This is a genomic window from Tardiphaga sp. 839_C3_N1_4 (genome assembly GCF_051811045.1).
In the GTDB taxonomy this organism is placed as follows: Bacteria; Pseudomonadota; Alphaproteobacteria; order Rhizobiales; family Xanthobacteraceae; genus Tardiphaga.
The window spans coordinates 3229011-3286514 of sequence record NZ_JBPWQD010000001.1; the positions used below are offsets into that span (position 1 = coordinate 3229011).

At 62.3% G+C, this 57504-nt stretch carries 51 protein-coding genes (2 of these 51 running past the window's edge); 23 read left to right on the top strand and 28 right to left on the bottom strand.

Going from position 1 to position 57504, the window contains the following annotated elements:
* From AB8A38_RS15525 to AB8A38_RS15570, 10 genes are all read right to left on the bottom strand, one after another.
* On the bottom strand, positions 1–1296 hold the 5' portion of the coding sequence (locus AB8A38_RS15525; RefSeq protein ID WP_439086563.1) for a 3-hydroxyacyl-CoA dehydrogenase NAD-binding domain-containing protein. 801 nt of this gene lie to the left of the window's left edge; the window shows 1296 of its 2097 coding nt (coding positions 1–1296); the start codon lies at positions 1294–1296; the stop codon falls past the left edge of the window.
* A 7-nt stretch (positions 1297–1303) separates the two neighbouring features.
* The gene (locus AB8A38_RS15530) at positions 1304–2587 is read right to left on the bottom strand and encodes an acetyl-CoA C-acetyltransferase (RefSeq protein ID WP_439086564.1); all 1284 of its coding nucleotides are present in this window, start codon (positions 2585–2587) and stop codon (positions 1304–1306) included.
* Positions 2587–4863, bottom strand: a complete 2277-nt coding sequence (locus AB8A38_RS15535; protein ID WP_439086565.1) for an acyl-CoA dehydrogenase — start codon at positions 4861–4863, stop codon at positions 2587–2589. The genes AB8A38_RS15530 and AB8A38_RS15535 overlap by 1 nt, the downstream gene beginning before the upstream one ends.
* A 235-nt stretch (positions 4864–5098) precedes the next feature.
* Positions 5099–5722, bottom strand: a complete 624-nt coding sequence (locus AB8A38_RS15540; RefSeq protein ID WP_116661391.1) for a flavin reductase family protein — start codon at positions 5720–5722, stop codon at positions 5099–5101.
* Between the two features lie 36 nt (positions 5723–5758).
* Positions 5759–6358: a TetR/AcrR family transcriptional regulator gene (locus AB8A38_RS15545; protein WP_439086566.1), complete on the bottom strand. Its 600-nt coding sequence runs from the start codon at positions 6356–6358 to the stop codon at positions 5759–5761.
* A 19-nt stretch (positions 6359–6377) separates the two neighbouring features.
* Positions 6378–9518 (bottom strand): efflux RND transporter permease subunit, encoded by a 3141-nt coding sequence (locus AB8A38_RS15550; RefSeq protein ID WP_439086567.1) that lies wholly within the window; start codon positions 9516–9518, stop codon positions 6378–6380.
* 27 nt (positions 9519–9545) lie between these two features.
* Positions 9546–10652, bottom strand: coding sequence for an efflux RND transporter periplasmic adaptor subunit (locus AB8A38_RS15555; protein WP_315840518.1), 1107 nt, complete (start codon positions 10650–10652; stop codon positions 9546–9548).
* A gap of 112 nt (positions 10653–10764) precedes the next feature.
* Positions 10765–12111 carry an MFS transporter gene (locus AB8A38_RS15560; RefSeq protein ID WP_439086568.1) on the bottom strand — a complete coding sequence of 449 codons (1347 nt, stop codon included), beginning with the start codon at positions 12109–12111 and terminating at the stop codon, positions 10765–10767.
* Between the two features lie 115 nt (positions 12112–12226).
* The gene (locus tag AB8A38_RS15565) at positions 12227–12808 is read right to left on the bottom strand and encodes a TetR family transcriptional regulator C-terminal domain-containing protein (RefSeq protein WP_315840517.1); all 582 of its coding nucleotides are present in this window, start codon (positions 12806–12808) and stop codon (positions 12227–12229) included.
* An 87-nt stretch (positions 12809–12895) separates the two neighbouring features.
* The gene (locus tag AB8A38_RS15570; RefSeq protein WP_315840516.1) at positions 12896–14149 is read right to left on the bottom strand and encodes an Hsp70 family protein; all 1254 of its coding nucleotides are present in this window, start codon (positions 14147–14149) and stop codon (positions 12896–12898) included.
* A 239-nt stretch (positions 14150–14388) separates the two neighbouring features.
* On the opposite strand from AB8A38_RS15570, the gene AB8A38_RS15575 reads away from it, so the two are divergent.
* Positions 14389–16731: a Tex family protein gene (locus AB8A38_RS15575; RefSeq protein WP_276511307.1), complete on the top strand. Its 2343-nt coding sequence runs from the start codon at positions 14389–14391 to the stop codon at positions 16729–16731.
* A gap of 55 nt (positions 16732–16786) precedes the next feature.
* On the opposite strand, the gene AB8A38_RS15580 is transcribed toward AB8A38_RS15575, so the two are convergent.
* From AB8A38_RS15580 to AB8A38_RS15590, 3 genes are read right to left on the bottom strand one after another with little or no spacing between them, the layout of a single operon-like run.
* Positions 16787–17260, bottom strand: a complete 474-nt coding sequence (locus AB8A38_RS15580) for an amidase family protein (RefSeq protein WP_439086569.1) — start codon at positions 17258–17260, stop codon at positions 16787–16789.
* Positions 17209–17961 carry an amidase family protein gene (locus AB8A38_RS15585; RefSeq protein WP_439086570.1) on the bottom strand — a complete coding sequence of 251 codons (753 nt, stop codon included), beginning with the start codon at positions 17959–17961 and terminating at the stop codon, positions 17209–17211. The genes AB8A38_RS15580 and AB8A38_RS15585 overlap by 52 nt, the downstream gene beginning before the upstream one ends.
* 31 nt (positions 17962–17992) lie before the next feature.
* The gene (locus AB8A38_RS15590; RefSeq protein WP_439086571.1) at positions 17993–19228 is read right to left on the bottom strand and encodes an amidohydrolase family protein; all 1236 of its coding nucleotides are present in this window, start codon (positions 19226–19228) and stop codon (positions 17993–17995) included.
* A gap of 268 nt (positions 19229–19496) precedes the next feature.
* On the opposite strand from AB8A38_RS15590, the gene AB8A38_RS15595 reads away from it, so the two are divergent.
* Positions 19497–19928, top strand: a complete 432-nt coding sequence (locus tag AB8A38_RS15595; RefSeq protein WP_439086572.1) for a nuclear transport factor 2 family protein — start codon at positions 19497–19499, stop codon at positions 19926–19928.
* 54 nt (positions 19929–19982) lie between these two features.
* Here AB8A38_RS15595 and AB8A38_RS15600 read toward each other — a convergent pair whose 3' ends face one another.
* From AB8A38_RS15600 to AB8A38_RS15620, 5 genes are all read right to left on the bottom strand, one after another.
* Positions 19983–20942, bottom strand: a complete 960-nt coding sequence (locus AB8A38_RS15600; protein ID WP_439086573.1) for a Bug family tripartite tricarboxylate transporter substrate binding protein — start codon at positions 20940–20942, stop codon at positions 19983–19985.
* 177 nt (positions 20943–21119) lie between these two features.
* Complete coding sequence (locus tag AB8A38_RS15605) at positions 21120–22085, bottom strand: Bug family tripartite tricarboxylate transporter substrate binding protein (RefSeq protein ID WP_439086575.1); 966 nt, start codon at positions 22083–22085, stop codon at positions 21120–21122.
* A gap of 78 nt (positions 22086–22163) precedes the next feature.
* Entirely contained in the window at positions 22164–23513 is a 1350-nt protein-coding gene (locus tag AB8A38_RS15610; protein ID WP_068732985.1) for a hemolysin family protein, read from the bottom strand.
* A gap of 55 nt (positions 23514–23568) precedes the next feature.
* Complete coding sequence (aroB, locus tag AB8A38_RS15615; protein WP_315840510.1) at positions 23569–24711, bottom strand: 3-dehydroquinate synthase; 1143 nt, start codon at positions 24709–24711, stop codon at positions 23569–23571.
* On the bottom strand, positions 24708–25349 hold the full coding sequence (locus AB8A38_RS15620; protein ID WP_089262630.1) for a shikimate kinase: 642 nt from the start codon (positions 25347–25349) through the stop codon (positions 24708–24710). Before AB8A38_RS15620 ends, aroB begins: the two co-directional genes overlap by 4 nt.
* A gap of 175 nt (positions 25350–25524) precedes the next feature.
* Here AB8A38_RS15620 and AB8A38_RS15625 point away from each other — a divergent pair, with 175 nt between their 5' ends.
* Both AB8A38_RS15625 and xerD read left to right on the top strand, forming a co-directional pair.
* A complete protein-coding gene (locus AB8A38_RS15625) occupies positions 25525–25671 on the top strand; it encodes a histidine kinase (protein ID WP_089262632.1) in 147 nt (48 codons plus the stop codon).
* A gap of 16 nt (positions 25672–25687) precedes the next feature.
* Entirely contained in the window at positions 25688–26647 is a 960-nt protein-coding gene (gene xerD, locus AB8A38_RS15630; protein ID WP_439086577.1) for a site-specific tyrosine recombinase XerD, read from the top strand.
* Between the two features lie 3 nt (positions 26648–26650).
* Here the strand turns inward: xerD and AB8A38_RS15635 are convergent, their stop codons facing one another.
* Positions 26651–27433 carry a class I SAM-dependent methyltransferase gene (locus tag AB8A38_RS15635; protein ID WP_089262642.1) on the bottom strand — a complete coding sequence of 261 codons (783 nt, stop codon included), beginning with the start codon at positions 27431–27433 and terminating at the stop codon, positions 26651–26653.
* A gap of 180 nt (positions 27434–27613) precedes the next feature.
* Here AB8A38_RS15635 and AB8A38_RS15640 point away from each other — a divergent pair, with 180 nt between their 5' ends.
* The 3 genes from AB8A38_RS15640 (at position 27614) to AB8A38_RS15650 (ending at position 29247) form a co-directional block, all read left to right on the top strand.
* Positions 27614–27961 carry an MliC family protein gene (locus AB8A38_RS15640; RefSeq protein ID WP_439086578.1) on the top strand — a complete coding sequence of 116 codons (348 nt, stop codon included), beginning with the start codon at positions 27614–27616 and terminating at the stop codon, positions 27959–27961.
* A gap of 84 nt (positions 27962–28045) precedes the next feature.
* Entirely contained in the window at positions 28046–28813 is a 768-nt protein-coding gene (gene gloB / locus AB8A38_RS15645; RefSeq protein ID WP_439086579.1) for a hydroxyacylglutathione hydrolase, read from the top strand.
* The gene (locus tag AB8A38_RS15650; RefSeq protein WP_439086580.1) at positions 28813–29247 is read left to right on the top strand and encodes a cupin domain-containing protein; all 435 of its coding nucleotides are present in this window, start codon (positions 28813–28815) and stop codon (positions 29245–29247) included. Before gloB ends, AB8A38_RS15650 begins: the two co-directional genes overlap by 1 nt.
* A gap of 158 nt (positions 29248–29405) precedes the next feature.
* On the opposite strand, the gene phbB is transcribed toward AB8A38_RS15650, so the two are convergent.
* Positions 29406–30131 (bottom strand): acetoacetyl-CoA reductase, encoded by a 726-nt coding sequence (gene phbB, locus AB8A38_RS15655; RefSeq protein WP_068732968.1) that lies wholly within the window; start codon positions 30129–30131, stop codon positions 29406–29408.
* A 183-nt stretch (positions 30132–30314) separates the two neighbouring features.
* Complete coding sequence (locus tag AB8A38_RS15660; RefSeq protein ID WP_068732966.1) at positions 30315–31493, bottom strand: acetyl-CoA C-acetyltransferase; 1179 nt, start codon at positions 31491–31493, stop codon at positions 30315–30317.
* A gap of 307 nt (positions 31494–31800) precedes the next feature.
* Here AB8A38_RS15660 and phaR point away from each other — a divergent pair, with 307 nt between their 5' ends.
* A complete protein-coding gene (gene phaR / locus AB8A38_RS15665) occupies positions 31801–32400 on the top strand; it encodes a polyhydroxyalkanoate synthesis repressor PhaR (protein ID WP_315840504.1) in 600 nt (199 codons plus the stop codon).
* Between the two features lie 88 nt (positions 32401–32488).
* Positions 32489–33010 carry a methylated-DNA--[protein]-cysteine S-methyltransferase gene (locus AB8A38_RS15670; protein ID WP_439086581.1) on the top strand — a complete coding sequence of 174 codons (522 nt, stop codon included), beginning with the start codon at positions 32489–32491 and terminating at the stop codon, positions 33008–33010.
* A gap of 211 nt (positions 33011–33221) precedes the next feature.
* On the opposite strand, the gene AB8A38_RS15675 is transcribed toward AB8A38_RS15670, so the two are convergent.
* Positions 33222–34304, bottom strand: a complete 1083-nt coding sequence (locus AB8A38_RS15675) for a hypothetical protein (protein ID WP_439086582.1) — start codon at positions 34302–34304, stop codon at positions 33222–33224.
* Between the two features lie 120 nt (positions 34305–34424).
* A complete protein-coding gene (locus AB8A38_RS15680) occupies positions 34425–37220 on the bottom strand; it encodes a [protein-PII] uridylyltransferase (RefSeq protein ID WP_439086583.1) in 2796 nt (931 codons plus the stop codon).
* A gap of 271 nt (positions 37221–37491) precedes the next feature.
* On the opposite strand from AB8A38_RS15680, the gene AB8A38_RS15685 reads away from it, so the two are divergent.
* The 6 genes from AB8A38_RS15685 (at position 37492) to AB8A38_RS15710 (ending at position 42203) form a co-directional block, all read left to right on the top strand.
* Complete coding sequence (locus tag AB8A38_RS15685; protein WP_439086584.1) at positions 37492–38466, top strand: aliphatic sulfonate ABC transporter substrate-binding protein; 975 nt, start codon at positions 37492–37494, stop codon at positions 38464–38466.
* Positions 38467–38562: 96 nt separating this feature from the next.
* Positions 38563–39411 (top strand): ABC transporter permease, encoded by an 849-nt coding sequence (locus AB8A38_RS15690; protein ID WP_315840501.1) that lies wholly within the window; start codon positions 38563–38565, stop codon positions 39409–39411.
* The gene (locus tag AB8A38_RS15695; RefSeq protein WP_315840500.1) at positions 39411–40190 is read left to right on the top strand and encodes an ABC transporter ATP-binding protein; all 780 of its coding nucleotides are present in this window, start codon (positions 39411–39413) and stop codon (positions 40188–40190) included. Before AB8A38_RS15690 ends, AB8A38_RS15695 begins: the two co-directional genes overlap by 1 nt.
* A 57-nt stretch (positions 40191–40247) precedes the next feature.
* Positions 40248–40757 (top strand): OsmC family protein, encoded by a 510-nt coding sequence (locus tag AB8A38_RS15700; RefSeq protein WP_315840499.1) that lies wholly within the window; start codon positions 40248–40250, stop codon positions 40755–40757.
* Positions 40758–40816: 59 nt separating this feature from the next.
* Complete coding sequence (locus AB8A38_RS15705) at positions 40817–41614, top strand: hypothetical protein (protein WP_315840498.1); 798 nt, start codon at positions 40817–40819, stop codon at positions 41612–41614.
* A 76-nt stretch (positions 41615–41690) separates the two neighbouring features.
* Positions 41691–42203 (top strand): hypothetical protein, encoded by a 513-nt coding sequence (locus AB8A38_RS15710; protein ID WP_315840497.1) that lies wholly within the window; start codon positions 41691–41693, stop codon positions 42201–42203.
* Here AB8A38_RS15710 and mutS read toward each other — a convergent pair whose 3' ends face one another.
* Complete coding sequence (gene mutS, locus AB8A38_RS15715; RefSeq protein ID WP_439088530.1) at positions 42204–44927, bottom strand: DNA mismatch repair protein MutS; 2724 nt, start codon at positions 44925–44927, stop codon at positions 42204–42206. It abuts the gene before it with no gap.
* A 253-nt stretch (positions 44928–45180) separates the two neighbouring features.
* Between mutS and pcaF the strand changes: the two genes are divergently transcribed.
* The 4 genes from pcaF (at position 45181) to AB8A38_RS15735 (ending at position 49282) form a co-directional block, all read left to right on the top strand.
* Complete coding sequence (pcaF, locus tag AB8A38_RS15720; RefSeq protein WP_315840496.1) at positions 45181–46389, top strand: 3-oxoadipyl-CoA thiolase; 1209 nt, start codon at positions 45181–45183, stop codon at positions 46387–46389.
* Between the two features lie 58 nt (positions 46390–46447).
* Positions 46448–47149, top strand: a complete 702-nt coding sequence (pcaH, locus tag AB8A38_RS15725; RefSeq protein ID WP_068732948.1) for a protocatechuate 3,4-dioxygenase subunit beta — start codon at positions 46448–46450, stop codon at positions 47147–47149.
* On the top strand, positions 47149–47730 hold the full coding sequence (pcaG, locus tag AB8A38_RS15730; protein ID WP_315840495.1) for a protocatechuate 3,4-dioxygenase subunit alpha: 582 nt from the start codon (positions 47149–47151) through the stop codon (positions 47728–47730). Before pcaH ends, pcaG begins: the two co-directional genes overlap by 1 nt.
* Before the next feature lie 487 nt (positions 47731–48217).
* A complete protein-coding gene (locus tag AB8A38_RS15735; protein WP_315840494.1) occupies positions 48218–49282 on the top strand; it encodes an aminoglycoside phosphotransferase in 1065 nt (354 codons plus the stop codon).
* A 9-nt stretch (positions 49283–49291) separates the two neighbouring features.
* Here the strand turns inward: AB8A38_RS15735 and AB8A38_RS15740 are convergent, their stop codons facing one another.
* The 4 genes from AB8A38_RS15740 to AB8A38_RS15755 all read right to left on the bottom strand — a co-directional run bounded on the left by AB8A38_RS15740 (position 49292) and on the right by AB8A38_RS15755 (position 53519).
* Positions 49292–50857, bottom strand: coding sequence for a DHA2 family efflux MFS transporter permease subunit (locus AB8A38_RS15740; RefSeq protein WP_439088531.1), 1566 nt, complete (start codon positions 50855–50857; stop codon positions 49292–49294).
* 10 nt (positions 50858–50867) lie between these two features.
* On the bottom strand, positions 50868–52022 hold the full coding sequence (locus AB8A38_RS15745; RefSeq protein ID WP_439086585.1) for an HlyD family secretion protein: 1155 nt from the start codon (positions 52020–52022) through the stop codon (positions 50868–50870).
* Positions 52015–52494, bottom strand: coding sequence for a MarR family winged helix-turn-helix transcriptional regulator (locus tag AB8A38_RS15750; RefSeq protein WP_439086586.1), 480 nt, complete (start codon positions 52492–52494; stop codon positions 52015–52017). The genes AB8A38_RS15745 and AB8A38_RS15750 overlap by 8 nt, the downstream gene beginning before the upstream one ends.
* 179 nt (positions 52495–52673) lie before the next feature.
* Positions 52674–53519, bottom strand: coding sequence for an outer membrane protein (locus AB8A38_RS15755; protein WP_439086588.1), 846 nt, complete (start codon positions 53517–53519; stop codon positions 52674–52676).
* A gap of 256 nt (positions 53520–53775) precedes the next feature.
* Here AB8A38_RS15755 and AB8A38_RS15760 point away from each other — a divergent pair, with 256 nt between their 5' ends.
* The 4 genes from AB8A38_RS15760 to ispG form a co-directional block, all read left to right on the top strand.
* Positions 53776–54771, top strand: coding sequence for a helix-turn-helix transcriptional regulator (locus tag AB8A38_RS15760; RefSeq protein WP_439086589.1), 996 nt, complete (start codon positions 53776–53778; stop codon positions 54769–54771).
* A 159-nt stretch (positions 54772–54930) separates the two neighbouring features.
* Complete coding sequence (locus tag AB8A38_RS15765; RefSeq protein WP_439086590.1) at positions 54931–55416, top strand: Fur family transcriptional regulator; 486 nt, start codon at positions 54931–54933, stop codon at positions 55414–55416.
* Positions 55417–55458: 42 nt separating this feature from the next.
* Entirely contained in the window at positions 55459–56373 is a 915-nt protein-coding gene (locus tag AB8A38_RS15770) for a DMT family transporter (protein WP_093759721.1), read from the top strand.
* A 49-nt stretch (positions 56374–56422) separates the two neighbouring features.
* A protein-coding gene (ispG, locus tag AB8A38_RS15775) for a flavodoxin-dependent (E)-4-hydroxy-3-methylbut-2-enyl-diphosphate synthase (RefSeq protein ID WP_315840487.1) crosses the window boundary here: on the top strand, positions 56423–57504 show its 5' portion. It continues 202 nt past the right edge of the window; the window shows 1082 of its 1284 coding nt (coding positions 1–1082); its start codon is at positions 56423–56425; the stop codon falls past the right edge of the window.

The window sequence follows — 57504 nt, forward strand, 5'->3', positions numbered from 1 at the left end:
GGAGGCGAGGATCGCATCCGGTTTCATGCGCGGCTCGATGCCGGCATAGACCTTCTGCTTCAGCTCGAGCTTCTCCGACACGGCTTCGATGATGAGATCGGCGGTGCGCACGCCCTCGCCGTCCATATCGGGGATCAGGCGATCCAGCGTATCGCGCTGATCGGTGCGCTTGCGGATGATCTTGCTGTAGAGATCGGCCGCGCGCTTGATGGCGCCCGCGATCGGCTCGGGCTTCATGTCGGCGAGTGTCACGCGTATGTCCTGATGCGCGCACCAGGCCGCGATGTCGCCGCCCATGGCGCCGGCACCGATAACATGAACATGCCTAATCGTATTGCCGTCGCCCGCGAGCTTCTTCATCTGCTCGCGCAGGAAGAAGACGCGGATCAGGTTCTGCGCCGTCGGCGTCACCATCAGCCGGGCGAAGGACGACTTCTCGGCATTGAGCATCGCCGCGCGGTCGCCGCCGTGCTTCTCCCACAGCTCGATCAGTGCATAAGGTGCGGGATAGTGCTCGCGCGGCGCAGCCTTGCTGGCCTCGGCGACCATGCGCGAGGCGAGAATCCCGCGCATCGGCGAGAAGTTCATGATCGGGATCAGCGCACTCGGCTTGGCGCGCTTGAGCTTGCCGAACACCGCATCGCGCACGGCGTTACGGATATGGCGCTCCTCGGTCACCGCATCGACAAGGCCGATGGCTTTCGCCTTGCGCGCGTCGATGGTCTTGCCGGTCAGCATCAGCGGCATCGCCTGCATCGGATTGACCAGATGCGTGAAGCGCGCGGTGCCGCCCAAACCTGGATGCAGGCCGAGCATCACTTCCGGGAAACCAAACCGCGCACCATCGATCGCGATACGCATCTGGCAGGCCAGTGCCACTTCGAGGCCTCCGCCCAGGCAGAAACCGTGAATGACGGCCACCGTCGGGATCTTCAGCGCCTCGAAGCGATCGATCACCGCGTGAGCGCGGCTGATCTGCGTTTCCACTTCCAATGGGTCTATGGCGCCGCGAAATTCATTGACGTCGGCGCCGGCAATGAAGCCGGACGTCTTGGCCGAACGAACCACGATGCCAGTCGGGCGCTGAGCTTCCAACGCGTTCAGCACCTGATCGAATTCTTCCAGCACCACAGCCGACAGCGTATTGGCGCTCGCATCGGCGCGGTCAAACAACAGCCACGCGATGCCATCGGCATCGCGCGTCAGCTTGAAGTGGCGATAGGCGCCCGATGTGTCGGGAGCCGGCCCGAGTTCGAGCACGCGATCCCCAAGAACGTCCATGATCTTGCTGTCCATGACGCCCTCACACCGTCTCGATCAACATTGCACCACCGAGGCCGCCGCCGATACATTCGGTAGCGATTCCCCGTTTGGTGCCGAGCCGCTTCATTGCATTGACGAGATGCAGCACGATGCGGTTACCGGATGTGCCGACGGGATGACCGAGGCTGATCGCACCGCCATCGACATTGAGCATGGCACGATCGATCTCGCCGGCAGCGCCATCGAGGCCGAGCACCTCGCGGCAGAATTTCTCGTCCTTCCACGCGGCGAGACAGCCGAGTACCTGCGTGGCGAAGGCCTCGTTCAACTCCCAAGTCTCGATGTCCTGAATCGTCATCTTGTTGCGTTTCAACAGATCGTTCGACGACAACACCGGACCGAGCCCCATGATCGACGGATCGAGCGCAGACCACTGGCTGTCGACGACGACGGCCTTCGGCGTCAGTCTGTGCTTGGCTACGGCTTCTTCCGACGCAAGGATCACCCAGGACGCGCCATCGGTGATCTGGCTGGAATTGCCGGCGGTGACCTGCCCCCACGGGCGCTCGAACACCGGCTTCAGCATCGCCAGTTTGTCAACCGACGAATCCGGCCGCACGCCGTCGTCGTGGTCGTAGAATTTGCCCTTGCGATCGAAGGCGGTTTCCACCTCGCCCTTCAGCCAGCCCTGCTCCTGCGCATGCGCAAGGCGCTTATGGCTTTCGACGGCATAGGCATCGGCCTGCGCGCGGGTGATGTCGAACAGATGCCCGACCTTCTCGGCGGTCTGTCCCATATTCAGCTCGGTTATCGGATCGGTGAGACCGCGCTCGAGGCCGATGATCGGCTTGAAATAAGCCGGCCGGGCCTTGGCGATCGCCGCCACCTTGCCGAGCACACCCTTGGCCATGGCAAGCCCGGCGAACCAGCGTACGCCGTTCTGCGGCCAGACCAGCGGCGCGTGGCTGAGCGCCTCGGCACCGCCAGCCAAAATCAGATCGGCATTGCCTTCGCGGATATAGCGATAGCCGGTGTCGATCGACTGCATGCCGGAGCCGCAATTGATCTGCACGGTGAAGGCCACCATCGCCTCGCCCATGCCAAGCCTGAGCGCGGCGACGCGCGCCGGGTTCATCTCGTCGGCAATGACATTGACGCAGCCGAGGATCACCTGGTCGAAGGCATCTGGCGCAAACGGCTGCCGCGCCAGCAGCGGGCGGCCGCATTGAACGGCGAGATCGACAGGGGTGAAAGGGCCGGGACCGCTGCGCGCCTTCAGGAACGGCGTGCGACTGCCGTCGACGATATAGACTGGTTTTGCCATCAGCTTGCTGCCCGCTGCTCACCAAGTTCCTGGAAGAACTGGTGCACGTTATCGGACTTCTTATAGCCGGGCGACAGCTCTTCCGGCGCGAAGTGATCGACCTCGATCACCAGCTTGACGGCTTCCTGCGCAGCGGCGATCTTCTCGCCTTCCGCCTGGGTGATAACGCCCTGTGTCACTGCGTCCTTCCAGCTCTTCAGCTTTGCCGTGCGGATGCGCTTGGCAATATCGTCACTCGATGCCACCAGTTTGAACGCCTTCTCCAGCCGCGCCAGACCGCGATCGTCGTCAACATGCGACAGATCCGGCGTCAGGCGATCGCGCGTCGCCGATGGCTCCAGGATCATCTGCGCGCAGCGATGCACCACGCGGTCGGAAGGACCGAGCACCGATGCACCATATGGCTGCACGATGAATTTGAGGATGCCGGCGACAAAGCGGTTCGGCAGGTTGGCCAGAATTTCCGCAAAGCGGTTCTCGATGGTCTTGAAGCCGGACGCCATACACCATTCAAGCGCCGGCAGGTCTTCCTGCTGACGGCCTTCGTCCTCCCAGCGCTTCAGCGCAGCCGAGAGCAGATAAAGCTCGGAGAGAATATCGCCGAACCGCGCCGACAGCATTTCCTTGCGCTTCAACGCTCCGCCCAGCGTCAGCAACGCCATGTCGGCGCACAATGCGAAGGCCGAGGAATAACGCGAGAGCTGGCGATAGAACTGTGTGGCATCGCCGGCATCCGGCGCAGGCGCGAATACGCCACCGGTCCAGCAGCGGCCCCAGGCGCGGAACAGCGTGGTGACGCTGTGACCGATATGTTTCCAGAACGCGGCGTCGAAGGCCTCTAAGCCCTTCGCCTTGTCGGGATCGCCGAGCGCATTCATTTCCTGCAACAAATAAGGATGCGCGCGGATGGCACCCTGCCCGAACACGATGAGATTGCGCGTCAGGATGTTGGCGCCCTCAACCGTGATGCCCACCGGCACCGCGCGATAGAGATTGCCCATATAATTCTGCGGCCCGTCGATCACGGCCTTGCCACCATGGATGTCCATGGCATCGTCGATGGCGACGCGCATGCGTTCGGTGGCATGCAGCTTCATGATGCCGGAGATAACCGCGGGATGATGACCCAGATTGAGCGCCGCCGAGGTCAGTCGCCGTGCAGCGTCGAGGAGATAGGCGGTGCCGGCGATACGGGCGAGCGGCTCCTCGATGCCTTCGAACTTGCTGATCGAAATGTTGAACTGTTCGCGGATGCGGGCATAGGCACCGGTGGTGCGCGCGGCATAGGCGGCACCCGCAGCAGACAGCGACGGCAATGAGATGCCACGGCCGGCGGCGAGCGCTGACATCAGCATCTTCCAACCCTGACCAAGCCGCTCCTGACCGCCGATGATGTAGTCGAGCGGGATGAAAACGTCGCGGCCCCAGTTCGGGCCGTTCTGGAACACCTGCATCGACGGTAGATGGCGCTGGCCGATCTCGACGCCCGGAAGATCATGGGGGATTAGCGCAACCGTGATGCCAAGCTCGTCCTGTGAGCCCACGAGGTGATCGGGGTCATAGGCCTTGAAGGCGAGACCGATCAGCGTCGCGACCGGGCCGAGCGTGATGTAGCGCTTGTGCCAGTTGAGACGCAGGCCCAGCACCTCCTGGCCTTCGAACGTGCCCTTGCAGATGATGCCGCTGTCGATCATGGACGCCGCGTCCGAACCCGCTTCCGGGCTGGTAAGGCCGAAACAGGGAATGTCACGGCCGTCGGCAAGGCGCGGCAGCCAGCGCTGGCGCTGCGCGTCGGTGCCGAATTTCATCAGCAGCTCGCCGGGGCCGAGGGAGTTGGGCACCATTACCGTGACGGCGGCGACCACCGAACGCGACGAAATTTTGCGCACCACTTCCGAATGCGCATAAGGCGAGAAGCCGAGACCTCCGAATTCCTTCGGAATGATCATGCCGAAGAACTTTTCGCGCTTGATGAACTCCCAGACGTCCGGCGGCAGATCGCGCAATTCCCAATTGATCTTCCAGTCGTCGATCATCTCGCAGAGACGATCCACCGGCCCGGTCATGAAGGCCTGTTCTTCATCCGTTAGTGTGGCCGGCTTGATGGCGAGCAGCTTGGCCCAGTCCGGATTGCCGGTGAACAGGTCCGCATCCCACCAGACGTCGCCGGCTTCCAGCGCCTCGCGCTCGGTGTCCGACATCTTCGGCAGCACGCCCTTGGCCCAGCCGAAGATCGGCTTGGTGAGATAATCGCGGCGCAAGCTGGACGAGCTCATGGAGGCTTCCTCTCGATCGAGGCAACCGGCAGTCCGGGCGGACCACGGGCGCCCAAAGGCAGACGCTCTTAGCAGGACGGTGTCGGTGTCACCTTAGCTTTCGCATTGAAATTCAAGCGAAATTTGACAGCATCGAGCCATCATTAACGACAGGATACCGCAACGGTTCCCGAAAGGCGATTTCCCGCCGCGTGACCTGTGGTCGCGCGACCGATGCGCCGGACTGCTAGCGGGCTCAGTCCGGGCGGGCCATCTCGAACATGGCGTCCTGCTTGATGTGGAAGTAATCGCCGCGGCGACCGGCGCGCAGGATCGGACCGGCGAGCGCGGTCTGGTACACGCCGTCCACGATCAGGGTCTTGTCGATATGGATGGCGACGACCTCACCCATGGTGAGGAAGGCATTGGCCGAGGCACCGTTGGCACCCTTGAGTTCGATGATCTGGGTCACCTTGCACTCGAAAGCAACGCGGGCTTCGCCGACCCGTGGCACATTGACAAGCTTGCTCGGCACCGGCGTCAGACCGGCAAGCTCGAATTCATCCACTTCCGGGCCAACACTCGCGGCCGTCGCGTTCATCTGCTTGGCCAGATCCATGGTGGCCAAATTCCAGACGAATTCCTTCGTCGCCTGCATGTTGCGGGCGGAGTCCTTGATCCCGATGCTGGAAAAGCCGATCAGCGGCGGCGTGTAGTTGAAGGCGTTGAAGAAGCTGTAGGGCGCCAGATTAACGTGGCCATTGGCATCCCGCGAGGAGACCCAGCCGATCGGACGCGGACCGATAATGGCATTGAAGGGATCGTGCTTGAGGCCGTGGCCGTTGACAGGCTCGTAGGAATGCAGATCGAATGCGGTCACGCGGAAGATCCTCTGAATTAACGTCGGAGAGATCGTCTAGCCCCGCGGGGCCAACCCGGCAAGAACGAAGTCGATCATCTGGTCCAGGGTCGGGCCAGGTTTCGTCGCACATTGCGCGATCATCTGCGGGTGAAAGAACCGCATCATGGCGGTGCAGGCGCACATGGCTGCCAATTCGACGTCCGGAGCCTGAAACTCACCCTTGGCAGCACCGTCCGCGATGACACCGCCGATGGTAACGGTGATGCGCTCCATATGAGCAGTGCAGACATCCCAACTCTCTTCCATGGCGATGGCGACCATCTCATGCAGCTTGGCATCGCCGACATAGCGTTCGGCATTCATCTCATGGATCGACGTCAGCAGTTCGCGGAGCCGCGCGGCGGCCGGCTGCGGATTTTCAGCAATCGCTCCAGCGGCCTCTTCAACTTCCCCCATCAGCCGCTGCGCCACGGCCGAGATGATCGACTTCTTTGAATCGAAGAAGCGATAGACGTTCGCCGGGCTCATCCGCAGCACCTTGGCGATATCAGCCACGGTGGTCTTCTGGTAGCCGATTTCACGAAACAGCTTTTCCGCGACCAGAACGATGCGGCCCCGCATATCGGCTTCGACGTGATCAGAAATCAGAGTCATCTCGGAGTGCAGTCTTCAGTTATTCGGCAGCAAGCGGAAATGCCTGTTTCTTGTCGTGATGGTGCGGTGCGTGATGATCCACATCCTCGCCCGATCCGCGTTCATCCAGGCTCTTGCGAAACCATAGGGCATAGAGACCCGGGAGATACAACAACGTCAAGAACGTCGCCACAAACAATCCACCCATGATGGTGACCGCCATCGGGCCCCAGAAGGCCGAGCGCGACAGCGGGATCATCGCCAAAATAGCTGCCAGCGCCGTCAGGATGACCGGACGCGCACGGCGCACGGTCGCCTCGACGATGGCTTCGCGGCGGGTCAGGCCGTGCTGCACGTCGGTTTCGATCTGATCCACCAGAATAACGGCGTTGCGCATGATCATACCCGCCAGCGCGATCAGGCCGAGCAATGCCACGAAACCGAACGGCTTGTTGGCGACGTTCAGGGCCAGCGAGGCGCCGACGATGCCGAGCGGCGCCGTCAGGAACACCAGGATCAGGCGCGAGAAGCTCTGCAGCTGCACCATCAGCAGCGTCAGCATGATGATCATCATCAGCGGAAACAGCACGGCAATCGAGGCATTGCCCTTGCTGGATTCTTCCACCGCGCCGCCAATCTCGATGCGATAGGCGGGCTCCAGGCTGTCGCGGATCTGCTGAAGTTGCGGCCAGATCTGGTTGGTGACATCCGGCGGCTGCACGCCATCGACAACGTCGCCGCGCACTGTGATCGCCATGTCGCGGTTGCGGCGCCAGAGGATCGGCTCCTCATGGGCGTATTCGATCTTGGCCACCTGCGACAGCGGCACCGGGACGCCGTTGCGCGAGATGATGGTGAGATCGCCCACACGGCCCAGATCGAGGCGTTCCGACGGAACGGCACGGGCGACGACGCCAACCTTCTCGATGCCGTCACGCACGGTCGTGACCGACACGCCGGAGATCAGCATGGCCAAGGATTGCGACAGCTCCTGCGGCGTCAGGCCGAGCGCACGGGCGCGGTCCTGGTCGACTACCAGCCTGAGAGACGGCGTCTGTTCGTTCCAGTCGAGCTGCGGATCGACCATATTCTTGTTGGCGCGCATCACTTCGCGCACCTTGTAGGCGATATCGCGCACGGTCGCCGTATCCGGCCCGATGACGCGGAACTGGACGGGGAAACCGACCGGCGGACCGAAATTGAAGCGATCGACGCGCACGCGCGCTTCCGGCAGCTGGCCATCGGCGACGGCCTTCTCGATCTTGGACTTGATGCGCTCGCGTGCCTCGACATCCTTGGACACGATCACGATCTCGGCGAAGGCCTCGTTCGGGAGCTGCGGATTGAGGCCGAGCCAGAAACGCGGCGAGCCGCGGCCGACATAAGCCGTATAGGTGGCGATGTCCTTATCGTCCTTGAGCAGCTTTTCGGCTTCCTTGACGGCCTTTTCGGTGACGCCGAAGGCCGTGCCTTCCGGTAAGCGAAGCTGGAAGAACAGTTCGGGACGTTCCGACAGCGGGAAGAATTGCTGCTGGACATGGCCGAAACCGACGATGGCAGCAATGAAGATACCGACGGTGGCGGCCACCACCTTGATACGATGCGTGACGCACCACTGCACGACGCTGCGCAGACCGCGATAGATGCGCGTCTCATAGACCGCATGCGGATCGTGATTGGCCTTGCCGTGAGTAGCAAAGTTCGGCAGCAGCTTGACGCCGATATAGGGCGTGAAGATTACCGCGACGAACCATGAGGCGATCAGCGCAATCGCCACCACCCAGAAGATGCCACCGGCATATTCGCCGACTGCGGAATTGGCGAAGCCGATCGGCAGGAAGCCGACGGCCGTGATGAGCGTGCCCGTGAGCATCGGAAATGCCGTGGACTCCCAGGCGAAGGATGCCGCGCGCACGCGGTCCCAGCCTTGCTCCATTTTCACCACCATCATCTCGACCGCGATGATCGCGTCGTCGACCAGTAGGCCGAGCGCGATGATCAACGCGCCGAGCGTGATGCGATGCAGATCCATGCCCATCGCATTCATGACCATGAAGACAATACCGAGCACCAGCGGCACCGAGAGCGCCACCACGATGCCGGTGCGCCAGCCGAGCGCAAGGAAGCTGACGAACAGCACGATCCCCAGGGCCTCGATGAACGAGTGCGTGAATTCGCCAACGGCATGTTCGACCACCAGCGGCTGATCGGCGATCTGCTCGACATTAATGCCCTGCGGGACGGCGACCATGAACTCGTTCTTGGCCTTTTCGACGTCCTTGCCGAGTTCGAGAATGTTGGCGCCGTTGGCCGTCACCACGCCAATGCCGAGTGCGTATTGGCCCTTCTGCCGAACCTTGAAATCCGGCGGATCGACGAAGCCGTGGCTCACCGTCGCAATATCGCCGAGGCGGAAGGTGCGTCCGTTGCTCTCGACCGGCGTCTCCGCCACCGTCTTCACGCCATCGAGCGCGCCGGTGACGCGCAGCGGCACGCGCTGCGACGAGGTTTCCACCGTACCTGCCGGCTGGATCGCGTTCTGCTTGGCAAGTGAGTCGAACAGCGTCTGCGGCGTGATGCCGAGCGTTGCCAGCTTGGCGTGGGAAAATTCGACGAAGATGCGCTCGTCCTGGGTGCCGTAGAGATTGACCTTGGTGACGCCCTTCACCTTCAACAGGCGCTGGCGCAGGCCTTCGGCAACCTTCTTTAGCTGCGCAAAGTCGGCGCCGTCGCCGGTCATCATGTAGAGGATCGAGTCGACATCGCTGAACTCGTCATTGACCGTTGGCCCGACCAGATTGCCCGGCAGGCTGCCCTGCACGTCGGCAAGCTTCTTGCGCAGCAGATAGAACAGGAACGGCACGTCCTTGGCCGGCGCGTTGTCCTTGAACGTGACCTGCAGCGCCGTGAAGTTCGGCTTCGAATAGGTCTGCACCTTGTCGAAGTAAGGCAGCTCCTGCATCTTTTTCTCGATGGGATCTGCAACCTGCTCCTGCATTTCCTTGGCCGTCGCGCCCGGCCAGATCGCCGTGACGTTGACGACCTTCACCGTGAAGGACGGATCTTCGGCGCGACCCAGCTTCTCGTATGAGAAGAAGCCGCCGACGCCGAGCGCGATGATCAGAAACAGGATCAGCGCGGGATGAGCGACGGCCCAGGCGGAGAGGTTGAAGCGATGCATCGGCTTCGTCCTTTGAATGCGAGCGTCTTAAAACGACAATGCGGAGACGACGTGGACCTTCAGCGCAGGGTCCAGTTTCTGCACCCCGAGCGTCACGATCTTGGCACCTTCATCGACGCCACCTGATATGATGACGTCGTTGCTCTCATAGGACTTCACCTTGACGGGCTGCAGCGCAACGTCGCCCGATGCGCTCACAACATAGAGCGAAGGGTTGTTGCCCTGGCTGAACAGTGCCGAGAGCGGCACGCGCGCAACGCGTTCGGTGGCGGGATCGGACAGCGTCAGCGTTGCCGTCATGCCGAGCGACACTTTGTCGTCGGCCTCAGGCAGCGAGAACTTGGCGAGATAAGTGCGCGTCGCGGTGTCGGCATTAGGCGCAAGTTCACGCAGCTTGGCGGCATATTGCTTGCCGGGCTCGGACCACAGCGTCACGCTGGCTTTGCCTTCCTTGGCGCGGCCAACCAGCGTTTCCGGAATGGAAACCACCGCCTCCTTCTCGCCGAAACGCGCGACACGGATGGCGGCCTGCCCGGCGACGACGACCTGACCGGCATCGACCAGCGTCGCGGTGACAACGCCGCGGGTGTCGGCGATCAGCGTCGCATAAGAGAGGCTGTTCTTGGTAAGTTCGACCGAGCGTTCGGCGCGATTGAGACGCGCGCGGGCTTCGTCGCCCGTGGCTTTGGCCTGATCGAGCTGTGCCTGAGTGGACCAGCCCTTGCTGCGCAATTCGGTGGCGCGGCCCTCGGCTGCAGTGGCATTGGCCAGCACACCCGTGGATGCGTTGAGTTCGGCGACCGCCTGCTCGGCCTGCAGCTTCAGATCGACCTCGTCGAGCGTAGCCAGCGGCTGGCCGATCTCGACATTCTGGCCGACCTCAACAAGGCGCTTGGCGACTTTGCCGGTGACCCGGAAGCCCATATCGGTCTCGATCCGCGGGCGGATGGTGCCGACGAAACTGCGCTGCGGCGATTCCGGCTCGTAATGCACGGTCGCGACCAGCACGGGGCGGGTTGGCTTGGCTTCCGCCTCGGTTTTCTTGCCGCATCCGGCCAGAGCAAGAGCCGGGATCAGCAAAAGCGCGGCGGCGAGTGGCTTGCGGAAAGCGCTGACGTGGGTGTGGCCGGGCATCGCGAGGAGTCCTTCGAATGACTGTTCGAAGGGAACCTAGGCGTGATCACTGACGAATGTCAATATTCGTCAGTGATCACAATTTCGCTAGATTGCCGCACCGCTCACGGCCTTATTTCACCCGTGCCGGTTTACCGGTAGCTGCGAACTCCGTGGCTGTCCCGTGATTGCCGACCAGCACGAGAATGCCGGCAACCAGCGGCATGGCCGCCAGGACCAGAAGCCCGGTCGAGGTGCTGCCGGTCAGTTCCTTGACCCAGCCGATCAGATAGGGACCGCCGAAGCCGGCGAGATTGCCGATCGAGTTGATCAGCGCGATGGCGCCGGCCGCCGCCGTGCCGCTCAGCCACGCGGTCGGCAGCGTCCAGAACAGAGCGAAAGTGCAGAACACGCCGATCGCAGCGACTGTCAGTGCGACCATGGTCAGGGTCGGATTGGTGGAGATGCCGGACAGCGCGAGCGCCACGGCGGTCAGCAGCAGCGGCAGGCCGACATGCCAGACGCGTTCACGGGTCTTGTCGGAATGCTGTGCCCACAGCACCATGGCAATGGAGCCAAACAGATAGGGGATCGCGGTGACGAAACCGGTCTGCAGGTTGGTGAAGCCGAACGCCTTCACGATCTGCGGCAGCCAGAACTGCATGCCATAGAGCGCGCCGACAAAGCCGAAATAGATCACGCTCAGCATCAGCACCTTCGACGACGACAGCGCCTGCCCCAGTGTCATGCCATGGGCGCTCTCCTTGGCGAGACGCTCGCCTTCGAGCTTGTCGGAGAGCCACATCTTCTGGTCGGGCGTCAGCCATTCGGCCTTTTCAGGCTTGTCGGTGAGGTAGAACCAGGTGACGACGCCGAGAATGACCGAAGGAATCCCTTCGATGATGAACAACCACTGCCAGCCCTTCAGGCCCATGACACCGTCGAGCCCCAGCAGCATGCCGGAGATCGGCGCGCCAATCACCGTGGATACGGGAACCGCGATCGCAAAGGCCGCGAGGAAGCGCGCGCGATATTCGGCCGGAAACCAGTAAGTGAGATAGAGGATAATGCCGGGGAAGAAGCCGGCCTCGGCTACACCGAGCAGAAAGCGCAGCGTGTAGAAGCTCCATGGGCCACTGACGATCGCCATCAGCGCGGAGATGATGCCCCAGCTCACCATGATGCGCGCGATCCAGCGGCTGGCGCCGAATTTCTCCAGCGCGATGTTGCTGGGAACTTCAAAAATGAAATAGCCGATGAAGAAGATGCCGGCGCCCCACGCAAAAACGGTGGGCGAGAAATTCAGCTCGGCATTCATGGTGAGCGCGGCGAAGCCAAGATTGACGCGGTCGAGATAGGCCAGGAAATAAGCCAGCACCAGAAACGGGATCAGCCGCCAGGAAATGGCGCGGATGGTCGAGGTTTCGATGTCGGATTTTGCGCTGCGCGTGGCGCGCGCCCCGACGGCGGTCTGGCTCATGGTTCACTCCCGGTCGCTTGTTGTCGGCGACGGCCTCTGCGGGCCGCGCTGTCATGTCGCACGGTTTAGCGAAAGAGCCGGGAAGCGGCAATGTCTGTGCAGAGCAGCAATCAGCTCAGCGTAACACCTGCGTGAACAGCACCTGCGCAAAGCGCTCGATCGGCGCCGGGCTGCGTTCGGCCTTCGACAGCAGGTTGGCGCCCTGCAGCGAGGAGACGATGAAACCCGCAACCTCCGCGCATTTGAAGTCGGCCGGCAGCTCGCCGGCTTTCACCGCGGAGGTCAGGCATTCGGCAATGCTCTGCTGAACATCGGCGAAGATCGTCAGCAGCCGGTCGCGAATGAGGTCGCTATGGTCGCTGGCTTCTGCCGTGAAGTTGCCGAACAGACAGCCATTGCACATCTGGTCTTCGGTCAGCCGGGTCACATTGGCATCGATATAGGCGCGCAGCCGCGCCAGTGGCGACAGGCTTTCGTTGCGCAGCGTCTGCGCCATCAGCTCGCGGCCCTTCGCGAAATAGAGATCGATGATCTCGAGGCCGAATTCCTCCTTGGAGGTAAAATGGTTGGTGAAGGTGCCTTGTGGCACGCCGGCGGCATGCACGATGTCGCGGACGCTCGCGCCCGCATAGCCGCGCGCATGCACGACCGCGAGGCCTGCGGTGAGAATCCTGTCGCGATTCGAGAGCTTCGCCATGGGCTTAATATGGCTGCGCCGGGCGCCGGATCAAGCGACGGCCACGCATAGCCACAAGGCGTTCGGGCCTTGTCCGGCCCTCGGCGTCTAACCCTGCCCGTAGCGTCGGGCCGCCTCGACAGTCAGACCCTTGCCGACGGCCCCGAACGTGTCGCCATCGATGGCGCGGGCGGCCGGCAGCGCCGCCGTGATCGCCTTGCGGACATGGGCGAGCTGCACCGAACCGCCGGTCAGGAACACGGCATCGATCGCTTCGGGCTTCAATCCGGTCTGGTTCAGGCAGATCTTGATCCGCGCGGTGATCCGATCGGCGAGCAACTGGGTATGGCTGACGAGTTCATTACGGGCGACGCCGGCGGCAAGGCCAGGCTCGATCCAGTCCAGCGCGATACTCGATTTCGGCTTGTCGGACAGGCCAATCTTGGCGCCCTCGACTTCCATGGCCAGGGTATGGCCGCGCTGTTCGTCCAACACACGCACCAAGCGATCCAGCAGCTCCGGCTGTTGCGCCTCATAGCGCACCTGTTTCACCTCGTTCATGACCTTGGAATCGTACATCCGGTTGATGCTCGACCAGGTCGCCAGATCGTGGAAATAGCCCGACGGCACATCGAGCCCCGCGCGCTTCATCGCCGAACGATAGCCCAGCAACGGCATGATCACACCGAGACTGAGATGCCGGTCGAAATCGGTACCGCCAATCCGCACACCGTCATTGGCGAGGATGTCATCCTTGCGGTCGGCATGGTGATGCCGCTGAGGCGACAACCGCACGATCGAGAAGTCTGACGTGCCGCCGCCGATATCGGCGATCAGCGCGATCTCCTCCGAATTGATCTGCCGCTCGTAATCCAGCGCCGCGGCAATCGGCTCGAACTGGAATGTGACGTCCTCGAAGCCGACGTCTTTCGCGATGGCGCGCAGCGTAGCTTCGGCCTTGGCATCGCCCGCCGGATTGTCATCGACGAAATGGACGGGACGGCCATGGACGACCTGGCGGAGTTCAAGCCCTGTGGCCTGTTCCGCACGCCGCTTCACCGCACCGAGATAATAGGCGATGACATTGCGGAAGCTGACGCGCTCGCGGCCGACGCGCGTCGTCTCATCGATCAGCGACGTACCGAGCACGGATTTGAGGCTGCGCATCAGGCGGCCAGGCGCGCCCTCGACATAGGCCTCAATCGCCTTGCGGCCAATGAAGGCGCCGGTATCGGCCTTGTAAAAGATCGCACTCGGAATTGTGACATGATAGTCTTCGAGCGCCGCCAGCACCGGAACATCATTGATGACCGTGCCGAGCGTCGTGTTCGACGTTCCAAAATCCAGACCACAAACCGACATTGCCGCTCCCGAAAGGAACGTCCGTCTACACAGTTCGCAGGCCGCGATCTAGCATTATATTTTTGCACAGCCGCACTGTCATGAAGCGCATCAAACACTGCAATTTTCGAAGCAAAACAACGCGATCCACAGAACAATCGACTGCATCCGCCGGGGTTGATGAATCGTGCGGCATCGGTCCATAAGCGTTTTGCGACGGCGGTATGACCCGCCACGGAATTTCGAAGGAATCTCTACGCGTGGCAAACATCAATCAGAAGATCGCAGACGAACTTGGCGTGCGCGAACAGCAGGTCGCGGCGACGGTAGAACTGCTCAACGGCGGCGCAACGGTGCCGTTCGTGGCACGCTACCGCAAGGAAATCACCGGCGGTCTCGATGACGCACAACTGCGCACGCTGGAAGAGCGCCTGACCTATCTGCGCGAACTCGAAGAACGCCGCCTCGTGATTCTGGAATCGGTGCGCGAACAGGGCAAGCTCGATGCCGCGCTCGAAACGGCGATCATGACCGCCGACACCAAGGGTCGTCTCGAAGACATCTATCTGCCGTTCAAACCGAAACGCCGCACGAAGGCCGAGATCGCCAAGGAAGCCGGCCTTGAACCGCTGTCGGAACTGCTGCTCACCGAGCCGCAGAACGATCCGAAGAAAGTTGCGGAAGCTTTCGTCAATGCCGAGAAGAACGTCGCCGATGTCGCCGCTGCGCTCGACGGCGCGCGCGCCATTCTTGTCGAGCGCTTCGCCGAAGACGCCGATCTGATCGGCGCCCTTCGCGAACAGATGTGGTCGAACGGCTTGATGGCCTCGACCGTGCGCACCGGCAAGAAGACCGAAGGCGAGAAGTTCAAGGACTATTTCGACTTCAGCGAGCCGCTGCACAAGCTGCCATCACACCGTATCCTGGCGTTGTTCCGCGGCGAGAAAGAAGAGATCCTCGATCTCGCGATGCAGCCCGAGCCGGTGCCCGCGACGCCCGCCCCCACCACCACACCGAGCTCCTATGAACTGAAGATCATGAATCGCTTCGGCGTTTCCGATCAGGGCCGCCCCGGCGACAAGTGGCTGACCGAAACCACGCGTTGGGCCTGGCGTACCAAGATCCAGGTGCATCTCAACATCGACCTGCGCATGCGGCTGTGGACCGCGGCGGAAGAAGAGGGCGTCCGCGTCTTCGCATCGAACCTGCGCGACCTGCTGCTCGCAGCGCCTGCCGGCGCGCGCGTCACCATGGGCCTTGATCCAGGCTTCCGTTCGGGTGTGAAGACCGCGATTATCGACGCCACCGGTAAAGTCGTTGCAACGACCACGATCTATCCGCATGAGCCGCAACGCCAGTGGGATGCGTCGCTCGCCATGCTCGGCAAGCTCGCCGTGCAGCACAAAGTCGACCTGATCGCCATCGGCAACGGCACAGCCTCGCGCGAGACCGACAAGCTGGCGATGGAGCTGGTCAAGCTGCTACCGGACCTCAAGATGTCGAAGATCGTGGTGTCGGAAGCCGGCGCGTCGGTCTATTCCGCCTCGGCCTTTGCCTCCGAAGAGCTGCCTGAGCTCGACGTCACGCTGCGCGGCGCGGTGTCGATCGCGCGCCGCCTGCAGGATCCGCTCGCTGAACTGGTGAAGATCGATCCAAAAGCGATCGGCGTTGGCCAGTATCAGCACGACCTCGGCGAGAGCAAGCTGGCGCGGTCGCTCGATGCCGTCGTGGAAGACTGCGTGAACGGCGTTGGCGTCGACGTGAACACGGCATCCGCACCGCTGCTGGCACGCGTGTCGGGCATCGGCACCGGTCTGGCGCAGAGCATCGTGCAGCACCGCGACGCCAACGGCCCGTTCAAGTCACGCAAGGCGCTCAAGGAAGTGCCGCGGCTTGGCCCGAAGGCATTCGAACAATGTGCCGGCTTCCTGCGCATCAATGACGGCGAGGATCCGCTCGACAAGTCCGGCGTGCATCCGGAAGCCTATCCGCTGGTGCGCAAGATTCTTGAGGCCACCAAGAGCGATATCAAGGCGCTGATCGGCAATGCCGAGATTCTGCGCAAGGTGCAGCCCAAGACCTTCGTCGATGACACCTTCGGTCTGCCGACGGTCACCGACATCCTGAAAGAACTCGAAAAACCCGGCCGCGACCCCCGCCCCGCCTTCAAGGCTGCGGTGTTCATGGAAGGCGTCGAGAAGCTCAGCGATCTCAAGCCCGGCATGGTGCTCGAAGGCACCGTCACCAACGTCGCCGCCTTCGGTGCCTTCGTCGATATCGGCGTACATCAGGACGGCCTCGTGCACATCTCCGCGATGTCCAAGACCTTCATCAAGGATCCGCGCGAGGTCGTGAAATCAGGCGATATCGTCAAGGTGAAGGTGCTGGAGGTCGAAGTCGCCCGCAAGCGTATCGCGCTGACGCTGCGCATGGACGATCCTGTCGGCGCCAAGGCCGACCGTCCGCAAGCCGATCGCGGCCCGCGCTTCAACGAACGCCAGATGACATCGCGTGCTCCGGCGAAGCAGGAGAGCAGTGGCGGTGGTGCATTTGCAGAGGCACTGCGCCGCGCGGCCGAGAAGGGCGCGGGGAAGGCGAAGTAGTCTTACTTAACCTCTCCCCGCGCAGAGCGGGGAGAAGGAGCGCACGGCCGGCGCGTTACTTCGCCAACTCCACCGCCAACTGCAAAATATCCTCGTCGCAATCGCGCGCGCCCATGATCGACAGGCCGATCGGGCAATCGTCGAACTTGGCGACAGGCATTGAGACCTGCGGCGTTCCGGCATGGCCGGACACACAGAGCAATTCGATGGCGCGGGCGCGGAACACATCGAGCGTCGCATCCGGCGTGTTGCGCAGCGGCGCAATGCCCGGCGCGGTCGGCAAAAGCATGACCGTGTCAGGGGCCAGCAGCGACAGCACGCGCTCAACGATGACTTTTCGCATGGCCCGCGCAGCCGCGATCTCCGCGGGATCGAGAACCGCCGCAGCCGCGAAACGCTCCTTCACGCCGGGGCCGAGCTTCGGCTGGGTCGCCTTGATCCATTCGCCCTGCGCGGCCCAGGCTTCTTCCGACTGGACTACACGGAAGGTGTTGCGCCAGGCATTGAGTTCACCGCTTGCGACATCCACATCCTCGCTCGCACCAACGAGGCCTTGATGCGATCGACCGACGGCTGCAGCAGGTTGCGAACCTTCTCATCGACGGCGCCAAACAGGTCGCTTGCGATCAGAACCTTCTTCACCCGACGCGGAGCACGGGCCTTGTCGAGCAACACCTTGCCGACCTCCGCCATCAATTCGGGCGTGCGCGCAAACCAGCCGACAGTGTCGTAACTCGGCGCCAGCGGCACCGCGCCATCGAGCGGAATGCGACCATGCGTGGTGCGAATGCCGTAGACACCGCAATAGCTGGCGGGCAGACGCACTGAGCCGCCGGTGTCGGAGCCGATGGCGAAGTCGACCAGCGCGCCAGCGGTCGCAGCGGCCGACCCGCTCGACGAGCCGCCGGGAATGCGGCCGGGCGCAGCCGGATTGATCGGCGTGCCGTAATGCGCGTTCTCGCCGTTGAGGCTCCAGGCCAGTTCATCCGTATGCGTCTTGCCGACCAGTTTCGCTCCGGCATCGAGCAGGCGATCGACGACCGGCGACGATTTTGTCGGCACCGGATGCGTCGCCAGCCATTCCGGGCTGCCGGCGCCGGTCGGCACATTGGCGAGATCGAAGAAATCCTTCAGTGCAAAGGTCAAACCCGCGAGAGGCCCCTCTGTCGTGGTCTGCACTTCGATGTGGCCATGATCCACAAAGGCGTTGAGCGTGTCATTGATCGGCATCGAAGTCTCCGTACGACAAAGGACGCCCGCCTCAGTGGGGCTTGAGCAGACTCGCAGCCGGCCTGATGAAGGTCCTGATGCCGTTCTTGAAACCGAACAGTGGCTGCGCAATCTCGCATACCGCCTCTGCCTTGGTCTCGCAATCGAGCACCACGAGATCGGCGGAATTGCCGACGGCGATGCCGTAGTGCTTCAGGTTGAGCAGCTTCGCCGAAGCCGACGTCACGAGGTCGAGACATCCGGCAAGGTCGTCCGTGGCGCCGACCTGCATCACATTGGCATAGAGATTGATCATGCGGATCAGCGAGACATCGCCGAACGGCGTGAACGGATTCAGCACATTGTTGGTGGAGATATTCGCATTCACACCCAAAGCACGCAGTCTGTGCGCCGATGTCACGCCGCGCGGCACGTTGTGATCGCTGTCACGGCCGGTGAGGAACAGGTCGGTCGCAGGCAACACCGTAACGGCGACACCGGCATCGGCGAGCCGCTTTGCAGCGGCCTCGAAAGCCGCAGGCGGCATCGCCGACAGTTTCGTGGCATGGCCGATGGCCACGCGACCGCCCCAGCCGATGGCTTCGGTCATGCGGCACACTTCCTCGTAGTCGGATCGCGTGGGGTCGAGATCGAAATCGAGATGGAAATCGATATCGACGCCGAACTCCTGCGCGATGCCGAAGATTTTCGCGATCTGGCCGTTCGAGTCCTTGTCTATGTAAGGCACACCGCCGAGAAGATCGGCGCCCTCTCGCATCGCCTGCAGCAGGACGTCCTCGCAGCCGGGATCGTCGAGCAATCCTTCCTGCGGAAACACGCAGAGCTGCAGATCGATCGCCCACGCGTAATTCTGCTTCAACCTCTTCAGCGCGCGAAAACTGGTCAGCCCGATACGCGGATCGACCTCCACATGCGTGCGCATGTGGTTGGTGCCGTGCTTGATCGCTTTCTCCAGCGTCTGCGATGCACGCGCGTAGACGTCCTCTTCGGTGAAGTCGCGTTTGGCCCGGGAGACTTCGCTGATCACCTCCGCGAGCGTACCATTCGCGCAATTGCAGCGGCCGAGGAGGCAGGATTTGTCGAGATGGATATGCGTCTCCACGAAGCCCGGCACGAGCAGCCGGCCGCCGACATCCTGATCCGGCGCCACGCCGCGCGGCAGGCCGATCTCGATGGCCTCGAACCGCCCGCCGCGAATGCCGATATCCACCGGGCCATCAGGCCGGTCGGCAATGCGCGCGTTGCGCAGGATGAGATCGAAGGTCATGGGAGGACTCCTGGAGAGGCCACGCCACCGAGCGGGACGCAGCGAAAGCATATGCGTGGGCAAGCAAGGCATGTGCCAAGACGCATGCGATTCGAACTCTTATTAACCATCTGAAAATACAAGAATATCTTCAAATCTTTCTTCAGAGAACGCCCAATAATCAGGCGCGACACACAAGAATTGCATACGATCCTATGCATCTACCGAATACAGTTCTGGCACCGGTTTTGCTATGATGGCGCTAGGATCAGTCCGCAGGAGAAACCCGATGTCGCAATCCCCCACCGCGCTTGCGCCCGTCACCGATGAAACCGCCCAGGCTGCCGACCTCGTCGAGCGGTTTCTCGTGGCCTCCATGGTGCCGGATCCGGAAACCGCCGGCACCTTCATGTCGGCCGACGTCGCGATCACCTTTACCGGCGGTCGCAAGTTCAAGCATCCGCGCGATGCCACCGCGTTCAACGCCATGCGCTACAAATGGGTGAAGAAGAAGATGGAGCGCACCGACGTATCGCCGGGGGATGACGAGACCATCGTCTACAATACCGGAACACTCTATGGCGAATGGCATGACGGCACGCCGTTCGAAGGCAATCGCTATGTCGATCGCTTCGTGGTGCGCGACGGCAAGATCGTCAAGATGGATGTCTGGAACGACAGCGCCGAACGCATCCTCGTGCGCATGGACATCGAGGCGTAATCAGCTTCGCATCGTCGCAAGGGCTCCTTGCGATGACGAGGAGCCCTTGTCGCCTTATTTCACATCTTTCAGCAGCGCAATATTCGCAGCGACTTCCTTTGCCACGAGGTCGTCCATCGCTTTCGGCTGCATCGGCACAGTCTCGACACCGATCTTCTTCAGCGCCGCCTGCATCTCCGGCTTGGCCAGCACCTTGACGCCGGCATCATGCATCTTGTCCACGATTTCGCGCGGTGTCTTCGACGGCGCGAACACGCCGACCCAGCTTTCGCTGACACCGTCCTTCAGCCCGACTTCCGTCATCGACGGCACGTCGGGCAGTTCATTGCTGCGCTTGTCGGTGGAGACGACCAGTGCACGCACTTGCCCTTCGCGGATCAGCGGCAAAGCGGTCGCCGCTGGGCAGAAGTAGAAATCGATACGGCCACCGAGAATATCGGCGATCACTTCCGGACCGCCGCGATACGGCACGTGGGTCGCTTCGAATTTGGCAGCGAGGCGGAATTTCTCAGCGCTGATATGCACGGCGCTGCCGACACCCACCGAGCCGAAATTAATTTGCGATCCTTTCGCCTTTGCATCCTTGAGGAAATCGTCCACGGTCTTCCACGGCCGCTCTTTCGGGATGATCATGATTTGCGGGCTGGAACCGATCATGATGACCGACGAGAGGTCCTTCGACGTGTCATAGGGCAGGTTCGGAAAGATCGCCGGCGTGATCGCCAGCGCCGAGGAGTGCGCCAGGATGCTGTAGCCATCCGGCTCGGCCTTCGCGACCGCGTTGGTGCCGATCGAGCCGCCACCACCGACCCGGTTCTCGACCACGATCGTCTGACCGAGTTCCGGCCCGAGACGCTCGAAGAATATCCGCGGCACCACGTCGGTAGCGCTGCCGGGGCCGAACGGGATGGTGGCCTTGATCAACCGGGTCGGCCAGTTGCTTTCGGCCTGCGCCGCGACGGACGACAACAGCACACCGGCGAAAACACACGACCACCGCATAAGCTTATTCATTACTTGCTCCAATAATACCATTCGGCGGGAATGGCCGCCCAATGATCGGGCCAATCGGCGACAACGAAGCAAGTTTCGGACCGTTTGAAGCCTAAAACAACGCCCGAACGCGCGGTGATCCACCCCAGATAAAGGACAATGCCGGCCTCACCCGTGCTGGCAAGGCCGGCGGTCCGCCTACTTGGCCGCCACCTCGCCCTTGAGCAACACCTTGTTGTCAGCGATCTCCTTGACGAGCAGAGCATCCATCTCGGATGACTTCATTGGCATCGGCTCGACGCCGATCTTCTTCAGCGAAGCCTGCATGTCCGCCGTGTTCAGCACCTTAGTGCCGGTCACATAGAGTTTTTCGATGACCTCCGGTGGCGTCTTCGACGGCACAAATACGCCGAACCAGATCGAACTGTCCGCATTCTTGAGGCCCGCATCGATCGGCGTCGGTACATCTGGCAGATCGCGCACGCGGGTCGGCGTCGACACCACCAGCGCACGGACCTGGCCTTCGCGGATCAGCGGCAGCGCCGTGGCCAGCGGACAGAAGTAGAAATCGATGCGGCCGCCAATGATGTCGGTGATGACTTCAGAGCCGCCGCGATACGGAATATGCGTGGCCTCGAAGCCGGCAGCCGCGCGGAATTTCTCCGAACTGATATGCACGGCACTGCCGACGCCCACCGAGCCGTAATTGATCACCGTGCCCTTGGTTTTTGCGGCGATCAGGAAATCCTGAATCGTTTTCCATGGCCGTTCGTTCGGCACGATCATCACATTGGCCGCATAGCCGATCATCACCACCGAAGACAGCTCCTTGGTGGTGTCGTAAGTGAGATTAGGGAAGATCGCCGGTGCAATGGAGATCGCATTGGTCTGCGACAGCAGCGTGTAGCCATCCGGATCGCTTTTCGCGACTGCGCCCGTGCCGAGCGAGCCACCGGCGCCCACGCGATTTTCAATCACGATCGGCTGTCCCAGTTCCGTGCTGAGTTTCTCGAAGAAGAGGCGCGGGACCACATCACCCGCGCTGCCGGCACCGAACGGATTGACGGCCTTGATCGGCTTCGACGGCCAGTTGGTGTCGGCCAGCGCAGCGCCGGACATCAACACAGCGGCCAATACGCACGACAATCGCCAGGACTTGTTCATCGCTCGCTCCAGTTGCGCCATCCAATGGAATGACAGCTCATGGAATAAAGCAAAAGCAAGAACCGGACCGGCGAGGGCCTAGAACGAGGTCCCGGCCCGCGGCTTTTTCTCCGGCACTTCCGGCTCTGTCGGCACCGGCCCGATGCGCAGCGCGGTGATGCGGTTGCGCTCACGGCGCAGCACGCGGAAGCGGAAGTTGTAGAAGGTGAAGCTTTGCCCGCGCTCGGGGATGGAGCGCGCCTCGTGAATGACGAGACCGGCTACCGTGGTCGCTTCATCATCCGGCAGATGCCAGTCCATGGCGCGATTGAGGTCGCGGATCGGCACCGAGCCATCGACCACCACCGAGCCATCGGCCTGCGCACGCACGCCGGCCACGACGACGTCATGCTCGTCGGCGATATCACCGACGATTTCTTCCAGCACGTCTTCCAGCGTCACCATGCCTTCGACTTCGCCATATTCATCGACAACGAGGGCGAAGTGGGTCTTGCGGCGACGAAATGCTTTCAACTGATCCGACAGCGGACGCATCTCCGGGACGAACCACGGCGGCAGCGCGATCGAGGCCACGTCGATCTTTGCGGTATCGCCGTCGACGGCGCGGATCGCGCGCAGCAGGTCCTTGGCGTGGAGCACGCCGATGATGTTTTCCGGCTTCTCGCGCCAGAGGGGAATGCGGGTGTATTCGGTGGCGAGCACCTCGCGCACCAGCTCTTCGGACGGCAGGTCCGCATTCAGCGTTACCATCGCCGTGCGATGGACCATGACGTCGGACACCGCGAGATCGCCGAAGCGGAACACGTTCTGGATATATTCGGCTTCGCCTGACGCGATGCCGCCATGTTCGGCGGATTCACCGACAAGACCTTCGATCTCGACACCGGTGAGGATCTCATGCGGTGATGCTTCCTGCACGCCGAGCAGCGCCAGCGTGCCGCGTGACGCCGCGTTGAGCAGCCAGTTCAGCGGATAAAACAGGATGTAGGAGGCGTAGAGCGGATAGGCGATCCATTGCGACACCGGCTCCGGCTGGCGGATCGCCAGCGTCTTCGGTACCTGCTCGCCGATCACGATATGCAGCGAGGAGAAGACGAGGAAGCCGGTGAGGAACGAGGTGAAGTGCAGCGCGGATTCCGAGAGACCGAGCGGATCGAGCACCGGTTTCAGTAGTGCGGCCACCGTGGGCTCACCAACCCAGCCGAGTCCCAGCGATGCCATGGTGATGCCGAGCTGGCAGCAGGCCAGATAGGCTTCGATATTGCCCATCATGTTCTGCAGTAGACGCGCGCCGAAGCGGTTTTGCTCGACCATGCTCTTGACGCGGAAGCCGCGGCTTTTGACCAGCGCAAACTCCGCCGCCACGTAAAACGCGTTGGCAGCGAGCAGGAAGATCGCGATCAGCAGATTGACGGTAATCGAATTCATGAAAGTCCTGCGACGGCGCCGGCTTTGGTGGTTCCCAAACCGGACACGGTCAGTTCTATCCCGTCAGCTTCTGATGCAGAAACGCGCGAACCGTCGCGGGATCCACATCGTTCGCGATGACGGCCCGGCCGACGGCTTCCAGCAAAATAAAAGTGAGCTTGCCGCGCTTCACCTTCTTGTCCTGCGCCATCAGTGCCATCAGCGTATCCGCGTCCGCGAGGCCTTCCTGCGCGAAGCCGGCGATGTCCTGCAGCTTCGTGGGCAGACCCACATCGGCGAGATGATGCTGCACGCGGCTCGCATCGCTCTCAGCGACCATGCCGAGCTGCGCCGACAGTTGCGCAGCCAGCACCATGCCGACCGACACGCCCTCGCCATGGAACAGCCGATCCGAGAAACCGGTCACCGCTTCCAGTGCGTGGCCGAAGGTATGGCCGAGATTGAGCAGTGCGCGCTCGCCGTTCTCGCGCTCGTCGCGCGACACGACGCCGGCCTTGGCGCGGCACGAGGTGGCGATGGCGTGTTCACGCCCTGCGCCACCGCGCATGATGTCGGCGTGATTGGCTTCCAGCCATGTGAAGAACGCGGCGTCCCCGAGCACGCCATATTTGGCGACTTCCGCATAGCCGGCGCGGAACTGCCGGGGCGACAGCGTATCGAGGACCGCCGTGTCGGCCACAACAAGCACCGGCTGATGGAACGCGCCGAGCAGGTTCTTGCCCTGCGGTGAGTTAATGCCGGTCTTGCCGCCGACGGAGGAATCGACCTGCGCCAGCAGCGACGTCGGCACCTGCACGAAATCGACGCCGCGGCGGATGATCGCTGCGGCAAAGCCCGCGAGATCGCCAACCACGCCGCCACCCAGCGCAATGACGAGATCGTTGCGCTCGATCTTCGCCGCGATCAGCGCTTCGGAGACCTTCTCAAGCCCGGCATAGCTCTTCGAGCTCTCACCTTCCTCGACGATGATGTGCGACGTGGGAATACCGGCTTCCGCCAGCGAGGCTTCCGTGGCAGCGAGCCAATGCTTGGCAACGGTCCTGTCGGTCACGATCGCCGTGCGCACGCCCGGTCGCAGCTTCGCAATGCGCGCGCCGAGCGACGGCAGCACGTTACGGCCGATCACGATGTCATAGGCGCGCTCAGCCAGCGCGACGTCCACGACGATAGGGTCGGAATGCTTCAAGGGCGCGGTCATAGTTGAGAACTCAAGGGATCGCCTGTCGGTTCGGAAATGGCGGAAGCTGCGTGTGGGCGGAACAGATGCTCATGCAGCGCGATGATGCCTTCCTCGACGATCTTCTCATGCGGCACGTCACGCGAGTCGATCGTGATATCGGTCTGCTCATAGAACGGATGGCGCGCCTCGATCAGCCGCGCAATGGTCGCGGCGGGATCGGCGGTCTTCAACAGCGGACGGTTTTCCCGGCGCCGGACCCGGCGCAGGATCACGTCGGCATCAGCTTTCAGCCACAGCGAGATCGCCTTGTCGCGGATGCGCTGGCGGGTCTCCTCGCGCAGGAAGGCACCGCCGCCGGTCGCCAGCAGGATCGGTCCGCTGTCCAGCAGCCGGGCGATCACCCGCGCCTCGCCGTCGCGGAAATGCGGCTCACCATGGACCTCGAAAATGTCCGGGATCGACATCCCGGCCGCCGCCTCGATCTCATTGTCGGCATCGACGAAGGGCAGCCGCAGCCGCGTTGCCATGCGCCGGCCGATGGTCGATTTGCCCGCGCCCATCATGCCCACCAGCACGACCGAGCGCTTTCCCAGCGCCGCCACGATGGCGGCCTCCTGGGGTGCGCTGGCAATGGCCGGCAAGATGGTCTCGGACATCAAAAACACCTGCAAAATCAGTGAGCGACAAGGGATCACAGAGGTTTGCCGCATTCCGGTCACCTATACTACCCCCAGCGCCAGCGTTGCCAGCACCTCTTGCAGTCTGTATCCGGACAAGGTGACCGCCTCAGGCGGAACGAATCGCCCCATTTCGCCGCCGAGTTCCCCGATCATGCCCAGCCTGTTCCGCTTTTTGACGGTCGTCGCGGTGATCGTCGGCGTGGTCTATGGCGTCATCTTCGCGCTTGCCAATTTCGTCAACCCGAAGCCGCGGGACATGACGGTCACCATCCAGCCGGACAAATTTCTCAAGAAATAGCCGCTAGGGTCGCCCCATGAGCACCCGTCCTGCCTCCGATTCGAAACTTTCCGGCCTGTTTCTCGACATGCTCGCCGCCGAACAGGGCGCTGGCGTGAATACTCTGGACGCCTATCGCCGCGACCTCGAAGATTTCTCCGAATTCGCCATCGGAGCGAAATCCAGCTTCATGGCAGCCGACACCCAGTTGCTGCGCGACTACCTGGAAGACCTCGACGAGCGCGGCTTTAAATCGACCACCGTGGCGCGGCGGCTGTCCGCCATACGGCATCTGTTTCGCTTTCTGCTCAGCGAAAAAATCCGCAGCGACGATCCAGCAGCCATCCTGTCCGGCCCCAAGCGTGGCCGCAGTCTGCCCAAGGTGCTGTCGATCGCCGATGTCGACCGTATGCTGGTGCAGGCGCGGGCGCAGGCGCAAAACGCGGAGGCTTCGGCGCAGCAGCGGTTGCGCGATGCCCGACTCTACTGCCTGCTCGAAGTACTTTACGCCACCGGGCTTCGCGTCTCCGAGCTGGTGTCGCTACCGCTCACCGCAGCGCGGCGCGATGCCCGCATGATCGTGGTGCGCGGCAAGGGCAACAAGGAGCGGCTGGTGCCGCTCAACGAAACTGCCAAACAGGCGATGGCCGAATATCTCGCCGCGATGACCGAGTTGCAGAAGGCTCAACCAAAAAAGAGTGCAGCCTCGAAATGGCTGTTTCCGTCTTTTGGCGAGAGCGGCCACCTCACCCGACAGCATTTCGCGCGCGACCTGAAAGAACTTGCGGCGGCATCCGGCATTGCGCCGCGGCTGGTGTCGCCGCACGTGCTGCGCCACGCCTTCGCCAGCCATTTGCTGCATAACGGCGCCGATCTTCGCATCGTGCAGACTCTGCTCGGTCATACCGATATTTCGACGACGCAGATCTACACCCATGTGGTGGAAGAGCGGCTCAAGAGCCTGGTCCGAGACCTGCATCCGCTCGCGGAAAAATAGCGCTCAGCGCGAGTGCGGCTCGGCCTCGCCAAGATGATCCGTCTCATCGTCACGCCGCATCCCGGAGGTCGGCACCAGTACTGGCTGCAGCGCCGGAATCAGCCGCGTGCGTTCGCGCTTGGCGGGGATCGCCCGATAGACCTGTTTGGTGGCTTCGACGATATGCACGCCGGCGAACGGCATCGACAACGCCGCGCCAATCCGCTCCCACGCCATCGCCGAGCGCAGAAACCAGCCCATCCCGACCGGCGGCATGAACAGCGCCTCGCTCCACGCTGTCGGCGTAAACCAGGTCTGTCGCAGCAACTGCGTGATCTGCGAGCGCGAATAGGGGCGGCCGTGACCGAACGGCGTCGAGTCGGTGCGGGTCCAGACGCCCCGGCGATTCGGAATCACCGCCATCAACCGGCCGGACGGCGCAAGCACGCGCCAGACCTCGCGGAGCAAACCTTCGGGATCGTCGGACATTTCCAGGGCGTGCACCAGGATGATGCGATCGACGGCGGCATCCGGCAGCGGCAGCGAGAATTCGTCGACCAGTGTGGCCAGCGCGGGCTTTGCCGTCGGCCATTTCAGCACCCCCTGCGCCGCCGGCATGAAGGCGATGCAGCGTTCGGAATTCTCCCGGAAAAGGCCGAGATACGGTGTTGGGTACCCCAGACCGAGCACGCGCTGACCTTCGGCATCCGGCCAATGCGCCTGAATACCGCGATTGATCAGCCGCCGCGCCACGATACCGAGGCGGCGCGAATAGAAATCCCGGAGATCGATCACATCGATGGTCATGATGACTTTCTAACACGTTGCGGCGACCCACGATCCCCCGAATCGCGCATTGCCGGGGCAGCGTTAACGCCAGATATCCAGACCATCGCGGGCGGTGAGTTGCACCAATTGACAAGGCCGGCCCGGCTGCGGCCTAGTCGGAGAAACAGGTGCCGCGACGTCGTTGCAGGAGAGACAAAAATGCTGTCACGCCGAGGTCAAACAATCACAAGGGCGGCGGCGACGGCCGCGGGTCTGGCCGTGGCAGCACTCGCGCCATTCTCCGCCGAGGGCAATCCGGCGACGGTCGATTACATCTGCACCCCTGCGCTGCCGGGCGGCGACAAGATCTCCGTCGATTACAATTCAGGCGGCACGTCGATCACCCTGTTCTATCCCAATGGCGAAACGCTCCGCATGCCGATCCAGAGATCCGGCTCGGGCTTCCGCTACGGCGAAGGCAATGTCGGGATTACCGGCAAGGGCCAGACCACCATCACGCTGCAGATTGCCGGCCAGCCCGCGCGCCAATGTGTGACACCGCGCTGACCGTCATGCATCGCCCATATTCATCCCCATCAATTTGCCGCACGTATGTGCGAGCGCATCACGACGTGATCCAACGGAGTTACCATGGCTGCTGAAATTCGCGTCTTCCCCTGCCTGTCCGACAATTTCGGCTACCTGATCCACGATCCTCAGAGCCTGAAGACTGCCGCGATCGACGCGCCGGAAGCCGGTCCCATCATGAAGGTGCTGCAACGCGAAGTCTGGAAGCTCACGGATATTCTGGTGACGCATCACCATGCGGACCATGTCGGCGGTATCGCCGAGCTGAAGAAGACCTACGGCTGCAAGGTCACAGCGCCGCACGATCAGGGCACGGCAATTCCTGAAGTCGACGTCCGCGTCGCCGAGGGCGATATCGTGCAGGTCGGGGCGCTCACCGCGCGGGTGTTCGAGACCCCCGGCCATACGCTCGACCATATCTGCTACGTGTTCGACAGCGAGCTGGCGCTGTTCTCGGCCGACACGCTGTTTTCCGGCGGCTGCGGACGGGTGTTCGAAGGCACCTACCCGATGATGTGGCAGTCGCTGAAGAAGCTGCGCACACTGCCCGACGACTACCGGGTCTACTGCGGCCACGAATACACCGCGGCCAACATGAAGTTCTGCCTCGGCATCGACGCCAACAACGAAGCGCTGAAGAATCGCGCCGACGAAGTGGCGCAGCTGCGCGCCGTCGGCAAGCCAACCATCCCGGTGCTGCTCGGGCTTGAGAAGAAGACCAACGTGTTTCTGCGCGCCGACGATCCTGCCATCGCCGCCGCCGTCCGCCTCAAGGGATTCAGCGAGGACGACGTGTTCGGCGAACTCCGTGAACGCAAGAACAAGTCCTGATGACAGGCAAGACGCCAACTGCAGGCGAAATCATCGCGACGCTCGGCCTGCAGCCGCATCCCGAAGGCGGCCACTACCGCGAGACGTTTCGCGACAGTCGCATAGATGCCGGCGGGCGGGCGGCCTCGACGGCAATCTACTTCCTGCTAGCATCAGGCGAACGCTCGCATTGGCATCGCATCGATGCCGTCGAGATCTGGCACTATCATGCGGGTGCTCCGCTTACGCTGGAAATCGCCAGCGACGCCGGCCAGCGCACGATCACGCTCGGGCCGAACGTCGCCGCTGGACAGGAGCCGCAAGGCATTGTCCCACCGCATGCTTGGCAGGCCGCCTCCACCACTGGCGACTGGACACTGGTCGGCTGCACCGTGGCACCGGGTTTCGATTTCGCGACGTTTGAGTTGGCCCCGAAGGGCTGGAAGCCCGACTAGCTCGGCTTCCAAATCACATCCTTCGCTGCGATGCGGCGTCATTCGTAAAGCGATGTACGGCGAAGGCCAAAAACGCGGCGGTGGCGCATGTCGTACATCCTTCGAGACGCCCGCAAGGGCGGGCTCCTCAGGATGAGGTCAGCGAAAACCGCGTCCGCTCAGGCGTGATATTGCCCGCCATTGATGGTCATAGTCGAGCCCGTGAAGAAGCCGGACTCGTCTGCGGCTAGAAACACCACAGCGCGCGCAATTTCCTCGGGCTCGCCGAGGCGATTGACCGGGATCTGCGGCAAAATGCTCTTCTCAAGCACGGCGAGCGGCACGGCCTGCACCATCTCGGTGTTGATGTAGCCAGGACAGATCACGTTGACGGTAATACCGAGCTTGGCATTCTCCAGCGCCAGCGCCTTTGTGAAGCCGATGTCGCCGGCCTTGGCGGCCGAATAGTTGACCTGGCCGAACTGGCCCTTCTGGCCGTTGATCGATGAAATGTTGATGACACGGCCGAACTTACGTTCGCGCATACCCTCGATCACCTGACGGGTCATGTTGAACAACGAACCGAGATTGGTGTTAACCACCTTGTTCCACTGTTCCGGCGTCATCTTGTGGAAGGCACCATCCATGGTGATGCCGGCATTGTTGACCAGCACTTCCACCGGTCCCAGATCGGCCTCGACTTTTTTCACGCCGGCGGCGCATTCATCGAACGAACCGACATCCCACTTGTAGGTGCCGATACCCGTCTCGCTTTTGAATTTCTCGGCGGCGGCATCATTGCCGGCATAGCTTGCCGCGACGCTGTATCCCGCAATCTTCAAAGCCTTGCTGATTGCAGCGCCGATCCCTCGTGTTCCCCCGGTCACCAATGCAACGCGCGCCATGATCGATCCCTCCACCAATCTCTTTTGTAGTTATAGCTTCGAATTAATCTCGCGATACGCTGAACATCAAGCAGAATTGGACCATCAAGCGAAAATGCCCGACGCAAAGCGCCGGGCATTTTGTTGTAGCAGTGTGTGCAGTGCACGCGCGAGCCGATGTTTTCGGCACGCGACGCGTAAGGATTAGTCGCGTGCAATGCACATCGCGATGCCCATGCCGCCGCCGATGCACAGCGTGGCAAGGCCTTTCTTCGCGTCGCGCTTTTCCATCTCGTGCAACAGCGTGACGAGAACACGCGCACCAGATGCACCCACCGGATGACCGATCGCGATCGCGCCACCGTTGACGTTAACCTTCGACGTATCCCAGCCGAGGTCCTTGTTCACGGCGCAAGCCTGCGCAGCAAAAGCTTCATTGGCTTCGATCAGGTCGAGATCGTTGATGGTCCAGCCAGCCTTCTTCAGCGCGGCGCGCGATGCCGGGATCGGGCCAGTGCCCATGATCTTCGGATCAACGCCGGCCTGGCCCCACGACACGATGCGGGCCAGCGGCTTGAGGCCTTCCTTGGCGGCCTGCTTGGCGGTCATCAGCACCACGGCGGCGGCGCCGTCATTGATGCCCGATGCCGAGCCGGCGGTGACGGTACCATCCTTCTCGAAGGCCGGACGCAGCTTGGCCATGGCTTCGATCGTGGCGCCGTGGCGCGGATATTCGTCGCTGTCGACCACGGTGTCGCCCTTGCGGCCCTTGATGGTGACCGGAACGATCTCGTCCTTAAACTTGCCGGCCTTCTGCGCAGCTTCCGCTTTCTGCTGCGACGCAACAGCGAACTCGTCCTGCTGCTGGCGCGTGATCTGGTACTGCTTTGCCACGTTCTCGGCGGTGTTACCCATGTGATAGCCGTTGAAGGCATCCCACAGACCATCCTTGATCATGGTGTCGACGAATTCCACCGGTCCCATTTTCACGCCACCGCGCAGATATTGCGCATGCGGGGCCATGCTCATGGATTCCTGACCGCCGGCAACGACGATTTCCGAATCACCATTGAGCAGCGCCTGATAGCCGAGCGCGACCGTGCGCAGGCCGGACCCGCACAGCATGTTGACGCCCCAGGCCGAAGTTTCCACCGGCAGGCCGGCAGCAATCGAGGCCTGGCGCGCGGGGTTCTGGCCCTGCGCAGCAGTGAGGATCTGTCCCATGATGACTTCGGAGACGCGGGCCGGATCGATCTTGCCGCGCTCAAGCGCCGCCTTGATGGCAATGGCGCCGAGATCATGCGCCGGCATGGTGGCGAAAGCGCCGTTGAAGCTGCCGACGGGTGTGCGGGCAGCGCTGACGATGACGACATCGTCTGACATGGACATCTCCTGTGTTGAGGTTTTTTCGACGGTCAGAGCCAGGATGGCGGGGGCCGCGTTGCAAACTATCCTGTTAACTGAGGGGTGGACTGTCAATTGGCCCGACGTCAAATTACGGCCGCAACGCACGCAAAATGGCACGGATGTCGCTTTGCATAGCACAAGACTGCTGCCATTTTAACCGTGACGCACAAAACGGTAGCCGAGCCCCTTTGAAAGTGCTTACTTTATTGCATTGCGTTGTTCGACAACCTTATGGCGCGCTGCCGTAAGGTTCCCTGTCCTCGGTCCGTATGTGTGAGCCCCCATGGCGAAATCAGATCAACCCACGACAATCAAAAAATATGCGAACCGCCGGCTTTATAATACCGGAACAAGCACTTACGTGACGCTTGAAGATCTCGCTGCGATGGTAAAGGACGGCGAGGATTTTCTCGTCTATGACGCCAAGACCGGCGACGATATTACCCGCTCGGTGCTAGCCCAGATCATCTTTGAACAGGAAAACAAGGCTGGCCAGAATCTGCTACCAACCACTTTCCTACGCCAGTTGATCCGCTTCTATGGCGACAGCATGCAGATGGTGGTGCCGAAGTATCTCGAGCAGTCCATCGACAGCCTGACGCGCGAGCAGGAGAAATTCCGCAAGCAGATGACGAACACGTTCAGCATGACGCCGTTCGCGCCGCTTGAGGAAACCGTTCGTCGCAACATGGAATTGTTTCAGCAGACCTTCGCAATGTTCAAGCCGTTCGTGCCGCCGCGCGGCGGCGCGGCGGCGGCGGAGCCGGAAAAGGCGCCGGAGCCGACCGCTGAGCCTGCCGACACCATGGACGACCTGCGTCGCCAGATGAAGGAAATGCAGGAACGCCTCGAGCGCATGTCGCACGAGCCGAAGCCGGAATAATTCGCGGCTCACTTATCGGAAATCGGAATGACGCCGGCCGTAGCAACACCTACGGTCGGCGTTTCCATTTGATGAGCGCAACATCGCTATGGCGAAGCAACCCATCCCACTCACTCTCGACCGGCTCGACACCCCGATCGGCATCGCGCTGCTGGTGACGAACCACGGTGGCGCACTCTGCGCACTCGACTGGATCGATTACGAAGAGCGCTTGCTGACTTTGCTGCGTCGTTACTATGGGACGGTCGAACTGATCGAGAACTCGGCACCATCCGAAATCCGCAGCGCACTCTCACGCTATTTCGACGGCGACCTCAACCAACTCGATGGCATCACCTGCCACATCCCCGGCACGCCGTTTCAGAACCGTATCTGGACGGCACTGCGAAAAATCCCTGCAGGCAGCACACTCAGCTACGGCACGCTGGCGGCGCAACTCGGCGTGCCTACCGCGACGCGCGCGGTCGGCCATGCCAATGGTGCAAATCCCCTGAGTGTCGTCGTGCCCTGCCACCGCCTGATCGGCGCCAACGGTTCGCTCACCGGCTATGGCGGCGGCATCGCACGCAAACGTTGGCTGCTGGAGCACGAGGGCGTTGCGGTGAAGTAGATTCTCTCAGCCGTCATTGCGAGCTAAGCGAAGCAATCCAGTCTTTCTTCGCCTGCGCCTTTCTGGATTGCCGCGTCGCGTCGCTTCGCTTCTCGCAATGACGTGGAGAGGTCAAAGCGGCAAATGCACTTACGCCGCTGGCTTCTCCGCCGCATCGCCATTCGCCAGCAAATGGATCAGCGCGCGCTCGATCGCCGCTCATGGCGATAGTTTAGGGCGCTATTTTCAGATCAACCACTTCAGCCGACGCAACAGACGCGTCGTCGATTTCGGCGACGGACAGCATCTCCACTTCGTCTCGACCATAGCGTCTGATGGTCACCCGATCGCCATTGGTAAAGCTGACATAGATATTATCGCCAATCACTACGGGGCGTGAGAAGCCCCGTCCAGGTGCAGTAATCAAGCGTTCGGCGCCGGTTTTGAGGTCCGCGACCACCAAATCGTAGCGATAGGCACCAATGTCGGTCCTCGTCCTCAGGAATGCCACCAGCGAAGCATCGGCCGAAGCGCTTGGACGGGTAGCGATGCCGGATGCTTCGAAGGATGGCGATAGCGTCGTGGAAGGCACGCTGAGGAAGCCTTTCACCGCATCGAAGGGGAGTTGAAAAATACTGCTCTGGCGGTTCGAACTGGGATCCTGTTTTGGAATGATCGGCTTTTGCGACGGTGAGCCCAGCGCAGAAAAGTACAGCGATGCACCACCCAGACTAAGGGAGTGCAGCTCGTACAACTGAAAGTCAGTCAGTTGGCGCGCGCCGACTGCTGGATCGAACATCCAGATATCGTTGCGGTTCAGTCTTAAGCGGCCATCGTAGGCTTTAAAGTACGGACTCGAAACGTAGAGAAATCGACCGTTGGAAATTTCAAATGCAGAGTGAATCGAACCGCTGCTCTTGACGATGCTGCGGCAGGAAAACGTATCCGTCGCACATGACACCAATTCGTAGCCCTGCTGTTCGCCTAATGGAACACGGGAGAATAATAACCGTGCCCCGTCCGACGACAGATAGGCCGATGACAAATGCGCGCGTTCGCTGCGAATTCTAATTTTCCGTCCGCTTTGAAAATCAATCAGAAGCAGCTGCAAATTGTCGTCCGCACCGCTTTTCACGAGTAACGCAGCATTCTTGACAGATGCGGCGAGGTAAAAGCCCCTGTCCCTGCGACCGAGATCATCCGAGCTGCTGTTCGAACTCGCCCAACGCTGGAGACTAAATACGGCCACGCCGCCAACAAAGAGTATGCCGACAACTGCCGGCCACCAGAACAATTTGCGGAGTGGTTTGGGCAACACCAACCTCGAGCTTCAGTTTGCTTTTTGCAGCGCGGAACACGTCGTAGCAAAGCATTGCTGACAGATTGTCGGCTGTTTACTTCAAACTGTATCGATCACCCTCCCACCGCGTGCCTCCTACGCCGCCGGCTTCTCCGCGATATCGCCGTTTGCCAGCAGATGGATCAATGCGCGCTTGATCGCAGCCTGACGCGTCGGGGCATTGATCTGCGCTCCAAGCAAATCGGTGACGTAGAACACGTCTCGCGCGCGCTCGCCGAAGGTCGCCACATGCGCCGATGCGATGTTGAGGTTGAGTTTCGAGATCGCCGTGGTGAGCTGATACAAGAGGCCTGGCCTGTCGAGGCCGGACACCTCGATCACCGTATAGCGATCCGACCACTGGTTGTTGACGATGACTTCCGGCTCGACGGTGAAAGCCCTGATCTTGCCCTTGGTCGAGGCGCGCTTCGCCACGGTTTCCGGCAGCCGCACCTTGCCTTCGAGCACGTCCTCGATCATGTCGCCGATTCGTGTTGCACGGCGGCCTTCGTCGTCGTCGCGATCGTATTCCCGGGAGATCGCGATGGTGTCCAGCGCACGGCCATCGGTCGTGGTGTAAATCTGCGCGTCGACGATGTTGGCGCCGGCTGCGGCGCATGCGCCGGCGATGATCGACAGCAACCAGGGATGGTCGACGGCCAGAATCGTGAGCTCGGTGACGCCGCGGGCTTCATCGAACCCGACATTGATCGCGAGCTTGTGCCCGGCCTCTTCCGATGCGCGCAGGAAACGCGCATGGCGAATCTTGCGGTCGAGCTCGACCTTGAGCCAGTAGGCCGGATAGTGCCGCAGGATATAGGCGTTGAGATCCTGCTCGGGCCACTCGGTGAAGGCACGGCGGAATTCGGCCTGCGCCGACGCGATGCGCTGTGCGCGATTGACCTCGGAGAAACCACCGGTCAGCACCGGCTCGGTTTCGTAATACAGCGTCCGGATCAGCTGCGCCTTCCAGCCGTTCCAGACGCCGGGACCGACGCCGCGGATATCCGCGGTGGTGAGGATCGTGAGCAGCTTCATCTGCTCCACCGACTGCACCACGGCGGCGAAATTCTCGATGGTCTTGCTATCCGACAGGTCGCGCGACTGCGCCACCGTGGACATGGTCAGATGCTCTTCGATGAGCCACGCAACGAGATCGGTATCGGCGGCGTTGAATCCGAGCCGCGGGCATAGCCGCCGCGCCACCTTGGCGCCGGCGATGGAGTGATCCTCCGGGCGCCCCTTGGCGATGTCATGAAGTAACACCGTGATATAGATCACCGCCCGATGCTCCGGGCGGATCTTGCGCATCAGATCGCTGGCGACAACGAACTCGTCATTCCCGCCCCGCTCGATCTCCTGAAGGATGCCGACACACCGCAGCAGATGCTCATCCACCGTATAGTGATGATACATGTTGAACTGCATCATCGACACGATGCGGCCGAAGGCACGAATGAAATGACCGAGTACGCCGGTCTCGTTCATCCGCCGCAGCACGATCTCGGCATTGTCCGAGGTCAGGATCTCCATAAACAGCGCGTTAGCTTCGGCGTTCTCGCGGATCTCGGGCGTGATCAGCCGGAGCGAGCGCGTCGCGGTCCGCATCGCATCAGGATGGAATGCCAGATTATGCTTCTGTGCCAATCGGAAGAACCGGATCAGATTGATCGGGTCTTCCTTGAACACGTCGGGCGCAGCAAGGTTGATGCGGTTGTTGTCGATGATGAACGCATCGCTGTCCGGCAGCCGGCGGCGATGCATCTCGGGCCGCAGCTTCGCCATCATGCGCGTCAGCGCCGGCGCCGGCTTGGCCTGCTGGTCTTCGAGCTTGGCGCACAGGATCGCGGTGAGATCGCCGACTTCCTTGGCAATCAGGAAGTAGTGCTTCATGAAGCGCTCGACGTCCTGCATACCGGGATGCGAGGTATAGCCGAGACGAACGGCAATCTCGCGCTGCAGGTCAAAGGACAGCCGCTCTTCCGGCCGTTTGGTCAGGAAGTGGATATTGCAGCGGACCGACCACAGGAAGTCTTCGCAACGCTTGAAGGTGCGGTATTCCTGCGGATCGAACACGCCCCGCGCCACCAGCTCCTTGCTGTCGCGCACCCGATAGACGTATTTCGCAATCCAGAACACGGTGTGCAGATCGCGCAGACCGCCCTTGCCGTCCTTGACGTTGGGCTCGACCAGATAGCGCGACTGGCCGCCACGGCGATGGCGCTCCTCGCGTTCGGCGAGCTTGGCAGTGACGAATTCGGCGGCGGTGCCCTGCACCACTTCGGCATCGAAACGCGTGACGAGTTCGTCGTAGAGAGCCTGATCGCCGGTGAGGAAGCGCGTTTCCAGGATTGCGGTGCGGATCGTCATGTCTCCGCGCGCCTGGCGAATCGATTCATCCACCGAACGCGTAGCGTGGCCGACCTTCAGGCCCATATCCCACAGGCAATAGAGAATGACTTCGGCGACCTGTTCGCCCCAGGCGGTCTGCTTGTAGGGCAGGATGAACAACAGATCGATGTCGGATTCCGGTGCCATCAGCCCACGGCCATAGCCACCGGTGGAGACCACCGCCATGCGCTCGGCGCCGGACGGGATTGGCGAATGATACAGATGCTTCGTCGCCGCGGCGAACAACATGCGGATGATCTCATCCTGCACGTGGCAGAGTTGCTCGGCACAGCGTCGGCCGTGGCGGTCCTTCAGCAACACGGCCTCGGCGGCTTCACTGGCCTTGAGCAGTTCCGCCTTCAGCAGCTTGGCGACCGCGGCGCGAAACAAATCGTTCTTGCCGCGATGCTGCGCTGCAAGCACATCGATCTCGGCGGTAATCCGCGTCGTGTCGAAGTCGGTTTCGGTTGTCAGTCTGTCTTGTGTAGCAACGCTGTCCATGAACAACCCGGATATCGGACGGCGCAAGCGCTGTCACGGTGATTGTAGCCCCTCAGCTAGTCCATGCTGCCTTTTGCGCAATCCGGGCAACAACGTTCTCGCGGCGGTGTCATTGGCGCATCATATCTTCTCGTTGACGGAACGCCATAACTAATTGAAATTAAAGCACGTTTTCGCACACAGTGCGACCCCGGCGCGGTGCCATGACGCCCGCAGGATGCAAGTCGCCTTCAAATCTCACGCTTCGATCGTCCATCAGGGAGAGACCAGAATGTTCACGATGTCACGGCGCGCTGTCGCCGGTCTGATTGCTGCGGCTGCACTGCTGCCCGGAGCTGCCTTCGCCGCCGAGCCGCTCAAGGAAATCCGGCTCGATTGGGCGACCTACAATCCGGTCTCGATCATCCTCAAACAGAACGGCCTCCTGGAGAAGGAATTCGCCAAGGACGGCGTGAAGATCACCTGGGTACAGTCGGCCGGCTCCAACAAGGCGCTCGAATTCCTCAATGCGGGGTCCATCGATTTCGGCTCGACCGCGGGCTCCGCCGCGCTGGTGGCAAAAATCAACGGCAACCCGATCAAGTCGGTCTATGTCTATTCGCGTCCGGAATGGACGGCGCTGGTCACCGGCAAGGACTCCAAGATCGCCTCCGTCGCCGATCTCAAGGGCAAGCGGGTCGCGGTGACCCGCGGCACCGATCCCCACATTTTCCTGGTCCGCGCTTTGCTCGGCGCCGGCCTGACCGACAAGGACATCACGCCAGTTCTGCTGCAGCATGCCGACGGCAAGGCCGCGCTGATCCGCGGCGACGTCGATGCATGGGCCGGACTCGATCCGATGATGGCGCAGGTCGAGGTTGAGGACGGCGCCAAGCTGTTCTTCCGCAAGCCCGACGCCAACACCTGGGGCATCCTCAATGTGCGCGAGCAATTCCTGAAAGATTATCCGGATGCCGCCCGCCGTGTGCTCGCCGTCTATGAGGACGCCCGCAAATATTCGCTGGAGAATTATCCCGAGCTGAAGAAGGCCTTTATCGGCGTCACCAAGCTGCCCGACGCCGTCGTCGACAAGCAGCTCAAGGAACGCACCGAGCTGACCCACAGCCGCATCGGCGCACCGCAGCGCGAGTCCATCCTCGCCGCAGGCTTGGCATTGCAGCAGGCCGGTGTGATCGACGCCAAAGTTGATGTGAAGGCAACGGTCGACGCTTTGATCGACGATCAAGTTCCACTGCCGAAGAGCTAAGCCTCTCGCACCTGCGAAGCCATCCTTCACCGTCCCTGCAAAGGGAGGGTGAAGCTTTTGACCACCTTGCAAACCAAATCGAGACGCGCTTCAGCTATGGCCATGACGCTCGACACGACCGCATCCGACGTCGCGGAGATCAATGAAAAATCCGCATCCAACAGGCGCTGGCAGCGTTTCGCGCGGCCGGCGCTGGGCATCGTACTGCCGCTGACACTCGCGCTGGCATGGGAGCTAGCAGTTTGGTCCGGCTGGTCGAATGGCCGACTCGTGCCGCCGCCATCGCGCGTCTTTGCCACCATCATGGAGCTCGCCCGAAGCGGCGAACTCTGGCGCCATATCACTACGACGCTGTCGCGCGTTGCCGCCGGCTTCGGGCTTGGCGTCGTCGCCGGAACGCTGCTCGGCGCGATCTCCGGCTATTGGGGCATCGCACGACGGTTGCTCGATCCCACCGTTCAGGCGCTGCGCGCCATTCCATCGATCGCCTGGGTGCCGCTGTTCATCCTGTGGCTCGGCATTTTCGAAACCTCGAAGGTCGCGTTGATTGCCGTGGGCGTGTTCTTTCCCGTTTATCTCGGCGTGATGGGCGCGATCCTCTCGGTCGATCGCAAGATCGTCGAGGTCGGCCGCACCTTCCGCCTCTCCGGCCCCGCCATGATCCGCCGCATCCTGCTGCCCGCAGTGCTGCCGGCCTATGTTGTTGCACTCCGCGTCGGCCTCGGGCTCGGCTGGATGTTCGTCGTCGCCGCCGAATTCATGGGCGCTTCCGAAGGGCTCGGCTATCTCCTGATCGACGGCCAGCAGCTTGGCAAGCCGGCGCAGATCCTCGCCGCGATCACCATCTTCGCATTGCTCGGCAAGACCACCGACTGGCTGATCGAATTGATCACGACGCCACTGCTGCGCTGGCAGGATGCGTTCCGTCCGGGCGGAGAGAGCTGATGCTCGCCCTAGACAAGGTCGGCAAGACCTATCCCAACGGCGTCCATGCGATCGAGCGCTTCACCGCGCAAATCCCGCAGGGCGAGATCGTTGCCATCATCGGCGGCTCCGGCTGCGGAAAATCGACGCTGCTGCGCGCCGTCGCCGGTCTCGACCGTGCCTCGACCGGCAGCATCCGCATCGACAATATCGATATCCGCGCGCCGCACGAGAAAATCGGCATCATCTTCCAGGAGCCGCGGCTGCTGCCGTGGCTGAGCGTCGCCGACAATATCGGCTTCGGCCTGTCCGACCTTCCCGTCGCCACACGGCGCGAGAAAGTCGCGCAGGCCCTGGCGCGCGTCGGCCTGTCCGATAAAGCCAAGGCATGGCCGCGCGAATTGTCCGGCGGTCAGGCGCAGCGCGTCGCCATTGCCCGTGCATTGGTGCCGCAGCCGGAAGTACTCCTGCTCGACGAACCGTTCTCAGCGCTCGACGCCTTCACGCGCCGCGATCTGCAGGATCATCTCCTCGATCTCTGGGCCGATACACGGCCGACGCTGATCCTCGTCACCCATGACGTCGACGAAGCTGTCGTGCTGGCCGATCGCGTGCTGGTGATGCGTCCGCGGCCCGGCCGGCTGTTCGCCGAGATCGATGTCGGCCTCGCCCGTCCCCGCGACCGTGCCTCACCGCTGTTCGACGCCGTGAAGCGCCGCGTGCTCAACGCACTGGATCGATCGCTGGATCGCGACGTGCCCGATAGCGCGCCCGCCGAGACCGTCGGCGCGTGGTGGTGACAACAGCACCGCGAGCTAATAAAAGCTGCAACTAACAAAATCTCAGGGAGAGATATCATGGACGCCACCGCGCTTCGCGCCACCCAGGCCCCCATCAAAGAGCTCTACAAGACCGATCCAAAGGCTGCCTTCATCACGCTCAAAGCCAAGGGCTCGATCGACAGTGACGGCATCGCCTGCAAGGTCGAGACAGGCCGGCAAATCGCCGCTGCCGGTCTGCACCCTGCAACTGGCGGCTCCGGACTTGAACTGTGTTCGGGCGACATGCTGTTGGAAGCATTGGTGGCCTGCGCCGGCGTCACACTGAAATCAGTGGCCACCGCGGTCGAAATTCCCTTGAAGTCCGGCAATGTGACAGCCGAGGGCGATCTCGATTTCCGCGGCACGCTCGGCGTCGACAAGGAAGCCCCGGTCGGCTTCGCCGAAATCCGCCTGCGCTTCGACGTCGACACCGACGCGCCGCAGGACAAGCTCGATCTGCTGCTGAAGCTGACCGAGCGTTATTGCGTGGTCTACCAGACCATCAAACATGGCCCGAAGGTTTCGGTGTCCCTCAACAGAGTGTAAGCAGGCCGGACGATCCACCAAGAAAGAGGAGGCCAAGCACCTCCTCTCGTCAGGCTGCCATGTCCCCCGAACTTGCCTTCCTCCTGACGCTCACTCTGCGCATGGCGATCACCGCCGCCTTTGTGATCACCGCCTCCATCATTACCGAACGATCCGGCCCGGTGATCGGCGCATTGGTAGCGACGCTGCCGATCTCGGCAGGACCTTCCTACGTTTTTCTCGCGCTCGATCACGACGCCGCCTTCATCGCGCAGGGCGCGCTGGCCAGCCTGCCGATCAATGGCGCGACGATGTTTCTCGGGCTGACTTACGTGCTGCTGGCACAACGCTACAACGTGATCGTCAGCCTCGGCGCCGCCGTGCTGGTGTGGTTCACCCTCGCCCTCCTGGTGCGGCAATTCGAATGGACTTTGCTTGGCGGTATCGCCGCCAATGTCGTGGCCTTCGGCATCTGCCTGCCGCTGATGGCGCGGTTTCGCCATGCGAAGATGCCGCTCATCACAAGACGCTGGTACGACATCCCGCTACGCGCCGCACTCGTCGCGACACTGGTCGCCACGGTGGTGACGCTGTCCTCGACCATCGGCCCTACCGGCAGCGGCATCCTCGCGCTCTATCCCGTGGTGTTCACCAGCCTGATGCTGATTCTGCATCCGCGGATCGGCGGCCCGCCCACCGCCGCGGTGATCGCCAATGGCGGCTGGGGCCTCATGGGCTTCGGCATCGCCGTCGCGGTCATGCACCTCACGGCACTACGCTTCGGCTCGGTGATCGCGCTGAGCATGGCGCTCGCCACCTGCGTGGTATGGAATCTCGGGTTGTGGACGCTGGGACGCAGGAAGATCCGCGCGGTCTAGCAAGCGGGTCGGAAAGCGGGTGGCAATCGACTCATTGCTGCACAAGTCTGTTCATATGAACGAACGGAGTGCGATGATGAGCTTCGACATCGAGGCCGTGCACCGGATTTTGGGCGGCAGACGAGACGGGGTCCGCAATCCCTTTCAAGTCATAGACCCGCCTTCGCCCAACGATCTGGATGCGACTGCGTTCGCGGCAAGCGTCGACCTCACCGGTTCAGCCGATGATGATAATGCACACCGCTGGCACGACGGGAATCAATCGGCCGCCGCCGATCTCGACGGCGACTGGTTCAGCCGCTGGAACGGTGGCGCCGATCCGACCATTCCCGGCGACGCCAACGACAAATGGAAGCACGGCGCCGCCCAACTGAGAATGACGGATGACCGGATCTATCTGCTGTTCACCTGGGACGATGGCCGTCGCATTGGCCTGATCGACGCCCGTCGCGACGGCGCGCGCAACCTGGCCGGCAAATACATCAATCTCACCGCACCCGAGATCGTGCGCCCATGGGCGGGACTGATCGTTGACACCAACCGCATCGACGGCCGCTGGACCAACGGCCGCCTCGACTTCCGCCGATAACTACTTCGGCAGTTTCGCCTTCAGCGCATAGAGCGCATCCAGCGCCTCGCGCGGCGACATTTCGTCGGGATGCAGCGCCTTCACGGCCTCCATCAGCAATTCCGCCTCCGACGGAGGGGCCGCCTCGACCGGTGCACGCGCTGTGATCGCGAACAGCGGCAAATCGTCCATTAATGCCTTGGCGCTTTGACCGCGATCCTGCGCTTCCAGCTTGGCCAGCACCGACTTCGCGCGCGCGATCACCGCGGGCGGCAGGCCGGCGAGTTTGGCCACCTGAATGCCATAGGAGCGATCCGCCGAACCCGGCAGCACCTCGTGCAGGAACACGACGTCGCCGTGCCATTCCTTGACCCGCACCGTGGCATTGAACAGCCGCGGCAGTTTCGCCGACAGCGCGGTGAGCTCGTGATAATGCGTCGCGAACAAAGCGCGGCAGCGATTGCTCTCGTGCAAATGCTCGATCGCCGCCCAGGCGATCGACAGACCGTCGAAGGTCGCGGTGCCACGACCGATTTCGTCGAGGATCACCAGCGCGCGCTCGGTGGCCTGATTGAGGATGACCGCCGTCTCCACCATCTCGACCATGAAGGTCGAACGACCGCGCGCGAGATCATCAGCAGCGCCGACGCGCGAGAACAGCCTGTCGACAATGCCGATGCGGGCGCGCGATGCCGGCACGAAACTGCCGATCTGCGCCAGCAGTGCGATCAGCGCATTCTGGCGCAGGAAGGTCGACTTACCCGCCATGTTCGGGCCGGTGATCAACCAGATCTGCCCGGACTTCTGCCCCGGCCCCGGCGACAGATCACTGGCATTGGCGATGAACGGCTGGCCGTCGCGGCGCAGCGCCTGTTCGACCACCGGATGCCGGCCCCCCTCGATGGCGAACAGCAGCGAGTTATCGACGTCCGGGCGGATATAATTGTCATCGACCGCCAGCTTCGCCAGTGCCGTCGCCACATCCAGCAGCGCGAAGGCATGGGCGGCAGCGCGCAGATCTTCCGAGGCCTCGGCGACCATCGCCGACAGCCGTTCGAAGATTTCGAGTTCGAGCCCAAGCGCGCGGTCGCCGGCATTGGCGATCTTGGCTTCGATCTCGCCCAGTTCGGACGTGGTGAAGCGCACCTGCCCGGCCAGCGTCTGACGATGGATGAAGATCGCATTCAGCGGCGGCTGCATGAGCTTGTCGCCATGCTGCGCGGTGACCTCGACGAAATAGCCGAGCACGTTGTTATGCCGGATCTTCAGCGCCTTGACGCCCGTGTCATCGGCGTAGCGCGCCTGCATCGACGCCACCACGAGCCGCGAGGCGTCGCGCAGATTGCGGGTTTCGTCGAGCACCGGCTCGAAGCCTTCGCGCACGAAGCCGCCGTCGCGCTTCAGCAGTGGAAGATCGTCGGCCAGCGCCCGCGCAAAGGTCGCGGCGAGTTCGCGCGATGGCCGGCGCAGGCCGGTCATCGCGGCGGTGATATCCGCTGGCAGATTGTCGATGGCGCCGAGACGCGCCAGCACCTGATCTGCGGCAAGCACACCATCACGCAGACAGGCGAGATCGCGCGGACCGCCGCGGCCGACCGAAAGCCGCGCCAGTGCGCGCGACATATCAGGCGCAGACTTCAGGGCCGAGCGCAGATCGTCGCGCAGCCCGCTGTCGGATACGAAACTCGTGACCGCATCGAGCCGGCGGCCGATGGCCGCTTCATCGGTCAGCGGCGCGGCAAGACGCTGCGCCAGCAGGCGCGAGCCGGCGGCCGTCACGGTGCAGTCGATCGCATCCAGCAGCGAGCCCTTGCGCTCGCCTGATAGCGTTCGCGTCAGTTCGAGATTGGCGCGCGTCGCCGGATCGATCGCCATGGTGGTGCCGACCGCTTCGTGGGTCGGCGGCGACAGCGGCACACGTTTGCCAACCTGGGTGCGCTCGACATAGGTGACACACGCCGCCGCAGCGGTCGCTTCCAGCGGCGACATGACGCTGAGGCCATCCATGGTGGCGACGGCAAAGTAATCGCACAGCCGGCGTTCGGCGGTGGCACCATCGAACACGTCACGGGTCAGCGACGTTACCGCCGGCAATTCGCGCAGCAACTGGCTGAGATCAGGATCGCTGTAGAGCGCGTCCGTAACCAGCACCTCATTGGGATTGATCCGCGCCAACGTCGCGCCGAGTTCGCCCGTCGCACATTCGGTGACGATGAATTCCGCGGTGGAAATATCTATCCAGGCAAGACCGATACGGTCGGCACCAGCCGAGCCCTTGCTGCGCGCAATCGCCAGTAGATAATTGTTGGCGCGGGCATCGAGCAGGTTTTCTTCCGTCAGCGTACCCGGCGTCACCACGCGGACGACGTCGCGGCGGACCACGCTCTTGCCGCCGCGCTTCTTCGCCTCGGCCGGATCCTCCATCTGTTCGCAGACGGCGACACGGATGCCGAGCGAGATCAGGCGGTGCAGATAATCATCGGCGCGGACCACAGGCACGCCGCACATCGGGATATCCATGCCCTGATGCTTGCCGCGCTTGGTCAGCACGATCCCCAGGGCGCGCGAGGCGACCTCCGCATCCTCGAAGAAGATCTCGTAGAAATCGCCCATCCGGTAAAACAGCAACAGGCCAGGATTGGCGGCCTTGATCTCAAGATACTGTTCCATCATCGGAGACACTTTTGCGGTGTCTTCCACACGGGGAGCGGGTTCTGGGGCGGTAATGGGCTGCTGGATCGTCATGGCGGCGGACGCTAGCAAATTTTGCTCCGCCGATCCCACCCGCGGCTGTCGCAAACCATAGTTTTCCCCACCGCGGCGAGGCAGTTGACAAGTCAACTACGATTTCATATCCGCAGTTCTCAAGGGAATTCCTGAATTCCCGCGGACAACGCTGCCACCCAGCAGCGGCATTTGACCGGGTGAGCGGGGGTTCTTAAAACCACCGCGAAAATCCGGCAATCGAGCGCGGATGCAGTCTCCAGGGAGAGAATTGATGAGCGATGTCTTCATTTGCGACGCCGTCCGCACCCCCATCGGCCGTTTCGGCGGCTCCCTTGCCAAAGTTCGCGCCGACGACCTCGCCGCCGCCCCCATTAAAGCCCTGATGGACCGCAATCCCGGCGTGGATTGGGCTGCCGTCGAGGAAGTCTATTTCGGCTGCGCCAACCAGGCCGGTGAAGACAACCGCAACGTCGCCCGCATGGCGGCGCTGCTGGCCGGTCTCCCCGATTCCGTTCCCGGCGCCACGCTGAACCGCCTTTGCGCCTCCGGTCTCGATGCCGTTGGCGCCGGCGCCCGCGCCATCCGCGCCGGTGAAATCGATTTTGCCATTGCCGGCGGCGTCGAATCCATGACCCGGGCGCCGTTCGTGCAGGGCAAAGCCACCGAAGCGTTTTCGCGCTCGGCGGAAATCTTCGACACCACCATCGGCTGGCGCTTCATCAACCCGCTGATGAAGGAAAAATACGGCGTCGACGCCATGCCGGAGACCGGCGAAAACGTCGCGCAGGATTTCCAGATCTCCCGCGCCGACCAGGACGCCTTCGCCATCCGCTCGCAGCAGAACGCCGGCAAGGCCATTGCAGCGGGTTACTTCGCCGAAGAAATCATCCCGGTGATGGTGCCCGGCGGCAAGGCCGGCCCGATCGCCGTCGACAAGGACGAGCATCCGCGCCCCGAGACCACGCTGGAAGGCCTCGCCAAGCTGCGCCCGATCGTGCGCAAGGACGGCACGGTCACCGCCGGCAACGCCTCGGGCGTCAATGATGGTGCCTGCGCCATGATCCTTGCTTCGGGCGCCGCGGTGGAGAAGCACGGCCTCAAGGCCCGCGCCCGTATTCTCGGCCTCGCCTCGGGCGGCGTCGCGCCGCGCATCATGGGCATTGGCCCGGTGCCGGCGACCAAGAAGCTGATGGAACGCCTTGGTCTGAAGATCAGCGATTTCGACCTGATCGAACTCAACGAGGCCTTCGCCTCGCAGGGCATCGCCGTACTGCGCCAGCTCGGCGTCAAGGAAGACGCTGACTTCGTCAATCCGCATGGCGGCGCGATCGCGCTCGGCCATCCGCTCGGCATGAGCGGCGCCCGCCTCGCGATGACGGCGGTGCACGGCATGGAGAAGCGCGGCGGCAAGCTCGCGCTGGCAACCATGTGCGTCGGCGTCGGTCAGGGCGTCGCCATGGCGATCGAGAAGCTGAACTAAAACTTAAGTCCACAAGCAAGCCGCCGCGGGATCCGCGGCGGCCAAAGGGGAAACCAGCATGACGCTAATCTATCCCGTCGAGAGCAATGCGGCGCACGCGCCGCGCCTCTCACCCGGCTACAAGAGCACCATCAAGCGTGCCCCGCAGAAGCAGCGCATCCTGATGCCGCACACGCTGTCGGAAACGACAGGACCGGTCTATGGCCACGAGACCGTGCGCCCCGGCGATCATGACCTTACCACCATGCATGCCGGCGAGCCGCTCGGCGAACGCATCATCGTCCACGGCACCGTGATGGACGAGGACGGCCGCGGCGTGCCGAACACGCTGGTCGAACTGTGGCAGGCCAATGCCTGCGGCCGCTATGTGCATGTCTGGGACCAGCATCCCGCGCCGCTCGATCCGAATTTCACCGGCGCCGGCCGCACCGTCACCGACGCCGCGGGCAACTACAAGTTCGTCACCATCAAGCCCGGCGCCTATCCGTGGGGCAATCACCATAATGCCTGGCGCCCTGCGCACATCCACTTCTCGGTGTTCGGCCATTCCTTCGTCTCGCGCCTCGTGACGCAGATGTATTTCCCGAACGATCCCTTGTTCCCGTTCGATCCGATCTTCAACTCGGTCACTGACGAAAAGGCACGCCTGCGCATGGTGTCGGATTTCGACCTCGACGTCACCGAGCCCGGCTGGGCGCTGGCCTACCGCTTCAACATCGTTTTGCGCGGCCGCAACGCGACCCCGACGGAGAATCACTGATGCCCGGAATTACCCCGTCGCAGACCGTCGGTCCGTTCTATGCCTACGGCCTGACGCCGAACGGCAAATACGCCTGGAACGACGCCTTCACCAGCAACCTGCTAACGCCCGACGTCACCGGCGACAAGATCCGCATCGAAGGCGTGATCTATGACGGCGACGGCAAGGTGGTGCCCGACGCCGTGCTGGAAATCTGGCAGGCCGACGCGCAGGGCCGCTTCGCCGATCCGCAGGACACCCGCGGGCTGCCGAATTCGAGCTTCAAGGGTTTCGGCCGCTCCGGCACCACCGATGCCGGCGAATATTCGTTCGACACCGTCAAACCCGGCAGCGTGCCCGGCCATGACGGCAAGCCGCAGGCGCCGCATATCGTGATGGCCGTGTTTGGCCGCGGCATGACCATGCAGTCGATGACGCGTATCTATTTCGAGGACGAAGCCGCGACGGCTGATGATGCGGTGATGAACCTCGTCCCGGCCGACCGCCGCGCGACGATCATCGCGAAGAAGACGGCGCCTGGCGTGTATCGGTTTGATATCCACCTGCAAGGCGCCAACGAGACGGTGTTCTTCGACGTGTGAGTTTTTAACCTCTCCCCGCCCTTTGCGGGGAGAGGTCGGAGCCGGCGCGCAGCGACGGCTCCGGGTGAGGGGCCGGACACGCAGCCGCGCCGCGCGCGGACTGCCAAGTCCCACTCTCCCTCCCCGAGATCTCAGCATCTCTCTGAGGAAATTCCGATCCGAAAATCCACGCATGAGGTGGACGCCGTACCATGCCCCTCACCCGCCGCGGAGACGCGGCGACCTCTCCCCGCAAAGAGCGGGGCGAGGTTAAAAGGAACTATTCCATCACTGCCGGATGCTCTTCCGCACCCGGCTTTGCCGCTTGCGCCCGCAGGTGCCGCATCCGTTCCGCCTCAATGCCTCATGATGCGCCCCGCCGTGCACAGAGCGTAAAAGGACAACAATCGCGCCAGAAATACTGCCAAAAAGCCGAGGCTCGAAAATTGTGCCTCGGCGTGTAACATGGCGGCGCCGACGCTTCCTCATCTGCGGGACGTGTACCACCATGACAGCAATCTCACCGCTACCAGTGGCGGATGCCGGACATCTCACCGCCGCGCTTCGCAAGTCCGGCGTGCTCGGCAACGGTCGCGTCCGCGATGTCATCGTGGAGCGCTCGTTCAACACGGTGCTGTCCAGGATCGACCGGCTGCGCCTGAGCTACGATGGCGGCGACACCGATGCACCGGGCTCCATCATTCTCAAGACCGTCGTCCCCGAACGCGCGGCGACGTTCTGGCATGCCGGCCGCAACGAAGTTGCATTCTACAACACCGTTGGTTCGGCCATGTCCGAGCATCTTGTGCCGCGTTGCTACGAGGCGGTCAGCGATGCCGGCACCAAGGCGTGGCATTTGCTGCTCGAAGACCTCACTGAGTCTCACTTTGTCGCCACCACCTGGCCGCAGCCACCGACATTCGCACAATGCGAGCAGATCGTTCGGTCTCGGGCACGCTTTCATGCGGCGTGGTGGAATGATGCGCGCCTCGGCGTCACAATCGGAACATGGCAGGAGTCCACCGAGCTGGATCAGCAGGTGCAGACGCTCACGCGCCAGTTGGAAAAATTCACCGAGCGCCAGGGCGATCGCCTGTCACCCGAACGGCGCGAGCTCTACGCACGGCTGCTCGACGCGGCGCCGCGCCTGCAGGCGCGCCACCGCTCCCACTCCAACATGACGATCGTCCAGGGCGACTCCCATGTCTGGAACATCTTTCTGCCGAAAGATGAGAACGGCCATGAAGCGCTGCAATTCGATTGGGATAGCTGGCGCGTCGACACGGCATCGGACGATCTCGCCTATATGATGGCGATGCACTGGTATCCCGACATGCGGCGGCGCTTTGAGCGACCTTTGCTCGACCACTACCACGCCGAACTGGTGGCGCGGGGCGTGCGCGACTACGACCGGCAAGCGCTGAATGACGACTACCGCCTGTCCGTGTTGTGGCAGATCACCACCCCGGCATGGCAGGAGGCCAATAACATCCCGCCGGTGATCTGGTGGAACAACCTTGAACGTATCATGCTGGCGGTCGACGATCTCGATTGCCGCGAGCTGCTCGACTGAGAACTGGCTTTATTCCATCACCGCCGGATGCTCATCCGCGCCCGGCTTCACCGCCTGCGCGCGCAAGGTCGCCTTTGACGAGCCGATGATCAGCGCCATCGGAATCGCACAGAGCGTCACCAGCATCACCATCTGATAATCGAGCCCGAAGGCGATAATCGTTGCCTGCAGCGTGACGATGGCGTCCATCACGGCGCGGCCGCTATCGGTGGCGAGGTTGATTGCGCTGGTTACATTGGGCATCTGCAGCGCGTTGTTGAACGGTGTGATGTGCTCGACCAGCACCGCATGGGCCATACGGGTGTTGGACGTCAGCTGCGCGATCACGATGGAAATGCCGATCGAGCTGGCGACATTGCGCAGCAGCGTGAGCATCGAGGTGCCGTCGGTGCGCAGATGATTGGGTAGCGTCAGGAACGCCACGGTAGATAGCGGCACGAAGACGAGACCGAGGCCAAATCCCTGCGCGATCGAGACGATCACGATCTCCGACACGCCGGTCTGGTCGGTCCACATCGACGTGAAGAACAGCGACACCGACATCAGCGCCATTCCCACCATGATCAGAGTACGCGCTTCGACATATTTCATGATGCGCCCGACCAGCATCATCGCCACGAAGGTGCCGGAGCCACGCGTCGCCAGTAATAGCCCCGCCGTGAGGATCGGATAGCCGATCACGTTCTGCAGATAGGGCGACGACAGTGCCATGGTCGAATACAGCACCAGCCCCATGACGGCCATGAACACGCAGCCGCCAACAAAATTCTTGTCCTTGAAGATGGCGAACTGGATGAACGGCTTCGAGGTCGTGAAGGAATGCGCGAAGAAATAATAGAAGCCGATGACCGAGACGATCGCCTCAATGACGATTTCGTTGGATTCGAGCCAGCCGAGTTGCTCGCCACGGTCGAGCGCGAGCTGCATCGCACCGATACCGACCGCCAACGCACCGAAACCGAACCAGTCGAATTTCAGTTCTGCGTTGGTCTTGGTCTCGTCCATGAAGGCCAGCAGGCCAAACACCGTGACTATGCCGAAGGGCAGATTGACGAAGAACACCCAGTGCCAGGAATAGGTTTCAGTCAGCCAGGCGCCCAACGAAGGCCCCATGATCGGGCCGAGCATCACGCCCATGCCCCAGATCGACATCGCCTTGGCGCGCTCATGCAGCGCGTAGCTGTCGAGCATCACTGCCTGTGACAGCGGCACCAGTGCCGCACCGAACACGCCCTGCAACAGGCGAAAGCCGACCATCTGGCTGATGTCCTGCGCAAGGCCACACAGCACCGAGGCGACCGTGAACCCCGCCGAACAGATGATGAAGATCTTCTTGCGACCGAACCGGTTGGCGATCCAGCCGACCGGCGCGGTCATGATAGCCGCAGCCACGATATAGGAGGTCAGCACCCAGTTGACCTGATCCTGCGACGCCGACAGCGTGCCCTGCATGTAGGGCAGAGCCACATTTGCGATGGTGGTGTCGAGCGCCTGCATGATGGTGGCGGTCATGGCGCAGATCGTCACCATGTTCCGGCGAAAGCCGGGGACCGCACTGGGAGATGGCGCTGACATGCTCATCGGATTAGTCCTGTGCAGCCTTCGCCGAAGAGAGGCCGAGCAGGCCGGCCAGCGAGCGATGATGCTTGGTATCGATGGTCGTGTAGGTGCTCATGCCGGCCTTCAGTCGCTTCACGAACGGATCGTTGTAATCGAGATAGATCCGCACCGGCACGCGCTGCACCACCTTGACGAAATTGCCGGTGGCGTTTTGCGGCGGCAGGATCGCGAATTGCGCGCCGGTGCCGGGGCTCAGCGAACCGACGGTGCCCTTGAAGGCATGGTTCGGAAACGCATCGACGTCGATCTCCACGGTCTGGCCAACAGCGATGTAAGTGAAATCGGATTCCTTCAGATTGGCATCGACCCATGGCCTGTTGTCGTCGATCACCGTCAGGATCGGCGTGCCGGCCATCGCGAAGCGGCCGAGCTGGATGTTATCGACCTGCGTCGCGACACCGGAGATCGGCGCCTTCAGCACGGTGTGGTCGAGATTGCGCTGCGCCTGATCGAGCGCCGACTGCGCCTGCGCGTAGGGCGGGAACTGGGCCAGTGGCAAGTCGGGATTGCCGAGCAACTGGTTCATCGAGGTCGCGAGCTGCTGCCTCAGGAGTTCGAGCTGCGCCTTCGCGGTCACCGCCGCGGTCGCCGCATTATCGAGATCGAGCTGCGAGCCGAAGTTGCTCTTGACCAGAGTCGACTTGCGTTCGACATCGCGCTGCTTGAAGTCGACGCCCTGCTGCGCCAGATCCTGCATCTGGCCATAGATCTTCACGTTGCTGACGAGGTTGTCATAGGTGGTCTTCGCCTGCGCCAGCTTGGCCCTGGCATCGTCGAGCGCCAGCCGGAACGGCACCGGGTCAATCTCGAACAGCACGTCGCCTTCCCTCACGTGCTGGCCTTCGCGCACCACGACCTTGTCGACTTTGCCGGAGATGTCCGGCGTGATCAGCACCTTCTGCGCACCGACATAGGCATCATCAGTGCCGACATAGCGACCGCCCGACAGATAGAAGGCGACGCCGCCAACAAGAACGATGGCCGGCAGTACGACCAGCAGCAACGTTCGCCGATAGCGCTTCAGGAAACCTTTCGCGCCCTGACGCTGCGTGGTCGCGGCGCCATCGGATCCGCCTTCGGGCGCATCCTTGTCGGGAAATTTCAGCACGGGCTCAGCCATAGACGTGTTCCTTGGTCTTTGTGGCTGCGGGGTTCAGCGCAGCGCGGATATTGTCTTTGATGGTTTCGAGATGCGCGACCAGCTGGTGCATGTCGGCCTCGCTCACGCCGTCGAACGCGACCTGCATCAGGTTGCCGCGCAGCACCGCCAGCTTTGCCGTCAGCGGGCGCGCGGCCTCGGTGAGATAGAGGCGCTTGATCCGGCGGTCGGTGTCGTCATTCCGGCGTTCGATCAGACCGCTGTCGCAGAGCTTGTCGATCAGCCGCGTCAGGCTGATCGGCGCCATTTCCATGGCGTCGGCGAGATCGGTCTGTTTTTGCCCCTCATTGCGCTCGACCTTGGCGAGCACCGCCCATTGGGCGCGGGTCATGCCGAACTGGCGCGCTTCCTTGTCGGCCAGCAGCCGCAACATGCGCTGGGTCTCGAACAAAGCGGACAGGAAATCGGTGCCGGTGTCAGGCTGGCAGGACATGGAGGCCTCCGTAAACTTAGCTTATTATAAGCAAGCTTATGAATAACGCATCGGTGGACGATACGACACAGCCCCGCGACTGGCGCATGGCTAGGTCTCCCGGGCCTCCCCAACATGGGCGACACAGCAAAAAGCCCGGCACGAGGCCGGGCTTGAGGTCGTCAGGAGGATCGAAAGGATCAGTATTTGGCCACGACCGCGGGGCTGAAGGCGTAATTGATGCCGGCGCGGAAGACGTGGTCATGGAAGCCGACCGAGGTCTGGTTGGCCGTCCCTCCGAAATAGGTCGCCGAGCCCAGATCGAGATAGAGATATTCGAGCTTGGCGGACCAGTTGGTGCCGAACTTCTTTTCCAGACCGGCGCCCAGGGTCCAGCCGACACGGGTCTGCGATTCCGACAGCGGCGTGCCGGGAATCGTCACGGCGGCACTGGCCGGTGTCGTGCCAGCAGAGCCCGGCCCGAAGATCTGACCCGTTACTGTCGTCTGGGTCGAATACTTGACCTCGCCAACAGCGAGACCGCCGGTGCCGTAGAGCAGCAGATCCGGCGTTGCCAGCAGGCCGACGCGGCCGCGGAAGGTCGCAAACCACGGGAAGCTCCACGAGCTGTTGGCCGATGTCTGCGTCAACAGATTGAAGTCACCGCCGGGCAAGGTGGTCCGCAGCGAACTCACTGGAGAGTTCGCGGTGCCACGTTCACCGGTCCCCTGGATATCGGCTTCGAGACCGACGACCCATGTGCGATCGAGCTGCCAGTTGTAGCCGATCTGGCCGCCGCCGAGGCCGCCGTTGACGTCCTGTTTGACCGGCGACGCAAAGGCGGTGCCTGGCAGGAAAGTAGCGTCGCCCTTGCCCCAGCTGTAACCGCCGTTGAGGCCGACATAGAATCCGGTCCAGTTGATGCCGGGATCCACCAGAACCGGCGCCTTGGCGTACATGCGGGGCGACAGATCCGCAGCGCCAGCGGTCGACGAAAACGCCATGATGGCGAGGCCTGCAGCGGCCAATACGGTGCGTTTCACCATCAGTCTCCTCAACAACAGATCAACGAAGGCAGGCCGAAGGCTCTGCTTCGATGATGTGTAGTTGAATGAGACATCAGCGACTTGGAACGGGCGCGACGCGGCAGGACTGGGCGAGACTGGCGCGCAATTCGTTCTGCTTGTTGCGTTCAGGCCACATGGCGCATCGCGAACTATCAAAGACAGAAATGGCCGAAAGCGCGCTAGCGGCGATCAGTATGAACGTGATCCGGTACTGCCCCGACCAAGATATAGTTCAATGCTTGCAGGACTGATCCTCGTGACTTCAGGGCCCGGTCCAGAAACGCCCGATTCATCAATCGCGGCTGCTTCCGAAAATCTGCCGACACCGCAGCTCCAATTCGGGCGCCTGACATTCAACGTCGAGTCCCCTCTTCCGACGGACACCCCGTTTTCAACCGATGCTGCGTTGCACAGGTTGCCCGGCGCGATTGTTTTTATCGGCACGGGATTTCCGGCGAACGATCGCATGTCGGATGCTCCGACTGCGTCGTCCCCCGACGATGTCGTGTTTGCAGTCGTTCTGAAAGGTCGCGCTCGCGCATCGCAGCATGGCCACGAAAAAATCATCGAGCAGGACCATGCGGTCTTGATGACAACCAGGGACGCCGGCTGGCATACATCATCTTGTGAGACGCAGCATCTGATCGTTCAGATCGACCGTGCTGCGCTGTCGATCAAGGTGCCGAATCTCGGCGCCTGTCTCATGCGACCTGTCCTTCTGGAGGCTCAGACGTTGCGGCTGTTGATGGCGCATTGTCAGGAAGCAATCGACCTCGACGGGTCCGCCCCCACCCATCTTCAGCACCATGTCGTGGCCGATCTGTGTAGCCTGATCGCACTTCTGACAATCGGTTGCGAGAACCGCTCCGAGACATCTCCACCTTCCAGCACCCGCATGCTGCGCTTGCAGGCGATCAAGGCAGCCATCGAAGCAAGCCTCGGAAATCACGATCTCTCGGCCGAAACGCTGGCGGCGGCTCAGAAAATCTCACCGGATTACGTCCGCAAGCTGTTTCGCGAACACGGCCTCAGTCTGTCGGAATATTTGCTCGAACGGCGTTTGGCTCTTGCTCATGCACTACTACTCGACCCATTGCGGGCCGATGAGCGGATCGGGAAGATCGCCGACGAGGCCGGCTTCAACGATTTGTCGTATTTCAACCGGACATTCCGGCGCCGATATGCCACCTCGCCATCGGATCTGCGCCGGGAGCGCAAAAGCTCCACCTGATCCGGCCCGGTATCGCCCACTCAACCTTTGCAATCGCCCGGCTGTCCCCCCATCTGCAGGGAACGCTCGTCATTTGGCGGGGCTGGATTCGGTGTAAGACTGGGCCCCACCGCCAAAAAGACGGGCACAATCACACCCAACGGGTTAAGCTACCTCCATATGGCAGTTCCGAAACCAACTTTCCCGGCTCCTGGCCACGATCACGACCGCTGTGCGGCGGACGCGATGCATCATGCCGAGCATGTCTGTGCGGCCCGGTCGCAAAAGCTGACCCCGATCCGCCGGCAGGTGCTTGAAGCGCTGCTCGCAAGCCATCGGCCGCTTGGGGCCTACGAGATCATCGATGAGCTTGCCAAGACCACCTCGCGTCCGGCACCCATCACCGTGTATCGCGCACTCGATTTCCTGATGGAGAACGGCCTCGTTCACCGCATCGAGAGCCGCAACGCCTTCCTGGCCTGCGCGCACGACCACGGCACCGCCTCGATGGTCGCGTTTCTGATCTGCGACCAGTGCGGGTCGGTCGGCGAAGTGCCCGCAACGAAGGTCGCGCAGAGCCTCAATGATGCCGCACGGACGACTGGCTTCGTCCCGAAACTGTCTGTTGTCGAAATCACCGGAACCTGCGCGCACTGTCAGGCGTGACGATCCCATAACAACACGGCGACAAGCCGGGCCCGAGGCTTCATGTCTGCAGAAACCATCATCAGCCCACCCGGCGGACGCGCACTCACCGCCGGCGCCATCGCCCTCGTGCTGATGCTGTGCCTGACCTGGGGCTTCAACCAGATCGCCATCAAACTGGTGCTGCACGATATCCCGCCCTACACGCAGGCGATGCTGCGCTCGGCCGGCGCGCTGCTGGTCATCCTGGCCATTGCGCGCATGCGCGGCGTCAAGCTGTTCGAACGCGACGGCACGCTGAAGGCCGGCCTGTTTGCCGGCGTGCTGTTCGGCATCGAATTCGTGCTGATCTTTCACGGCCTGCAATTCACGACGGCTTCGCGCGCCGCGGTTTTCCTCTACACGATGCCGTTCTTCGTGGCCTTCGGCTCCTATCAGTTCCTGGGCGAACGCCTGCGCCCGGTGCAATGGGCCGGACTCGCGGTGAGTTTTGCCGGTGTCGCCGTGGCGATCGGCGTCCCGCAGCCCGACGTTACCGCCGATGTGCTGATCGGGGATCTGATGATCGTCGCCGGTGCGGGGCTATGGGCCGCGACCACGCTGGTGGTCAAAACGACCCCGTTGCTCTACGTCGCGCCTGAAAAGGCATTGGGATACCAGGTCGGGCTGTCTGTCCCGATTCTGGGCCTGGCGGCGCTGCTAGCGGGCGAGACCGTGACCCGGGTTCCCGGTCCGCTGGCGCTGTCCCTGCTCTCATTTCAGGCGTTTTGGGTGGTCGGCTTCACGTTTTTGCTCTGGTTCGGGCTGATCAAGACCTATTCCGCCAGCAAATTGTCGGCTTTTACCTTCATCACCCCTTTGTTTGGCGTCGCGGCAGGCTATCTCATCATGGGCGACCACCTGACCCCCGCCTTCGGCCTCGCTGCGCTATTGGTCGTCGCCGGGCTGGTCCTCGTTAACCGACCGGTCAGGGCCTAGGCCACTAACGCATTGCTGGATGTCATCTAAATCTGATATTCGAGACCCCATGAACAAGATTGAAATTCCGTCTGATATCGCCGGTCCGGCGCCCCGGCACCTCACCACACAGGTCATGGTTGGCAACGTCGCTGTTGGCGGCGGTGCACCGATCGTCGTGCAGTCGATGACCAACACCGACACGGCCGACATCCAGGGCACCATCGATCAGGTCGCAGCGCTGTCGCGCGCGGGCTCGGAAATGGTCCGCATCACCGTCGACCGCGACGAGGCCGCAGCCGCCGTTCCGCATATCCGCGAAGCGCTCGACAAACAGGGCATCACCACGCCGCTGGTCGGCGACTTCCACTATATCGGCCACAAGCTGCTCGCCGAATATCCGGCCTGCGCCGCGGCGCTCGACAAATACCGCATCAATCCCGGCAATGTCGGCTTCAAGAGCAAGCGTGACAGCCAGTTCGCCGACATCATCGAGATCGCGAACAAGAACAACAAGGCCGTCCGCATCGGCGCGAACTGGGGTTCGCTCGATCAGGAACTGCTCACCAAGCTGATGGACGAGAACGCGCTGTCCGCGAATCCGAAGGACGTTCGCGCGGTGACGCGTGAAGCGATGGTGCAGTCGGCATTGCTCTCGGCAGCGCGCGCCGAAGAACTCGGCATGCCGAAGAACAAGATGATCCTTTCCGCCAAGGTCTCGGCGGTGCAGGATCTCATCGCGGTGTATCAGACCCTGGCCTCACGCTCCGATTACGCGATCCATCTCGGCCTGACCGAAGCCGGCATGGGCTCGAAGGGCATCGTCGCCTCCTCGGCCGCGCTCGGCATCCTGCTGCAGCAAGGCATCGGCGACACCATCCGCATTTCGTTGACGCCGGAGCCCGGCGGTGATCGCACGGTGGAAGTTCAGGTTGCGCAGGAACTGCTGCAGACCATGGGTTTCCGCACCTTCGTGCCGCTGGTCGCAGCGTGCCCGGGTTGCGGCCGCACCACGTCGACCACGTTCCAGGAACTGGCGCGTTCGATCCAAGATTTCATCCGCGACTCGATGCCAGGCTGGAAGACGCAGTATCCCGGCGTCGAGAACCTCAACGTCGCGGTCATGGGCTGCATCGTCAACGGCCCCGGCGA

Excerpts from the sequence above, each read along its gene's own strand:
- AB8A38_RS15585 (WP_439086570.1), bottom strand. The coding sequence starts at position 17,961 with ATGCCGATCAATGACACGCTCAACGCCTTTGTGGATCATGGCCACATC.
- AB8A38_RS15640 (WP_439086578.1), top strand. The coding sequence starts at position 27,614 with ATGCTGTCACGCCGAGGTCAAACAATCACAAGGGCGGCGGCGACGGCC.
- AB8A38_RS15695 (WP_315840500.1), top strand. The coding sequence starts at position 39,411 with ATGCTCGCCCTAGACAAGGTCGGCAAGACCTATCCCAACGGCGTCCAT.
- phbB (WP_068732968.1), bottom strand. The coding sequence starts at position 30,131 with ATGGCGCGCGTTGCATTGGTGACCGGGGGAACACGAGGGATCGGCGCT.
- AB8A38_RS15535 (WP_439086565.1), bottom strand. The coding sequence starts at position 4,863 with ATGAGCTCGTCCAGCTTGCGCCGCGATTATCTCACCAAGCCGATCTTC.
- gloB (WP_439086579.1), top strand. The coding sequence starts at position 28,046 with ATGGCTGCTGAAATTCGCGTCTTCCCCTGCCTGTCCGACAATTTCGGC.
- AB8A38_RS15680 (WP_439086583.1), bottom strand. The coding sequence starts at position 37,220 with ATGGACAGCGTTGCTACACAAGACAGACTGACAACCGAAACCGACTTC.
- AB8A38_RS15690 (WP_315840501.1), top strand. The coding sequence starts at position 38,563 with ATGGCCATGACGCTCGACACGACCGCATCCGACGTCGCGGAGATCAAT.
- pcaF (WP_315840496.1), top strand. The coding sequence starts at position 45,181 with ATGAGCGATGTCTTCATTTGCGACGCCGTCCGCACCCCCATCGGCCGT.
- AB8A38_RS15570 (WP_315840516.1), bottom strand. The coding sequence starts at position 14,149 with ATGTCGGTTTGTGGTCTGGATTTTGGAACGTCGAACACGACGCTCGGC.
- AB8A38_RS15670 (WP_439086581.1), top strand. The coding sequence starts at position 32,489 with ATGGCGAAGCAACCCATCCCACTCACTCTCGACCGGCTCGACACCCCG.
- AB8A38_RS15770 (WP_093759721.1), top strand. The coding sequence starts at position 55,459 with ATGTCTGCAGAAACCATCATCAGCCCACCCGGCGGACGCGCACTCACC.
- AB8A38_RS15565 (WP_315840517.1), bottom strand. The coding sequence starts at position 12,808 with ATGGCGAAGCTCTCGAATCGCGACAGGATTCTCACCGCAGGCCTCGCG.
- phaR (WP_315840504.1), top strand. The coding sequence starts at position 31,801 with ATGGCGAAATCAGATCAACCCACGACAATCAAAAAATATGCGAACCGC.
- AB8A38_RS15705 (WP_315840498.1), top strand. The coding sequence starts at position 40,817 with ATGTCCCCCGAACTTGCCTTCCTCCTGACGCTCACTCTGCGCATGGCG.
- AB8A38_RS15595 (WP_439086572.1), top strand. The coding sequence starts at position 19,497 with ATGTCGCAATCCCCCACCGCGCTTGCGCCCGTCACCGATGAAACCGCC.
- AB8A38_RS15745 (WP_439086585.1), bottom strand. The coding sequence starts at position 52,022 with ATGGCTGAGCCCGTGCTGAAATTTCCCGACAAGGATGCGCCCGAAGGC.
- AB8A38_RS15735 (WP_315840494.1), top strand. The coding sequence starts at position 48,218 with ATGACAGCAATCTCACCGCTACCAGTGGCGGATGCCGGACATCTCACC.
- AB8A38_RS15755 (WP_439086588.1), bottom strand. The coding sequence starts at position 53,519 with ATGGTGAAACGCACCGTATTGGCCGCTGCAGGCCTCGCCATCATGGCG.
- AB8A38_RS15590 (WP_439086571.1), bottom strand. The coding sequence starts at position 19,228 with ATGACCTTCGATCTCATCCTGCGCAACGCGCGCATTGCCGACCGGCCT.
- AB8A38_RS15610 (WP_068732985.1), bottom strand. The coding sequence starts at position 23,513 with ATGAATTCGATTACCGTCAATCTGCTGATCGCGATCTTCCTGCTCGCT.
- pcaH (WP_068732948.1), top strand. The coding sequence starts at position 46,448 with ATGACGCTAATCTATCCCGTCGAGAGCAATGCGGCGCACGCGCCGCGC.
- AB8A38_RS15600 (WP_439086573.1), bottom strand. The coding sequence starts at position 20,942 with ATGAATAAGCTTATGCGGTGGTCGTGTGTTTTCGCCGGTGTGCTGTTG.
- AB8A38_RS15625 (WP_089262632.1), top strand. The coding sequence starts at position 25,525 with ATGCCCAGCCTGTTCCGCTTTTTGACGGTCGTCGCGGTGATCGTCGGC.
- AB8A38_RS15765 (WP_439086590.1), top strand. The coding sequence starts at position 54,931 with ATGGCAGTTCCGAAACCAACTTTCCCGGCTCCTGGCCACGATCACGAC.
- AB8A38_RS15635 (WP_089262642.1), bottom strand. The coding sequence starts at position 27,433 with ATGACCATCGATGTGATCGATCTCCGGGATTTCTATTCGCGCCGCCTC.
- AB8A38_RS15685 (WP_439086584.1), top strand. The coding sequence starts at position 37,492 with ATGTTCACGATGTCACGGCGCGCTGTCGCCGGTCTGATTGCTGCGGCT.
- AB8A38_RS15550 (WP_439086567.1), bottom strand. The coding sequence starts at position 9,518 with ATGCATCGCTTCAACCTCTCCGCCTGGGCCGTCGCTCATCCCGCGCTG.
- AB8A38_RS15605 (WP_439086575.1), bottom strand. The coding sequence starts at position 22,085 with ATGAACAAGTCCTGGCGATTGTCGTGCGTATTGGCCGCTGTGTTGATG.
- mutS (WP_439088530.1), bottom strand. The coding sequence starts at position 44,927 with ATGACGATCCAGCAGCCCATTACCGCCCCAGAACCCGCTCCCCGTGTG.
- AB8A38_RS15750 (WP_439086586.1), bottom strand. The coding sequence starts at position 52,494 with ATGTCCTGCCAGCCTGACACCGGCACCGATTTCCTGTCCGCTTTGTTC.
- AB8A38_RS15620 (WP_089262630.1), bottom strand. The coding sequence starts at position 25,349 with ATGTCCGAGACCATCTTGCCGGCCATTGCCAGCGCACCCCAGGAGGCC.
- AB8A38_RS15555 (WP_315840518.1), bottom strand. The coding sequence starts at position 10,652 with ATGCCCGGCCACACCCACGTCAGCGCTTTCCGCAAGCCACTCGCCGCC.
- aroB (WP_315840510.1), bottom strand. The coding sequence starts at position 24,711 with ATGACCGCGCCCTTGAAGCATTCCGACCCTATCGTCGTGGACGTCGCG.
- AB8A38_RS15760 (WP_439086589.1), top strand. The coding sequence starts at position 53,776 with ATGCTTGCAGGACTGATCCTCGTGACTTCAGGGCCCGGTCCAGAAACG.
- AB8A38_RS15530 (WP_439086564.1), bottom strand. The coding sequence starts at position 2,587 with ATGGCAAAACCAGTCTATATCGTCGACGGCAGTCGCACGCCGTTCCTG.
- AB8A38_RS15710 (WP_315840497.1), top strand. The coding sequence starts at position 41,691 with ATGAGCTTCGACATCGAGGCCGTGCACCGGATTTTGGGCGGCAGACGA.
- AB8A38_RS15740 (WP_439088531.1), bottom strand. The coding sequence starts at position 50,857 with ATGTCAGCGCCATCTCCCAGTGCGGTCCCCGGCTTTCGCCGGAACATG.
- AB8A38_RS15545 (WP_439086566.1), bottom strand. The coding sequence starts at position 6,358 with ATGACTCTGATTTCTGATCACGTCGAAGCCGATATGCGGGGCCGCATC.
- AB8A38_RS15660 (WP_068732966.1), bottom strand. The coding sequence starts at position 31,493 with ATGTCAGACGATGTCGTCATCGTCAGCGCTGCCCGCACACCCGTCGGC.
- AB8A38_RS15700 (WP_315840499.1), top strand. The coding sequence starts at position 40,248 with ATGGACGCCACCGCGCTTCGCGCCACCCAGGCCCCCATCAAAGAGCTC.
- AB8A38_RS15560 (WP_439086568.1), bottom strand. The coding sequence starts at position 12,111 with ATGAGCCAGACCGCCGTCGGGGCGCGCGCCACGCGCAGCGCAAAATCC.
- pcaG (WP_315840495.1), top strand. The coding sequence starts at position 47,149 with ATGCCCGGAATTACCCCGTCGCAGACCGTCGGTCCGTTCTATGCCTAC.
- AB8A38_RS15650 (WP_439086580.1), top strand. The coding sequence starts at position 28,813 with ATGACAGGCAAGACGCCAACTGCAGGCGAAATCATCGCGACGCTCGGC.
- xerD (WP_439086577.1), top strand. The coding sequence starts at position 25,688 with ATGAGCACCCGTCCTGCCTCCGATTCGAAACTTTCCGGCCTGTTTCTC.